The 56,085-nt window shown below is 60.5% G+C and carries 52 protein-coding genes, 4 tRNA genes and 1 pseudogene (2 of these 57 only partly in view); 18 read left to right on the top strand and 39 right to left on the bottom strand.

The window, feature by feature from the left end; genetic code table 11:
* The 3 genes from ACHPFG_RS10365 to ACHPFG_RS10355 all read right to left on the bottom strand — a co-directional run.
* Positions 1–608 carry the beginning of an MFS transporter gene (locus ACHPFG_RS10365; protein ID WP_431702302.1) on the bottom strand. 1,267 nt of this gene lie to the left of the window's left edge, so the window shows 608 of its 1,875 coding nt (coding positions 1–608); it begins with the start codon at positions 606–608; its stop codon lies beyond the left edge, outside the window.
* A 57-nt stretch (positions 609–665) separates the two neighbouring features.
* On the bottom strand, positions 666–1,814 hold the full coding sequence (locus ACHPFG_RS10360) for a TDT family transporter (RefSeq protein ID WP_431702301.1): 1,149 nt from the start codon (positions 1,812–1,814) through the stop codon (positions 666–668).
* 88 nt (positions 1,815–1,902) lie between these two features.
* On the bottom strand, positions 1,903–3,102 hold the full coding sequence (locus ACHPFG_RS10355) for an MFS transporter (RefSeq protein ID WP_431702300.1): 1,200 nt from the start codon (positions 3,100–3,102) through the stop codon (positions 1,903–1,905).
* 90 nt (positions 3,103–3,192) lie between these two features.
* On the opposite strand from ACHPFG_RS10355, the gene ACHPFG_RS10350 reads away from it, so the two are divergent.
* Entirely contained in the window at positions 3,193–3,732 is a 540-nt protein-coding gene (locus ACHPFG_RS10350) for a TetR/AcrR family transcriptional regulator (protein WP_431702299.1), read from the top strand.
* Positions 3,733–3,858: 126 nt separating this feature from the next.
* Here the strand turns inward: ACHPFG_RS10350 and ACHPFG_RS10345 are convergent, their stop codons facing one another.
* The 4 genes from ACHPFG_RS10345 to ACHPFG_RS10330 all read right to left on the bottom strand — a co-directional run bounded on the left by ACHPFG_RS10345 (position 3,859) and on the right by ACHPFG_RS10330 (position 7,035).
* Positions 3,859–4,638 carry an ABC transporter permease gene (locus ACHPFG_RS10345; RefSeq protein WP_012723134.1) on the bottom strand — a complete coding sequence of 260 codons (780 nt, stop codon included), beginning with the start codon at positions 4,636–4,638 and terminating at the stop codon, positions 3,859–3,861.
* Positions 4,635–5,567 (bottom strand): ABC transporter ATP-binding protein, encoded by a 933-nt coding sequence (locus tag ACHPFG_RS10340; RefSeq protein ID WP_090399856.1) that lies wholly within the window; start codon positions 5,565–5,567, stop codon positions 4,635–4,637. Before ACHPFG_RS10340 ends, ACHPFG_RS10345 begins: the two co-directional genes overlap by 4 nt.
* 134 nt (positions 5,568–5,701) lie before the next feature.
* A complete protein-coding gene (locus ACHPFG_RS10335; RefSeq protein WP_431702298.1) occupies positions 5,702–6,319 on the bottom strand; it encodes a glutathione S-transferase family protein in 618 nt (205 codons plus the stop codon).
* 56 nt (positions 6,320–6,375) lie between these two features.
* Positions 6,376–7,035, bottom strand: coding sequence for a transglutaminase-like domain-containing protein (locus tag ACHPFG_RS10330; RefSeq protein ID WP_431702297.1), 660 nt, complete (start codon positions 7,033–7,035; stop codon positions 6,376–6,378).
* 191 nt (positions 7,036–7,226) lie between these two features.
* Between ACHPFG_RS10330 and ACHPFG_RS10325 the strand changes: the two genes are divergently transcribed.
* On the top strand, positions 7,227–9,674 hold the full coding sequence (locus tag ACHPFG_RS10325) for an acyl-CoA dehydrogenase (protein WP_431702296.1): 2,448 nt from the start codon (positions 7,227–7,229) through the stop codon (positions 9,672–9,674).
* 75 nt (positions 9,675–9,749) lie between these two features.
* Positions 9,750–10,157 carry a PA2817 family protein gene (locus ACHPFG_RS10320; protein ID WP_053128652.1) on the top strand — a complete coding sequence of 136 codons (408 nt, stop codon included), beginning with the start codon at positions 9,750–9,752 and terminating at the stop codon, positions 10,155–10,157.
* A gap of 69 nt (positions 10,158–10,226) precedes the next feature.
* Here ACHPFG_RS10320 and ACHPFG_RS10315 read toward each other — a convergent pair whose 3' ends face one another.
* A complete protein-coding gene (locus ACHPFG_RS10315; RefSeq protein WP_431702295.1) occupies positions 10,227–11,159 on the bottom strand; it encodes a LysR substrate-binding domain-containing protein in 933 nt (310 codons plus the stop codon).
* Between the two features lie 89 nt (positions 11,160–11,248).
* On the opposite strand from ACHPFG_RS10315, the gene ACHPFG_RS10310 reads away from it, so the two are divergent.
* Complete coding sequence (locus ACHPFG_RS10310; protein ID WP_431702294.1) at positions 11,249–11,875, top strand: alanyl-tRNA editing protein; 627 nt, start codon at positions 11,249–11,251, stop codon at positions 11,873–11,875.
* Between the two features lie 147 nt (positions 11,876–12,022).
* Positions 12,023–13,762 carry a dipeptidase gene (locus ACHPFG_RS10305; protein ID WP_431702293.1) on the top strand — a complete coding sequence of 580 codons (1,740 nt, stop codon included), beginning with the start codon at positions 12,023–12,025 and terminating at the stop codon, positions 13,760–13,762.
* A 93-nt stretch (positions 13,763–13,855) separates the two neighbouring features.
* Here the strand turns inward: ACHPFG_RS10305 and gltS are convergent, their stop codons facing one another.
* The 5 genes from gltS to ACHPFG_RS10280 form a co-directional block, all read right to left on the bottom strand.
* Entirely contained in the window at positions 13,856–15,067 is a 1,212-nt protein-coding gene (gene gltS, locus ACHPFG_RS10300) for a sodium/glutamate symporter (protein ID WP_431702292.1), read from the bottom strand.
* Between the two features lie 199 nt (positions 15,068–15,266).
* Positions 15,267–15,342 (bottom strand) — tRNA-Gly (locus ACHPFG_RS10295).
* Positions 15,343–15,345: 3 nt separating this feature from the next.
* Positions 15,346–15,421 (bottom strand) — tRNA-Glu (locus ACHPFG_RS10290).
* Positions 15,422–15,526: 105 nt separating this feature from the next.
* A tRNA-Gly gene (locus ACHPFG_RS10285) sits at positions 15,527–15,602 on the bottom strand.
* 3 nt (positions 15,603–15,605) lie between these two features.
* Positions 15,606–15,681: transfer RNA gene (locus ACHPFG_RS10280), tRNA-Glu, on the bottom strand.
* Positions 15,682–16,048: 367 nt separating this feature from the next.
* On the opposite strand from ACHPFG_RS10280, the gene ACHPFG_RS10275 reads away from it, so the two are divergent.
* Together ACHPFG_RS10275 and ACHPFG_RS10270 are read left to right on the top strand one after the other, a co-directional pair.
* A complete protein-coding gene (locus ACHPFG_RS10275) occupies positions 16,049–16,819 on the top strand; it encodes a hypothetical protein (protein WP_431702291.1) in 771 nt (256 codons plus the stop codon).
* A gap of 126 nt (positions 16,820–16,945) precedes the next feature.
* Positions 16,946–17,758, top strand: a complete 813-nt coding sequence (locus ACHPFG_RS10270; protein ID WP_431702290.1) for an alpha/beta fold hydrolase — start codon at positions 16,946–16,948, stop codon at positions 17,756–17,758.
* A 36-nt stretch (positions 17,759–17,794) separates the two neighbouring features.
* On the opposite strand, the gene ACHPFG_RS10265 is transcribed toward ACHPFG_RS10270, so the two are convergent.
* The 4 genes and pseudogenes from ACHPFG_RS10265 to ACHPFG_RS10250 all read right to left on the bottom strand — a co-directional run bounded on the left by ACHPFG_RS10265 (position 17,795) and on the right by ACHPFG_RS10250 (position 22,255).
* Positions 17,795–18,637 (bottom strand): methyl-accepting chemotaxis protein, encoded by an 843-nt coding sequence (locus tag ACHPFG_RS10265; RefSeq protein WP_431703459.1) that lies wholly within the window; start codon positions 18,635–18,637, stop codon positions 17,795–17,797.
* An 18-nt stretch (positions 18,638–18,655) separates the two neighbouring features.
* Positions 18,656–18,853: pseudogene (locus ACHPFG_RS10260) on the bottom strand (HAMP domain-containing protein); the annotation flags it as partial.
* 1,024 nt (positions 18,854–19,877) lie between these two features.
* The gene (locus tag ACHPFG_RS10255; protein WP_431702289.1) at positions 19,878–21,290 is read right to left on the bottom strand and encodes a PLP-dependent aminotransferase family protein; all 1,413 of its coding nucleotides are present in this window, start codon (positions 21,288–21,290) and stop codon (positions 19,878–19,880) included.
* A 203-nt stretch (positions 21,291–21,493) separates the two neighbouring features.
* A complete protein-coding gene (locus ACHPFG_RS10250; protein WP_431702288.1) occupies positions 21,494–22,255 on the bottom strand; it encodes an SDR family oxidoreductase in 762 nt (253 codons plus the stop codon).
* 228 nt (positions 22,256–22,483) lie between these two features.
* On the opposite strand from ACHPFG_RS10250, the gene ACHPFG_RS10245 reads away from it, so the two are divergent.
* Positions 22,484–23,491: an NADP-dependent oxidoreductase gene (locus tag ACHPFG_RS10245; RefSeq protein ID WP_131699442.1), complete on the top strand. Its 1,008-nt coding sequence runs from the start codon at positions 22,484–22,486 to the stop codon at positions 23,489–23,491.
* 47 nt (positions 23,492–23,538) lie between these two features.
* On the opposite strand, the gene pyrF is transcribed toward ACHPFG_RS10245, so the two are convergent.
* Entirely contained in the window at positions 23,539–24,237 is a 699-nt protein-coding gene (gene pyrF, locus ACHPFG_RS10240; protein WP_131699443.1) for an orotidine-5'-phosphate decarboxylase, read from the bottom strand.
* 259 nt (positions 24,238–24,496) lie between these two features.
* Here pyrF and ACHPFG_RS10235 point away from each other — a divergent pair, with 259 nt between their 5' ends.
* Positions 24,497–25,261, top strand: coding sequence for a response regulator (locus tag ACHPFG_RS10235; protein WP_431702287.1), 765 nt, complete (start codon positions 24,497–24,499; stop codon positions 25,259–25,261).
* The gene (locus tag ACHPFG_RS10230; RefSeq protein ID WP_431702285.1) at positions 25,261–26,298 is read left to right on the top strand and encodes a sensor histidine kinase; all 1,038 of its coding nucleotides are present in this window, start codon (positions 25,261–25,263) and stop codon (positions 26,296–26,298) included. Before ACHPFG_RS10235 ends, ACHPFG_RS10230 begins: the two co-directional genes overlap by 1 nt.
* On the opposite strand, the gene ACHPFG_RS10225 is transcribed toward ACHPFG_RS10230, so the two are convergent.
* The 9 genes from ACHPFG_RS10225 to ACHPFG_RS10185 all read right to left on the bottom strand — a co-directional run bounded on the left by ACHPFG_RS10225 (position 26,295) and on the right by ACHPFG_RS10185 (position 32,627).
* Positions 26,295–27,356: an AI-2E family transporter gene (locus ACHPFG_RS10225; protein ID WP_431702284.1), complete on the bottom strand. Its 1,062-nt coding sequence runs from the start codon at positions 27,354–27,356 to the stop codon at positions 26,295–26,297. The two genes, ACHPFG_RS10230 and ACHPFG_RS10225, sit on opposite strands and share 4 nt — an antisense overlap.
* A 71-nt stretch (positions 27,357–27,427) precedes the next feature.
* Positions 27,428–28,246 (bottom strand): DUF4892 domain-containing protein, encoded by an 819-nt coding sequence (locus ACHPFG_RS10220; protein WP_431702283.1) that lies wholly within the window; start codon positions 28,244–28,246, stop codon positions 27,428–27,430.
* Positions 28,247–28,348: 102 nt separating this feature from the next.
* Positions 28,349–29,203 carry an alpha/beta hydrolase gene (locus ACHPFG_RS10215; RefSeq protein WP_340054043.1) on the bottom strand — a complete coding sequence of 285 codons (855 nt, stop codon included), beginning with the start codon at positions 29,201–29,203 and terminating at the stop codon, positions 28,349–28,351.
* Positions 29,200–30,003 carry an alpha/beta fold hydrolase gene (locus tag ACHPFG_RS10210; protein ID WP_131699449.1) on the bottom strand — a complete coding sequence of 268 codons (804 nt, stop codon included), beginning with the start codon at positions 30,001–30,003 and terminating at the stop codon, positions 29,200–29,202. The genes ACHPFG_RS10215 and ACHPFG_RS10210 overlap by 4 nt, the downstream gene beginning before the upstream one ends.
* 97 nt (positions 30,004–30,100) lie before the next feature.
* Positions 30,101–30,544 carry a hotdog fold thioesterase gene (locus ACHPFG_RS10205; RefSeq protein WP_027607077.1) on the bottom strand — a complete coding sequence of 148 codons (444 nt, stop codon included), beginning with the start codon at positions 30,542–30,544 and terminating at the stop codon, positions 30,101–30,103.
* 30 nt (positions 30,545–30,574) lie between these two features.
* Positions 30,575–30,766, bottom strand: coding sequence for a hypothetical protein (locus ACHPFG_RS10200; protein ID WP_431703547.1), 192 nt, complete (start codon positions 30,764–30,766; stop codon positions 30,575–30,577).
* A 31-nt stretch (positions 30,767–30,797) separates the two neighbouring features.
* A complete protein-coding gene (gene sixA, locus ACHPFG_RS10195) occupies positions 30,798–31,247 on the bottom strand; it encodes a phosphohistidine phosphatase SixA (protein WP_431702282.1) in 450 nt (149 codons plus the stop codon).
* Positions 31,244–31,591 carry a DUF4389 domain-containing protein gene (locus tag ACHPFG_RS10190; protein WP_131699452.1) on the bottom strand — a complete coding sequence of 116 codons (348 nt, stop codon included), beginning with the start codon at positions 31,589–31,591 and terminating at the stop codon, positions 31,244–31,246. Before ACHPFG_RS10190 ends, sixA begins: the two co-directional genes overlap by 4 nt.
* A 10-nt stretch (positions 31,592–31,601) precedes the next feature.
* Positions 31,602–32,627, bottom strand: a complete 1,026-nt coding sequence (locus ACHPFG_RS10185; protein ID WP_131699453.1) for an NAD(P)H-dependent glycerol-3-phosphate dehydrogenase — start codon at positions 32,625–32,627, stop codon at positions 31,602–31,604.
* 195 nt (positions 32,628–32,822) lie between these two features.
* Between ACHPFG_RS10185 and ACHPFG_RS10180 the strand changes: the two genes are divergently transcribed.
* The 5 genes from ACHPFG_RS10180 to fabB all read left to right on the top strand — a co-directional run bounded on the left by ACHPFG_RS10180 (position 32,823) and on the right by fabB (position 39,769).
* The gene (locus ACHPFG_RS10180) at positions 32,823–34,943 is read left to right on the top strand and encodes a TonB-dependent receptor plug domain-containing protein (RefSeq protein ID WP_431702281.1); all 2,121 of its coding nucleotides are present in this window, start codon (positions 32,823–32,825) and stop codon (positions 34,941–34,943) included.
* A gap of 1 nt (position 34,944) precedes the next feature.
* A complete protein-coding gene (locus ACHPFG_RS10175) occupies positions 34,945–35,874 on the top strand; it encodes an ABC transporter substrate-binding protein (RefSeq protein WP_431702280.1) in 930 nt (309 codons plus the stop codon).
* On the top strand, positions 35,871–37,772 hold the full coding sequence (locus ACHPFG_RS10170; RefSeq protein WP_431702279.1) for an ATP-binding protein: 1,902 nt from the start codon (positions 35,871–35,873) through the stop codon (positions 37,770–37,772). The genes ACHPFG_RS10175 and ACHPFG_RS10170 overlap by 4 nt, the downstream gene beginning before the upstream one ends.
* A 249-nt stretch (positions 37,773–38,021) precedes the next feature.
* The gene (gene fabA, locus ACHPFG_RS10165; protein ID WP_003210552.1) at positions 38,022–38,537 is read left to right on the top strand and encodes a 3-hydroxyacyl-[acyl-carrier-protein] dehydratase FabA; all 516 of its coding nucleotides are present in this window, start codon (positions 38,022–38,024) and stop codon (positions 38,535–38,537) included.
* An 11-nt stretch (positions 38,538–38,548) separates the two neighbouring features.
* The gene (gene fabB / locus ACHPFG_RS10160; protein ID WP_074844724.1) at positions 38,549–39,769 is read left to right on the top strand and encodes a beta-ketoacyl-ACP synthase I; all 1,221 of its coding nucleotides are present in this window, start codon (positions 38,549–38,551) and stop codon (positions 39,767–39,769) included.
* A 139-nt stretch (positions 39,770–39,908) separates the two neighbouring features.
* Here the strand turns inward: fabB and ACHPFG_RS10155 are convergent, their stop codons facing one another.
* On the bottom strand, positions 39,909–40,931 hold the full coding sequence (locus tag ACHPFG_RS10155) for an amidohydrolase family protein (RefSeq protein ID WP_431702278.1): 1,023 nt from the start codon (positions 40,929–40,931) through the stop codon (positions 39,909–39,911).
* A gap of 140 nt (positions 40,932–41,071) precedes the next feature.
* Here ACHPFG_RS10155 and ACHPFG_RS10150 point away from each other — a divergent pair, with 140 nt between their 5' ends.
* The gene (locus ACHPFG_RS10150) at positions 41,072–41,488 is read left to right on the top strand and encodes an OsmC family protein (protein WP_092490338.1); all 417 of its coding nucleotides are present in this window, start codon (positions 41,072–41,074) and stop codon (positions 41,486–41,488) included.
* Between the two features lie 64 nt (positions 41,489–41,552).
* The gene (locus tag ACHPFG_RS10145; protein WP_431702277.1) at positions 41,553–42,419 is read left to right on the top strand and encodes a pirin family protein; all 867 of its coding nucleotides are present in this window, start codon (positions 41,553–41,555) and stop codon (positions 42,417–42,419) included.
* 98 nt (positions 42,420–42,517) lie between these two features.
* Here the strand turns inward: ACHPFG_RS10145 and ACHPFG_RS10140 are convergent, their stop codons facing one another.
* The 4 genes from ACHPFG_RS10140 to ACHPFG_RS10125 form a co-directional block, all read right to left on the bottom strand.
* Positions 42,518–43,246: a dienelactone hydrolase family protein gene (locus tag ACHPFG_RS10140; RefSeq protein WP_431702276.1), complete on the bottom strand. Its 729-nt coding sequence runs from the start codon at positions 43,244–43,246 to the stop codon at positions 42,518–42,520.
* Between the two features lie 179 nt (positions 43,247–43,425).
* Positions 43,426–45,330, bottom strand: coding sequence for a molecular chaperone HtpG (gene htpG / locus ACHPFG_RS10135; RefSeq protein ID WP_431702275.1), 1,905 nt, complete (start codon positions 45,328–45,330; stop codon positions 43,426–43,428).
* 89 nt (positions 45,331–45,419) lie between these two features.
* Positions 45,420–45,872, bottom strand: coding sequence for a PaaI family thioesterase (locus ACHPFG_RS10130; protein ID WP_090407082.1), 453 nt, complete (start codon positions 45,870–45,872; stop codon positions 45,420–45,422).
* On the bottom strand, positions 45,869–46,345 hold the full coding sequence (locus tag ACHPFG_RS10125; protein ID WP_431702274.1) for a PaaI family thioesterase: 477 nt from the start codon (positions 46,343–46,345) through the stop codon (positions 45,869–45,871). Before ACHPFG_RS10125 ends, ACHPFG_RS10130 begins: the two co-directional genes overlap by 4 nt.
* Before the next feature lie 158 nt (positions 46,346–46,503).
* On the opposite strand from ACHPFG_RS10125, the gene ACHPFG_RS10120 reads away from it, so the two are divergent.
* Positions 46,504–46,755, top strand: a complete 252-nt coding sequence (locus tag ACHPFG_RS10120; protein ID WP_090407089.1) for a hypothetical protein — start codon at positions 46,504–46,506, stop codon at positions 46,753–46,755.
* Between the two features lie 94 nt (positions 46,756–46,849).
* On the opposite strand, the gene ACHPFG_RS10115 is transcribed toward ACHPFG_RS10120, so the two are convergent.
* The 7 genes from ACHPFG_RS10115 to ACHPFG_RS10085 all read right to left on the bottom strand — a co-directional run.
* On the bottom strand, positions 46,850–47,587 hold the full coding sequence (locus ACHPFG_RS10115; protein WP_145338015.1) for a DUF599 domain-containing protein: 738 nt from the start codon (positions 47,585–47,587) through the stop codon (positions 46,850–46,852).
* A gap of 143 nt (positions 47,588–47,730) precedes the next feature.
* Positions 47,731–49,044: a branched-chain amino acid transport system II carrier protein gene (gene brnQ / locus ACHPFG_RS10110; protein ID WP_431702273.1), complete on the bottom strand. Its 1,314-nt coding sequence runs from the start codon at positions 49,042–49,044 to the stop codon at positions 47,731–47,733.
* A gap of 415 nt (positions 49,045–49,459) precedes the next feature.
* Positions 49,460–50,341 carry a succinate--CoA ligase subunit alpha gene (gene sucD, locus ACHPFG_RS10105; protein ID WP_003172813.1) on the bottom strand — a complete coding sequence of 294 codons (882 nt, stop codon included), beginning with the start codon at positions 50,339–50,341 and terminating at the stop codon, positions 49,460–49,462.
* Positions 50,341–51,507 (bottom strand): ADP-forming succinate--CoA ligase subunit beta, encoded by a 1,167-nt coding sequence (gene sucC / locus ACHPFG_RS10100; RefSeq protein ID WP_003233235.1) that lies wholly within the window; start codon positions 51,505–51,507, stop codon positions 50,341–50,343. The genes sucD and sucC overlap by 1 nt, the downstream gene beginning before the upstream one ends.
* A gap of 204 nt (positions 51,508–51,711) precedes the next feature.
* Positions 51,712–53,148, bottom strand: a complete 1,437-nt coding sequence (gene lpdA, locus ACHPFG_RS10095) for a dihydrolipoyl dehydrogenase (protein WP_065924490.1) — start codon at positions 53,146–53,148, stop codon at positions 51,712–51,714.
* 101 nt (positions 53,149–53,249) lie between these two features.
* Positions 53,250–54,473: a 2-oxoglutarate dehydrogenase complex dihydrolipoyllysine-residue succinyltransferase gene (gene odhB, locus ACHPFG_RS10090; protein ID WP_065924489.1), complete on the bottom strand. Its 1,224-nt coding sequence runs from the start codon at positions 54,471–54,473 to the stop codon at positions 53,250–53,252.
* A gap of 44 nt (positions 54,474–54,517) precedes the next feature.
* On the bottom strand, positions 54,518–56,085 hold the 3' portion of the coding sequence (locus ACHPFG_RS10085; protein ID WP_431702272.1) for a 2-oxoglutarate dehydrogenase E1 component. It continues 1,264 nt past the right edge of the window; 1,568 of the gene's 2,832 nt are visible here — the last part of the coding sequence; its start codon lies beyond the right edge, outside the window; the stop codon is at positions 54,518–54,520.

Here is a 56,085-nt window from a genome sequence, read left to right as displayed (position 1 = left end):
GGCGTCGATGCCGCCGCCCGTGGAATACTGCGGCTGGCCAGGTAACCCAGCACGGCCACGCCGACAATCGCCACCGCCACGATCGGTGCGTAATGGGTGGACGACATCATGATCCCGGCGCCAATGGTGCCGGCCAGAATGGCCAGAAACGTCCCCATTTCCACCAGGCCGTTGCCACCCACCAACTCATCGTCGCGCAGCGCCTGGGGCATGATTGAATACTTCACCGGGCCGAACAGCGCCGAGTGGGTACCCATGGCAAACAACGCCAGCAGCATCAATTCCAAATGGTTGAACAGGAAGCCTGTGGCACCGACGGCCATGATCACGATCTCGCCGATCTTGATCGCGCGGATCAACGCATCCTTGTTGAATTTCTCGCCAAACTGCCCGGCCAGCGCCGAGAACAGGAAGAACGGCAGGATAAACAGCAAGGCGCAAAGGTTGACCCAAATGGCGCGGTCACCGTCGATGGTGAGCTTGTAGAGAATCGCCAGGATCAGCGATTGCTTGAAGATGTTGTCGTTGAAAGCGCCCAGCAACTGGGTGATGAAAAACGGCAGGAAGCGCCGTGTGCGCAGCAAGGTGAATTGTGAGGGGTGGCTCATCGTCCGTGTTCCTGCGTGGCCTAATAGTTATCAGGCCACGACTTTACCTAACTCCGCTTACTTATTCCCTAGTCCTGCAATGCACGGCGAAACAAAAAGCTCACCTTTATAGGCGCCCTGCACAGTGCGCTTGGCCACGATCAGCCACATCAGCGCCAACGCCGCCACCAGCACGCTACCGAATGCGCTGAAGAAGCCCAGATGCAGCAGGCTCGCCAGCTTCAGCGTGGCCAGGGCGTAAACGCCCAACGGGAAGGTAAAGCCCCACCAACCCAGGTTGAACGGAATACCGCCGCGCAGGTAACGCAGGGTGATCAATACCGCGATCAGCATCCACCACAAGCCGAAGCCCCACAGGGTGATACCTGCAACCAGGCCGAGACCATTGGCCATTTCACCCACGCCAGGCAAACCATTGGCGGCAAAGATCGCTGGCGCATCGCCGCCCAGCAACAACATGCCCAGGGCACCGGTACCGATCGGACCCAGCGCCAGCCAGCTCGACGCGGCCATATTGGCATGGGGCAGTTTGTGCAGGGCCATGCGCAACATCAGGATGGTCAGGATGCTGAACGCCACCGGCAGCGAAAACGCCCACAGCACGTAGCTGGTCACCAGCATCACCAGTTGCGAGTGAGCGTCCGCAAGATGCGGCGCGAGCAAGCCACCGCTGGCTGCCGCAACTTCTGCTGCAACCACCGGCAGCAGCCACACGGCAGTCATCTGGTCGATGCTGTGTTCCTGGCGGGTGAACATCATGAAGGGGATGAGCACACCGCAGGCCAGGGCCATCGCCACATCCAGCCACCACAGGGCTGCGGCCAGCGGGATCACATCGCCACCCCAACGCGGCAGGCCAAACAGCAGCAAGCCGTTGAGAATGGTCGCCAGGCCCATGGGAATGGTGCCGAAGAACATCGAGACCGTGGAGTGCCCGAAGATCCGCCGCGCCTCGTGGAAAAACATCAACCAACGCGCGGCATACAAAGCACTGAACAGGATGAACAGGCCGATGGTGAACCACCACAGCCCTTCGGCAATGGCCTGCACACCTGGCAGGTTGACCGGCCATTGCGCCAGGGCCAACGCCAGTACGCCGGTGCCCATGGTCGCGGCGAACCAGTTGGGGGTGAATTGACGAATCACTTCCCGAGGGCGGGTCAGGTGACTGAAGGGCTTGTAGCTGATGGTCGTCGAGCAGGTCATGATGGCAATCCTCTTCCTCGCATGAGGTTGAGGCCATGGTAGAACCTGATCGAATATCTATATAACGGGTAATATCTCTAACTGTTATCTACTTTGTAGATATGCAGGCCGCCTTGGACTTTGCCGAATCCTGCAGCAGCAAAGCGACCAACGCCCCGAGGGCCAGCAGAATGAGGACTGCGCCGTAACCGTCGGTGGTGGCTATCAGGCCAAAGCTGCGAATCAGGTTGCCCGCCAGCAGCGAAGGCAAGCAAAACGCCAAATAACTCAGCACATAGAATGCCGACATCAAGCCGGCCCGTTCATGGGGCAAGGCCAGTGGCACCACACTGCGCAATGCGCCGAGAAAGCCGGCGCCGAAGCCGCTGCCGGCGATCAACGTGGCGATAAAAAACAGCGGCAGGCTGGCGCTGTGCACCGCCGTGAGGATCAGCGCCACCCCCACAGCCAACAGCGTCGCGCCCAGGCGCAGGACCTTGCTGGCCGGGCGATTGCGCAGGGTGAAGATCATCAGCGCCCCGCTCAACGTCAGCACCGCCACCAGGCCGCCGCCGATAAGGTTCGACGTAGAGCCCGTGGCCGCTCGCACCAGCGACGGCGCCAGGGACAAGTAAAAGCCCCCCATCGCCCATACCGCCACGTCCACCGGCAGCGACAACCACAACGCTCGACGCGCCTGGGGCGGCACATGCAGCGTTGGGCGCAGCGATGCCAGTGCACCGGGAATGCGATCAACGGTTTCCGGCAGGCGCCATACATACAGCGCCTGCACCAGCATCAGCGCCAGCAGCGTCCAGTAGATCAACTGCGTCGGCAGCGGCGCGAACTCCGCCAGCACACTGCTGCCCATTGCACCGCACGCCATGCCCAGCAGAGGCGCCACACTGTTGACCAGCGGGCCCTGCTGGCGGTCGGTGTCGAGCAATGCCGCGCCCAGCACCGCCGTGGCCATGCCGGTAGCGAACCCCTGCACGGTACGCGCAGCGATCAGCCAGGCCACGCTGCCTTCATTGATGAACAGCAGCATCGCCAGCATATTCAGGACCAACGCAGTAAAAATCACTGGCTTGCGTCCCAGGTGGTCCGACAGCGAGCCCACGGTCAACAACGCCGCCAACAGGCTCAAGGCGTACACGCCAAAGATCAACGTGAGCATGCCTGCCGAAAAATGCAGCCCCTCCTGATACAGGTGATACAACGGTGTCGGCGCACTGGAAGCCGCGAGAAACGTCAGCAACGTGACCGCGAGGAACACCAGGCTGGACCGATGAGAAATGAGGCTGGACATGGGCACGCTCCGCTAAAGCTAATATTTTGCTTTTGCGGAGTGTGCTACCCGCCAGCGCTTAAAGCAAATTCTTTGTGTTAAGGTCGCAGCATGGCGATAAAAGAAGGCCTCCGCCCGGGGGGCCGCAGTGCCCGGGTACAAGAATCGGTCCATTCGGCCGTGCGTGATTTGCTGGAAGCCCATGAGCGCTCCAGTGTCACGGTGCCGATGATTGCCGCGCGCGCAGGCGTCACGCCCTCGACCATCTACCGGCGCTGGGGCGACCTCTCGGTGCTGCTCGCGGATGTGGCCCTGGCGCGGATGCGCCCCGACAGCGAGCCCGCCAACACCGGCAGCTTGCGTGGCGACTTACGGGCGTGGGCCGAGCAATATCTGGATGAGATGAGTTCGGAGCCGGGCCGCAACATGATGCGCGATCTGCAATGCAGCGTGACGCCGGGCTACTGCGTGAGCATCTTGAGTGGGCAGTTTCAGGCGATTGTCGATCGTTATCCGGACCAGGCACCACCGAGCGTGGACCACTTGATCAATCTGCTCGCGGCGCCCACGGTGTTTCGTATTCTGTTCTCAACCGAGCCACTGCAAGTTGAAGAACTGCACGCGCTGATCGAGCTGGCACTGAAGGCCTGAAGACCTGACACAAAACCAAATGTGGGAGGGGGCTTGCTCCCGATTGCGGTATGTCAGTCAGCTTACCTGTAGCTGACACATCGCAATCGGGAGCAAGCCCCCTCCCACATTTTTCTACCGCGTTTATCAGGTACGCATCCCGCGCCCGCTCACCAGCAGCTTCGCGCAACCGATATACAACACCACCGTCGCCACCAGCATGAAGGTGATCGCCACGCTGATCTTGATATCCGACACGCCCAGGATGCCGTAGCGGAAGGCGTTGACCATGTGCAGCACCGGGTTGGCCAGCGACACGGTCTGCCAGAACGGCGGCAGCAAGGTGATGGAGTAGAACACCCCGCCCAGGTAGGTCAGCGGCGTCAGTACGAAGGTCGGGATGATCGAAATATCATCGAAGTTGCGTGCGAACACGGCGTTGATAAACCCCAACAGCGAGAAGATCGTCGCCGTCAGCACCACCACCAGAATGGTGACCCCGAGGTGATGCACCTGCAGGTGGGTGAAGAACAGCGACAGCAGCGTCACGATCACGCCCACCATCAAGCCGCGCAATACGCCACCCAAGGTGTAGCCGATCAGGATGGTGTGCGGCGACACCGGCGAGACCATCAGCTCTTCGATGGAGCGCTGGAACTTGCTGCCGAAGAAACTGGAGACCACGTTGCCGTAGGAGTTGGTGATCACTGACATCATGATCAGACCCGGCACGATGTACTCCATATAGGTGAAACCACCCATATCGCCGATCTGGCGGCCGATCAGGTTACCGAAGATCACGAAGTACAACACCATGGTGATCGCCGGCGGCAGCAGGGTCTGCGGCCAGATCCGGGTAAAGCGCTTCACTTCGCGGTAGACGATGGTCTGCAGCGCGACGAGGTTGGGTTGCAGCTCAGAACTCATACCGCCACCTTCGTCAGATTTTTCTCCACCAGGGACACGAACAACTCCTCAAGGCGATTGGTTTTATTACGCAGGCTCAGCACTTCGATGTTCTGGGTCGCCAACTGGGTGAACAACGCAGTGATGCCCATGGCTTTATCCACCTGGACCTCCAGAGTGTGGCTGTCCACCAGCCGGCTGGGGTAGCCAAGCAGTTGCGGCGCTACCGACAGGTTGTTCTTCAGGTCAAGCAGGAAGGTCTCCACATGCAACTGGCCCAGCAGGTTACGCATGCTGGTGTTCTCGACGATGGTGCCGTGGTCGATGATGCCGATATTGCGGCACAACTGCTCAGCCTCTTCCAGGTAGTGGGTGGTGAGGATGATGGTGATGCCCTTCTCGTTCAGCTCGGTGAGGAAGGTCCACATCGAGCGACGCAGTTCGATATCCACGCCGGCGGTGGGTTCATCGAGGATCAACAGGCGCGGTTCATGCACCAGTGCGCGGGCAATCATCAGGCGACGCTTCATGCCGCCGGACAGCGAGCGGGACGGCACGTCGCGCTTGTCCCACAGGCCCAGTTGAGTCAGGTACTGCTCGGCGCGTTCCTTGGCGATTTTCGCCGGGATGCCGTAGTAGCCAGCCTGGGTCACGACAATGTCGAAGGTCTTTTCGAACTGGTTGAAGTTGAATTCCTGGGGCACCACGCCGATGGAACGCTTGAGCGCCGCCGGGGATTTGTCCAGGTCGTGGCCGAAGATATTCACCGTGCCGCTGGTCTTATTGACCAAGGTGGAGAGGATACCGATGGTGGTGGATTTGCCGGCGCCGTTGGGGCCGAGCAAGGCGAAGAAGTCACCTTCGGCAACGTCCAGATCGATACCGCTCAGGGCCTGGAAACCGTTGCCGTAGGTTTTGGTTAGCTGCCGGATGGACAGAGCAGAACTCATATCGGAATACGCACCAAAGAAGGGAATAGAAAGAGTAGATGAGGGCGCAACGCACGTAGTTCAACGGCGGCGCATGACAAGCATGGTGCTTGCCCGCGCCGCACAAGTACAGTCACCTGTATTAATAGTCAGTATTAAGTCAACGCGGTCATGACCGCTTTGCGGTAGGCCGGGCGTTGTTGCAGGCGCTGGTACCAGGCCTCCAGATGGGGCATCGAAGGGCGTTCGATAGGCATCTCGAACCAGGCGTAGATAAAGCAGCCCAGGGGAATATCACCGATGCCGAAGGTGTCGCCCGACAGGTAAGGCTGGTGGGCCAATGCGCTGTCCACGGTGCTCAGTGCATCGATACAAGCCTGACGCCCGGCGTTGATGCTGTCCCAGTTCTGCTTTTCCGCCGGGGTGCGCACAACGCCCCAGAACACAGCCTTGAACGGTTCGGCAAGGGTCGAGGTGGTCCAGTCCATCCACTTTTCGGCACTGGCACGCACTTGCAGGTCGCTCGGGTAAAACGCCGACGCGTGCTTGGCGCAGAGGTAGCGCACGATGGTGTTGGACTCCCACAACACAAAGTCACCGTCCTCGATCATCGGCACCCGACCGTTCGGGTTCAATGCCCGGTATTGCGGCGTGTCGACCACACCAAAAGCCCCGCCCGCATCAATTGCCTCATAGTCCAGGCCGAGTTCCTCGGCGCACCACAGTGCTTTCCTGACGTTTGATGAATTTTTACGACCCCAGATTTTCAGCATGACCGCGCCTTTTTATTGATGAACATGGCTGGATGAACGCAGCAGCATACGCCGGTTCACGCGCGGCTTAAATCGCTCTGCAGGTCGCCCAACAGGGTCAGCATCTGTTCGGCAAACAGGTGGGGGTAACATTTCTCCAGGTGGGCGAAGAAGAAATCCTCGGGCACATCGGGGAACTGCCCGTGGTCCACCACGTATTCCATCGAGCGCTGCCCCTGACGGTTGAACGCGTGGAATACGCTGTCGTTAATCCCATCGAAGTCCAGCGGCGGTACGTCGAACATTTCGCACAACTGCTGGTTGAACGCCGGAGTGGCTTTGACCCAGCGGCCCCGCAGGTACAACTCCGTATATCCATGCATGGCGAACACATCACTCTTGAGCAACGCGACCAGGCGCGGCGTCGACAGGTGGTTGCGCACATCCGCCAGGCCGATGCGCGCCGGGATGCCGCAATGGCGGGCGCAGGCGGCGAGCAAGGTGGCCTTGGGCACGCAATAGCTTTCGCCGGCGGCCAGGGCAAAGCTGGCGCTCAGGGTGTCGGGGTCACGGCTGAAGGTGTAGGGGTTGTAGCGAATCGCCTCACGCACGGCGTAATAGAGACTGACCGCCTGGTCACATAAGTCCGCGCTGGGACCACGATGTTTTTCGGCGAACTCCACCACCTCAGGGTGGTCACTATCGATGAAGCGGCTGGGACTCAGGTACGTATCCATGAGCTTGATCTCCGAGGGAAGCCTGGAGTTTAACGACAGCTCTGCCATAGAGATAACGACGAATCGGCCAAATGTGGGCGCCTGATACCAGGTGTCCCCAGTACAACTTGTAACACCCTGATCACCTCGCTTGTTCGGATGCCGACTAAGCTCTCTGGTGGTTTCGCCCCTGGTTTCACGGAGGATTGAATATGCTGTTGTTGTGGATACTGGTTCTGGTGGTCGGCATTGCCTACCTGGCACATCGCCGCGTCGCCCCCCTGCCCGCCCTGGGCGTGGTCGCCGTTTACCTGCTGGCGATGGGTGCCTGGAGCCACGCACCGGGTTGGCTGCTGCTGATTTTCTGGGTGTTGATCGCTGTCGTGGCCGCGCCCCTGCTGTTGCCGGACCTGCGCCGCCAATACTTCACCAAGCCGCTGTTCAGTTGGTTCCAGAAAGTCTTGCCGCCGATGTCCGAGACCGAGCGCGACGCGATCGACGCCGGCACCGTGTGGTGGGACGGCGAACTCTTCAGCGGTCGCCCCGACTGGGACAAGTTGCTGGCCTATCCCAAGGTCCAACTGACCGAAGAAGAAGAGGCATTTATCGACGGCCCCACCGAAGAACTCTGCGCCATGGTCAGCGACTGGGAAATCGGCCAGGCCATGGACTTGCCGCCTGCCGCGTGGGAACACATCAAGACCCACGGTTTCTTCGCCCTGATCATTCCCAAGGAATATGGCGGCAAAGGCTTCTCCGCTTATGCCCACTCCCAGGTCGCGATGAAACTCGCCACCCGCAGCGGCGACCTGGCCTCCACCGTAATGGTGCCTAACTCCCTCGGCCCGGCCGAACTGCTGCTGCACTACGGCACCGACGAACAACGCAACCACTACCTGCCGCGCCTGGCGCGTGGCGATGACATTCCCTGCTTCGCCCTCACCGGCCCGCTGGCCGGCTCCGATGCCGGCGCCATGCCTGACACGGGCGTGATCTGCAAAGGCGAATGGGAAGGCAAGGAAACCCTCGGCCTGCGCCTGAACTGGGAAAAACGCTACATCACCCTCGGCCCGGTCGCGACCCTGCTGGGCCTGGCCTTCAAGGCCCACGACCCCGACCACCTGCTGGGTGAAGAAGAAGACCTGGGCATCAGCCTTGCGCTGATCCCTACCGACACCCCCGGCGTGGAAATCGGCCGTCGCCACCTGCCCCTCGGCGCCGCGTTCATGAACGGCCCCAACTCCGGCAAGGACGTGTTCATCCCCCTGGAGTACCTCATCGGCGGCCAGGAAATGCTCGGCAAAGGCTGGATGATGCTGATGAACTGCCTGTCGGTCGGCCGTTCGATCTCCCTGCCCGCCGTGGGCACCGGCGCGGCCAAGTTCACCAGCCTGGTGACCGGCCAATATGCCCAGGTGCGCGAGCAGTTCAACGTACCGCTGTCGGCTTTCGAAGGTATCCAGGAAGCCCTGGCCCGCATCGGCGGCAACGCCTGGCTGATGGACAGCGCGCGCATGCTCACCGCCAATGCCGTGGACCTCGGCGAAAAACCCTCGGTGCTGTCGGCGATCCTCAAGTACCACCTGACCGAACGCGGCCGCGAGTGCATCAGCCACGCCATGGACGTGCACGGCGGCAAGGGCATCATCATGGGCCCGAACAACTACCTGGGCCGCAGCTGGCAGGGCGCGCCGATCTTCATTACCGTGGAAGGCGCGAATATCCTCTCGCGCAACCTGATGATCTTCGGCCAGGGTGCCATCCGCTGCCATCCGTTCGTGCTCAAGGAAATGGCGCTGGCCGGTCGTGAAGACCACGATCAGGCGCTGAAGGAGTTCGACGGGCTGCTGATGCAACACATTGGCTTTGCCGTGAGCAATGCCGCCAGCACTCTGGTACTGAACCTCGGCGTGGGGCACTTCGAGAAAGCCCCGGGCAACCGTTTGAGCCAGGGTTATTTCCGCGCCTTGAACCGCCAGGCTGCCGCGTTCGCGCTGCTGGCGGACCTGAGCATGATGCTGCTGGGTGGCGAGTTGAAACGCCGCGAACGCCTCTCGGCACGCCTCGGTGACGTACTGAGCCATATGTACCTCGCATCGGCGGCACTCAAGCGTTACCACGACCTGGATTCGCCGGATCACCTGGAGCCGCTGTTCGCCTGGGCCATGGAAGAAAGCCTCGGCGAGTCCGAGCGTGCGCTGGATGAACTGCTGACCAACTTCCCGAATAAAGTGCTGGGCTGCCTGCTGCGGGTGATTGTGTTCCCGTTCGGGCGTCGCCATACCGGCCCGTCCGATGCGCTGGATGCGGAAGTAGCCGCAGTGATTGGCCGCGCCAAAGGCGACCCGACCCTGGAAGAATTGCTCGCGGGCTGCTACCGCCCGCAAGCGGAAGAAGATCCGGTGGGCGCGCTGCAACATGCCTACGACCTGCTGGGTGCCAGCCACCCGCTGCAGAAAAAACTGCACGCCGCGCTCAAAAGCGGCCAGGTCAAACCGACTGCCGGCGAACATGCCATCGACGCCGCGCTGCATGCCGGTGTGCTGCAACCTGCAGAAGCGCAAACCTTGCGTGACGCGGAAGCGGCACGGCGCAAGGTGATCGACGTGGATGATTTCAGCAAGGAAGAGTTGGTACACGCTGAAGGTAAAGTCCGCTGAGTCCGGCGGTCATATAAAAACGGGCGCGAGAGGCATATACTCTCGCGCCCGTTTTTGCTTTAGAGGACTTATCTCGTGTCCAACGTCGTTGCCGATCATCTCGTCTTGCTCGACCACCTGCGCAGCATCCTGGTTGCCGTCGGCGAAGCCGAACAGGTGCCCGAGGAAAGCCACACCCTGTTCCTGGAGCGCTTCGACGAACTGCGCGCCCTGCTGCCAATCGACCCGATCGAAAGCCAGTACCTGGGCCAGGACCTGATGAGCCAGGTCATCCTGCGCTACCCGCAGATCGCCCACCTCGTCCCACGCGACCTGCTGTGGTTCTTCGGCGGCGATTGCCTGCACTTCATGCCTGACGAAGAACTGGACCTGTACCAGGCCCTGGAAGAGCGTCGCTTTGAAGCCGAACAGAACGAAGAACCGTTCGACTGGAACCAGGAAAAGCAACTGCTGGCCATGCCGCAAGACCAAAGCAAACACTGATTGTTCAAGACACTGCACAACTGAATGCGGGAGGGAGCAGGCCCTCCTCCCACATTTTCGACGGCGCGCCTATCGACGGCGCAATGTCGGCTCCCTCGCCATGCACTCCACCAGATAATCGATAAACACCCGCAGCTTCGGCGGCAAGTAGCGCGTGGGCGAATGCAACAACCACGCCTCGCCATGGTAGGACGCAATAAAGTCCCACGCGGGCAACACCTGTACCAACCGCCCCTCCTCCAACGCATGCCGCGCGGTGAAATACGGCAAGCTGCCAATTCCCACGTGCTGTAACACCGCATCCAGCCGTACGCCGGTGTGATTCGCCGCATAACGTCCACGCACGCCGACCGTCACCGCCTTGCCGCCCTGGCGGAATTTCCAGCGCGAATCCCCCGGGGTTTCACCGAGATAGATGCAACTGTGCGCCAGCAAATCGTGGGGATGCTCCGGCGCACCATGCTCGGCTAGATACTGCGGCGTGGCACAGAGTAAATGCTCAATTGGCAATAACTGCCGCCCCACCAGGCCCGGCGGCGGGCTGTCGGTGATACGGATGCTGAGGTCGACATTGTCGTCGATCATGTCCACATGCCGGTCCTCAAGGATCAATTGCACATCCACCTTGGGATAACGCCGCAGAAACTCCGGCATATGCGGGTGCACCACAAACCGCCCCACCGCCTTCGGCACACTGACCCGCACCAGGCCTTCGGCCTCGTGGGTGAACTGGCCGCTGATTTCCATCACTGAGCGCGCCGCGCTGACCATCTCCTGGCAGCGCTTGAAAACCTCCTCACCGGCTTCACTCAGGCGCAATTTGCGTGTGGTGCGTTGCATCAAACGGGTAGCCAGGGCCTTTTCCAGGCGCGAGATGCTACGGCTCACCGCCGACGGCGAAACACTCAACTGCCGCGCCGCTCCGGAGAAGCTGCCGGTTTCTACTACCTTGACGAAAATCGCCATTTCACCCAGCAGCGGCAAAGGAAGATTGATGCTCATGACGCACAGGTCCATTGATATTTGAGCGGATTATCACCTATCTACGCACTATTTATACTGCCCGCAGAACCCTGATGCGGATGTAGAAAATGACCGAGCGCCTGTTTTTCACCCACGACCACCTGACCGCCGAGCTTGAAGTGCTGAGCTGCACCCCCTGCGAGGGCCAGTTTGCAGTCGTTTTGCGGTCGACGATTTTCCATCCCCAAGGCGGTGGCCAGCCATTCGATACTGGCTGGCTGGGCGACAGCCAGGTGCTGCGAGTCACCCAGGAAACCGATCGCGTGGTGCACTATGTCAACCAACCTGTGGAACCGGGCCCCATCACCGCACGGGTCGACGAACCACGCCGCGCCCTGCACACCCGCCTGCATTCCGCCGGACATTTGATCGGCAACGCCGGCGAGACCCTGGGCTGGATGCCGATCAAGGCCCATCACTGGCCAGGCGAAGGCAAGATCACTTTTATCCGTGGCGAAACCGCACAAGCCATGGACGCCGAGATCATTCAACAGCGGATCAACCAATGGATCGCCGCCGACTACCCGCGCCGCATGGCCTTGAACGACGGCACCCGCGAAGTGGGCTTCGGTGATTTGCCGCCCTACGCTTGCGGCGGTACCCATGTGCAAACGCTGGGCGAGCTTGGCCAGGTGACGATCCTGGCGCTTTCAGAGAAAAAGGGCGCGTTGTCGGTGCGGTACAGCCTGGGCTAGAGCGCGGAGTCGAGGGTGCTATCGAGTTTTTAGATAAGCCTCTCAGTGGCCTCCCAGGCACACCTTGGCAGTGGTAGTGTGTCGAAATATTTCTGACATATCGATCAGGAATCCCCTATTTCCCTTTGCAAAGGAATGCCTCTGACCATGCACTTTCGACTCAAGCAATTAGCGGCTGCCACCCTGTTCGCGGCCGGTCTTTCGGTGATGACCACGCCCGCCTTTGCCAACATCACCCCAGAGCAAAGCACGGCGATTCTGCAGAGTTTCAGCGAAACGTCGGTTACGGATTTCCGTGGTTTCCTCGGCAGCCTGGCCAAGGGCGACTTGGGCAAGGCTGACGACGTGGGTCCGGCGATCAGTGCCTTCCTCGCTAACAAAACCCTGACCGCCGACCAGCAGAACGAGATCCATCGCCTGCTGGGGATTTACACCCGAGTGAAGTACGGCAAGGCCGCCCTCGATACCTTGCGCGAACTGGTGGAAATCCCGACCTTCAACGTGGACGGCATACCGCAGTACAAAAACCCGGAATTCATCCGGATTGCTGACAAGATCCAGGCCCTGGCCAAGACCTTCAACCTCAACTTCCGTAACGTCGACAACCGCGTGTACGAGATTTCCCTGGAAGGCAGCGGCGCCGAAGTGGTGGGCATCCACGCCCACGCCGACGTGGTGCCGGTGACGCCGGAGAACTGGGTGTTGAAAGACGGCACCAGGCTCGACCCGTTCAAGGTCACGCTGATCGGCGACCGCATGTATGGCCGGGGCACCGAGGATGACAAAAACGGCATCGTGGTGGCGATGTACGCCATGAAGGTGATCAAGGAAGAGAAGCTGCCGCTGGCGCGCAATTTCAAGCTGCTGGTGGACACCACCGAAGAAACTTCCGGCGACGCGATACCCTATTACTTCGAACGCAACCCGACGCCGCAGTACAACCTGGCGCTGGATGGCGGCTACCCGGTGGTGATTGCCGAAAAAGGTTATGGCACTGTCATGGCCACCTTCCCGCGTCGCAAAGGGGAAGGCAAAGGTGCCGAAATCATCTCGATGACCGGCGGCATGGCCACCAACCAGATCCCCTCGGCCTCGGTTGCCACGTTTATCAGCGACAAGCCTGCCGAACTGGCCGCCAGCCTGCAAAAAGCCGGCGCGGAGTATGCCAAGCGCAACGGCGGTGACTTCGAGGTGGCAACCAAGGTGGTCGGCAAAGAGGTCAAGCTGACGGTGACCGGGGTTTCCGCGCACTCCTCCGAACCGCAATCCGGTATCAACCCGGTGTCGCGCATGCTGGAGCTGATCCACACTGTCGACGGCAAGATCGCCCTCAAGCATAACCACATCACCGACGCCGCCCGTTATGCCTCGGATAACTGGGGCCTGGATTATCTGGGCGGCAAATTGGGCGTGGGTTTCTCCGATGATTTCATGGGGCCGCTGACCACCTCGCTGACCTTTGTCGGCCTGGATGACAAAGCCTTCAAGCTGGCGGTGAACCTGCGTGTACCAAAGGGCAAATCACCGGAGAAACTGAAAGCCGAGATTTCCAACAAGTTGAGCGCCTGGGACAAGCAAACCAAGGTCAATGTGGACCTCACTTACTCGATCGCCGAACCGATGTACCGCAACCCGGAAGGTGAGTGGGTGAAGGCGTTGTTGGCCGTGGCCAGCGAAAACCTCGGCATGGAACATAAGTTCGGCACCTCGGCCGGCGCGACCTCCGTGCATGAACTGCCCAATGGCGTGCAATTCGGCCTGGCGCGGCCGGAAGTGAAGTACACCGGGCACACCGACAATGAGTTCAAGACGGTCGACCAGTTCTTGCTGGATCTGCAGATCGTCACCGAAATGATGGGGCGTATCGGGCAGTTGCCCACGCTCTGACAGAGGCTCGAGCCCTCTACGATTCAGCAACGGACAGCTCATGCAAAAACGCCGATCAGCATTGATCGGCGTTTGCATTGATAGACAAAAAACTTAACCTGCCACGCCCAGGAACGGCAACGCCAGGTACAACTTGATCACCACCGCATTGGTGATATCGATGAAAAACGCCCCCACCATTGGCACCACCAGAAACGCAATCTGCGACGGGCCGAAGCGTTGAGTCACTGCTTGCATATTGGCAATGGCCGTTGGCGTGGCGCCGAGCCCGAAACCGCAATGCCCTGCCGCCAACACCGCCGCATCATAGTTGCTGCCCATGACCCGGAACGTGACGAAAATCGCGAACAGCGCCATCAACAACGCCTGCACGGCCAACAGGATCACTATCGGCAGCGCCAGTGCCGCCAGGTCCCAGAGTTTGAGCGACATTAGGGCAATGGCCAGGAACAACGACAAACTGACGTTGCCCAGCACCGACACTTCACGCTCGAACACCTGATGCCAGCCCAGCGCCGACAACCCGTTACGCAGCACTACACCGATAAACAGCACGCACACGAAAGTAGGCAATTCGAACGCTGTTCCTTGAAGAAAACCATTGAGCAAAGTGCCGACCTGCAGGCTGATCGCGAGAAGCGCGAGGGTCTCGATAAACGAGAATGAAGTGATCAAGCGTTCCTGGTTCGGCTGCTCGAAGCCCTTGGGCAGGCGCGGTTGCGGGTGCTCCAGGCCTGGCGTCTGGACTCGCTTAATGAGCAAGCGCGCGACCGGCCCGCCAATCAAGCCGCCGAGGACCAAACCGAAGGTCGCCGAAGCGATGGCCAGTTCGGAGGCAGAGGCGACCGCATATTTTTCGCTGAACACCGAGCCCCACGCGGCCCCGGTGCCGTGACCACCCGATAATGTCACGGAGCCCGCAAGCAAGCCCATTAGAGGGTCAAGCCCCAACGCCGTGGCCAACGCGATGCCCATGGCGTTCTGCACCACCAACAGTGCGGTGACGACCAGCAGGAAAATACCCAGGATGCGTCCGCCTTTCTTCAGGTTGGCGAAGTCCGCATTCAGTCCAATGGTGGCAAAAAATGCCAGCATCAACGGGGTTTGCAACGAAGGGTCGAACCGCACCTCGATATCAGCCAGCCCTCGCAACACCAGCAGCAGCACGGCAACCAATAAGCCGCCGGCCACCGGCTCAGGAATGTTGTAAGTGCGCAAAAAACTGATACGCGCGACCAGTCCGCGCCCCAGTAATAGAACCAGTGACGCGGCGACCAGCGTGGAATAGAAATCGAGTTCAAGCATCTAGGCAGCTCTCTGGAATGGGCCGGAAAATCGGGCACGCCAGAGTAAAGATCACAAGGCCTGTACGCACCTACCTCACGCCAACTACAGAAAACTCCTACAAAACTTACAACAACGCCCTGCAAAACGGGTGGGCATCATCGAAAAAACAGCACAAACAAAAACGCCGATCATCACTGATCGGCGTTTTTGTTGAATATGGAGCGGGAAACGAGACTCGAACTCGCGACCCCGACCTTGGCAAGGTCGTGCTCTACCAACTGAGCTATTCCCGCAAATGGCGTCCCCTAGGGGACTCGAACCCCTGTTACCGCCGTGAAAGGGCGGTGTCCTAGGCCACTAGACGAAGGGGACACGCTACTGAAACACATGGTGTGTATTTCAGTGCCCAGAGGCCTCATCCGAAGACTTGGTCCTGGTTTCACTCAGTGCCGCCCGAGAGCCACACTGCTTGTAAATTGGAGCGGGAAACGAGACTCGAACTCGCGACCCCGACCTTGGCAAGGTCGTGCTCTACCAACTGAGCTATTCCCGCATATGGCGTCCCCTAGGGGACTCGAACCCCTGTTACCGCCGTGAAAGGGCGGTGTCCTAGGCCACTAGACGAAGGGGACACACGTACAACATTCACTCCCTACCGCGTTTCGCTGTGTGCTTTACGCTGTAAGTGGCGCGCATTCTATGGATGGATTGAAAGGTCGTCAACCCCCAAGGATAAATTTATTTAAATCAATGACTTCGCCTGCGTTTACCGGCCTGCACGGGCATTCTGACCGCCCGGGCCTTGGCGCCTATATTCTGGCGCCCGACAAGGCGCTATAGTTTGCTCCAGCAAATGATGGCAATGTGCATCTATGCAGGAAGCGGCTACCTATATAGCTATATAGGAGAAACTACCTGGGTAACTGGTCGATCAGTCCTATCCGCCGACAAGCCCAGTCACTACACTCTACTGTAAACCCTATCAAAGAGGTCACACCGGTGACACCACTCATGATCACCCTGCTGGTAATAGCCGGGATCGTAATACTGATCGCCATTGGCTACATGAACCACGTGGTGGAAAACAACAAGCTGGAAAAGAAGCGCACTGAGATCGAGCTTAACGATCGCCTGCGCCGTTGCGGTGAGATCACCGAGACATTCCCTGGCCAACTGATGACCCCGGCGCTCAAGCTGTTACTGACCCGCCTGGAGCTCAACGTCAACCAGCGCCTGTTGAACCTCAACAAGACCAGCGCACCGATCAAGGCACGTATCGCTGAGCTGAACACGCTGGTGGCCCAGGGCGAATCCATTCCGGTGAACAACCCGCCGGCGCCGATCCAGACCGAAGCCAAGGCCAAGGACGTGCGCTTCCTGCTGGAAGCCCTGCACGGCCAGGTCACCCGCGCCGCCCAGGACGGTTTCCTGCCGACCAACGAAGCCAAGCACTGGATCAAGGAAATCCGGCATATCCTGGTGCTGTTGCACATCGAATTCTTCAACAACCTCGGCCAGCACGCCTTGCAGCAGGGTCAGCCTGGCCAGGCACGCCTGGCCTTCGAGCGTGGCGTGCAGTACCTGCGCAAGCAGCCTGAACCGGTGCTCTACAGCGCACAGCTGCAATTGCTGGAAGGTCAACTGGCCCGCGCCAACTCTACCGTGCTGGCTAACAGCAAACAGGCGGCAGAGGAAGTCAACGAATTGACCCAAGGCATGAAAGAAGTCGACGCCGACGCCGAGTGGAAAAAGAAAGTCATCTACGACTGATCTGCCCACTCCCCTGTGGTGAGCGGGTTGCCCGCTCACCACAACATGCCATCACTTTGCATCTATCGCCCCGCCCCCGACTAGCGTAAAAAAGTGCCCCTCACTCCGTGAAGTCAGAGGCCCGCTATGCCTATCGCCGTCATTGATGGACAACCGCTGCATTACCTCGACCAGGGCACCGGTCCTGTCGTCCTGCTCGGCTCAAGCTACCTGTGGGATCGCAACATGTGGGCCCCGCAGATCGAAGCCCTGTCACAACAATACCGTGTGATCGTGCCCGAACTCTGGGGCCACGGCGAATCGGGCCAACTCCCCGCACCCACCCACTCCCTTGACGACCTCGCGCGCCAGGCCCTGGCCCTGCTTGACCACCTGGAGATCACACAGATCAACCTGGTAGGCCTGTCGGTGGGTGGCATGTGGGGCGCACGCCTGGCGTTGCAGGCCCCCGAGCGGATCAACAGCCTGGTGCTGATGGACACCTCCCTCGGTGCCGAGCCAGAGGCCACGCGCCAGTATTACTTCTCGTTGTTCAAGATGATTGAAGACGCCGGCGCCATTCCTGAGCCGTTGCTCGATGTGATCGCGCCGATCTTCTTTCGCCCGGACATCGACCGCGAATCAGCGCTCTATCAGGATTTTCGCAAGTCACTGCTGGACTTTCCCCGGGAACGCCTGCTGAACAGCATCGTGCCCCTGGGTCGATTGATCTTCAGCCGCGAAGATGTGCTGGAACAACTACCGCACCTGGACGCCGACACCACCTTGGTGATGTGTGGCGAACAGGACAAACCTCGCCCACCCGCCGAATCCGAGGAAATGGCCGAACTGATTGGCTGTGCCCTGATCCTGATTCCAGACGCCGGGCATATCTCCAGCCGGGAGAACCCGGATTTCGTCAACGAAGCGCTGCTGACCTTCCTCGCCAACCACGCCTGATCGGCCTCCCTTTTGATCGCCGCCTCCGGGCGGCGATCAAAGACGGAAGTGCCCTACCATCCCTTTGAGTTCCGCCCCCAACTGCGCCAGTTGGATGCTCGACGCCGCATTGCCCTGCATGCTCAACGCCGATTGATCGGCACTCGCACGAATACTGGTGACGCTACGGTTGATCTCTTCGGCCACCGAGCTCTGCTCCTCAGCCGCAGCGGCAATCTGCTGGTTCATCTGCTGGATCAACGACACCGCTACCGCAATGCTGCCCAGGGCACTCTCGGTTTCCAGCGCATCGCTGACCGCCAGCTTGACCAGTTCGCCACTTTGCTGGATCTGCTGCACCGATGATTGCGCAGCGCTGCGCAGGGTACTGACCAGCCGCTCGATTTCTTCGGTCGATTGCTGGGTGCGCTTGGCCAGTGCCCGTACTTCATCGGCCACCACCGCAAAACCCCGGCCCTGTTCGCCTGCGCGCGCGGCCTCGATGGCTGCATTCAGGGCCAGCAGGTTGGTCTGTTCGGCAACGCTTTTGATCACACTCAGCACGGCGCCGATATTCTGGATTTCGGCACTGAGGCTCTCGATGCTGGTGCTCGCACGGGTACTGGACGTGGCCAGCAACTCGATGCGCTGCAAACTCTGGCGCACCACCAGCTGGCCGCTATCGACCTTCTCATCCGCCGTCTGCGCGGCTTGCGCGGCCTGTTCGGCGTTGCGCGCCACATCGTGCACGGTGGCGGTCATCTGATTCATCGCGGTAGCAACCTGCTCGGTTTCTTCCTTCTGGCTGCTGACCTCGACGTTGGTCTGCTCGGTCACGCTGGACAGCGACTGCGCCGAGCTGGCCAATTGTTCGATACCGGCCTGCAGGCCGCTGACCATCTGGCTGAGGCCGCTACCCATCTGTTGCATCGCCTGCATCAACTGGCCGATTTCATCACGACGGCTGACCTCCATGCGTCCGCTCAAATCCCCGGCGGCAATCTGTTGGGCCACCGCGATCACACTGCGCAGCGGTGCAACGATCAAGCGGGTAATCACCCAGGCTGCAATCAGGCCCACCAGCAAGGCCAGGGCCGACGAGCCGACGATCAGCATCGCGCTTTTCTTCAGTTGCGCCTGCATCGACAGGTCTTCAGCGTCATAGGCCTGGTTGACCCGGCTGACGACCTGGTCAGCACGATCATGCAGTTGTTTGTAGACGACTTTTTCCTGGGCCAGCAGGCCGGTGTATTCCCCCAGTTTCTCGCTGAACGCGGCGATATGCCCGGAAACTTCGTTGAGCACCGTCTGATAACCAGGGTCCTTGACTGAAGTTTTCAGTTGCTCGACCTGGGCCAGGGCCTGGTCGGCCTGCTCGATCTTGCCTTGCTCGGCGTCGTCTGCATCCACCCTGCGGCTCTGGTCCAGGCGCACATGAGCTTCGTTCATGGCCTGCAACATCAAACGTGAAACCTGACTGATCTGGCCTGCCTGCTCGATAAACTCGGCACCCTCCTTACCTTGGCTTTCCTTGAGACCATAGGCCCCGTCGTCCGACAGCCCGGACTGCAATACATCCAGGTTATTCGCCACGCTGGACACCGACCAACTGGCCATTTCCAGCGCCAGATCCTTGGTCTGTGTCAGCTCGACAAATTCATCGAACGCCTTACGGTAAGCGGCAAGGGCCTGCTCGACCTCGGCCATCACCGAAACATTCGCCGCAGACCGGGCCTTGAGACTGGCCGCCTGGACCGCCAGGGCATCGAGATTTTCATGCAGGGCGTCGACGGCCTTGGGGTCGGCGTGCAGCGCGTACTCCTGTTCGATCAGGCGCACCTTGAGCAAGCCGCTGTTGAGCGATGACATGGCCTTGAGGCCTTCGAAACGCTGACCAACGGTTTGCAGGGACCACACGCCGATAGCTGCGACCAACGCCGTCAGCAGCAGCACCAGGGTAAAGCCCAAGCCCAGTTTTTTCGCCATACCGAGGTTGGCGAAACGTCGTTGCACGCCTGAAATCATTGCACTTGAATCCTCTTGCAATGGCGGACGCCATCAAGTCCGATGGACAAGCGACGAGATTCGCAACCAAAAGGCACCGAGCACAAGGCACTGGCGCCACAATAATGGCAAAAAGCTACACGCTCGTCGTTTTCAGAATGGTCGAGGTCGATCTGGCGGGCCCCATCGCACGGAACAACGCCAAGGCACGTTGATCAGTAGCATAGGCGACATTGAGGCGTAGCCACTCACTGTGACTGCCGGTTGGACTGAACAACGCCCCAGGCGACAACAACACCCCCAACTTCCGGGCGCACGCCTGCAACCGCGAAGGCTGCGCCGCCCCCGGGCGTGCCCACAGGAACATACCGCCGGTGGGTACGGCGAACACCTCCCACTCTTCGTCCTCCAGCACTTGCAGGGTCACGGCCATTTCACTACTCAACCGCTTGCGCAGGCGCTGCACCCACTTGCGATACGTACCATTGGCCAGCAACGTGGCGACCACCGCTTCAGCAAACCGGGAGGTGCCGAAACCGGTCAAGGTCTTGAGGCTGGCCAGTTGCGTGATGATTGCGCTACTGGCGCAGAGGTAGCCCACACGCAAGGCGCTGCTCAGGGTCTTGGAAAAACTCGCGACGTAGATCACCCGATCATCATGGGGCAATGCCGAAAGCCGCGTGCAACCGGCATGTTGCAGATCGCCGTAGACGTCTTCCTCAATGATCAGGAAGTTTTCGCGGTGCGCCAATTCCAGCAAACGCTCGGCCACCACCCGGCACAGGCTGGTGCCGGTGGGATTGTGATAAAGGCTGTGGATGAACAGGCACTTGGGATGATGGTGCTGTAGCAGCGCTTCAAGCGCCGGGAGGTCGGGGCCGCCTCGGGTACGCGGTACTTCCAGCAGTTGCACGCCCTGGAACGCCAGTTGCCGATAGAGGTTGGCATACCCGGGGGTTTCGACCACCACGCTGTCGCCGGCCTTGAGTAGCGTACGTATCAGCAGGTCCAGGGCATGGCTGGCACCTGCAGTTGTAAGGATGCGGTCCAGGCTGGTGGCGATGTGAATCTGAGTCAGGCGCTTGAGCAGTTGCTCGCGCAGTGCGGGCAACCCCAGAGAGGTGCTGTAGTTGAACAGGCCGGCGGTGTCGGTGCGGGTGACTTCACGAATCGCGTAACTGATGTCATCGCTTTCGCGCCAGGCATCGGGCAACCAGCCGCAGCCCAGCTTCAACTCTCCCAACGGATTGTCGGCAAAGGCGCCCCACTCGCGCTCCGCCCCCTCATACCAATTACCTTCGTGGCAGACCGCAGGCTGGGCCACCACAAATCCCGAACCCTGCCGGGGCGCCAGCACCCCTTGGGCGACCATCCTTTCGAATGCTTCGATCACGCTGGATTGGCTGAGCAGATTATCCAGGGCCAACTGACGGACGGACGGCAAGCGCGTTCCGGGGCTCACCCCGTCCTTGCGAATCCATTGCGCCACTGCACTGACGATTTGCTGCACTACCGGTACAAGGGCTTGTCGATCGATCCCTAAATCCATGAGCCACTCACTTCAACTGTCTGTTATCAACCCGGAGAGTTAAGCACAGAAGCAGCGAATTACCGGTCGCATAATTTTATTAAAGTATTGATTTTATTGAGTTATTTACCTAATGACACATATTCGGTCACGGCGTTTTGCCAGCTTTGGAAAAGCCCCACGCCCCCCCCAGACGTTTTCGAACAAGGGGGCGGCCAAAGGTCCTAGATAGCCGTCGCACCACCGTCCACGGCCAAGGCGTGGCCGGTGGTGAACGCCGCTGCGTCGCTGCACAGGTACAGCACTGCGCTGGCGATTTCCTCCACCTTGCCGATACGCCCGACCGGGTGCATGGCGGCGGCGAATTCCGCCTTGCGGGGGTCGGCTTCATAGGCGCGCCGGAACATATCGGTATCGATCACCGCCGGGCAGACGGCATTGACGCGGATTTTCTTCTTCGCGTACTCGATGGCTGCGGACTTGGTCAGGCCGATCACCGCGTGCTTGGAGGCCGCATAGATACTCATCTTCGGCGCCGCGCCCAACCCCGCCACCGACGCGGTGTTGACGATGGCCCCACCGCCCTGGGCCAGCAGCAGCGGCAACTGGTACTTCATGCACAACCACACCCCCTTGACGTTGACGCCCATGATCGCGTCGAACTCATCCAGGCTGCCGTCCGCCAGCTTGCCCTTCTCGATCTCGATGCCGGCGTTATTGAAGGCATAGTCCAGGCGACCATAGGCACTGATGGTCTGTGCCATCAACTGCTGCACCTCCGCCTCCTGGGTGACGTTACAGCGCACGAACAGCGCCTCGCCACCGGCCTGGTGGATCAGCCCGACCGTACCCTCACCGCCTGCGACGTCGAGATCGGCGACCACGACCTTCAAACCTTCGGCGGCGAACGCCAGCGCAGTGGCGCGACCAATACCGGCGGCTGCGCCGGTCACCAGGGCGACCTGACCGGAAAACGTCATGCTCATGGAAGATGTCCTATTGGGATTAATGACTGTAGCGCGAGTCTAGCCACCGCCGAGACGGACATGTCAGCACTATCAGAAGGCCGGTTAGCGCCGTATGAGTCATAGTGATAAGGCAACCGGGTTCGCTATCAATGGCACCTATCGGTGAGCATTCGCGCCCTCGGCTGACCTTGCCCCGGGGCCGTTCAAGGTCTATCAATCAGGCTTCACTTCTAAAGAGTCCTTGCCATGACCGCCCAGACCAACCGCCAATTCCTGCTCGCCAAACGCCCGGTCGGCGCGGCCACGCGGGAAACCTTCACTTACCAGGTAGTGCCGGTGGGCACGCCCGAGGACGGGCAGGTGCTGGTGCACAACGAATACCTGTCCCTTGACCCAGCCATGCGTGGCTGGATGAATGAAGGCAAATCCTACATTCCGCCCGTAGGCCTCGGCGAGGTAATGCGCGCACTGGGTGTGGGCAAGGTGATTGCCTCGAACAACCCGAAATTCGCAGTCGGGGACTACGTGAATGGCGCCCTGGGCGTGCAGGATTACTTCCTGGGCGAGCCGCGCGGCTTCTACAAGGTCGACCCCAAGCTGGCACCCCTGCCCCGCTACCTTTCTGCACTGGGCATGACCGGCATGACCGCCTACTTCGCGCTGCTGGACACCGGCGCGCCCAAGGCCGGTGAAACCGTGGTGATCTCCGGCGCGGCCGGTGCCGTGGGCAGCATTGCCGGGCAGATCGCCAAGCTCAAAGGCTGCCGCGTGGTCGGCATTGCCGGCGGTGCCGACAAGTGCAAGTTCCTGGTGGATGAACTGGGCTTCGACGCCGCCATCGACTACAAGAACGAAGACGTGCCCGCCGCCCTCAAGCGCGAGTGCCCTAAAGGCGTGGATGTGTATTTCGATAACGTCGGCGGCGACATTCTTGACGCGGTGCTCAGCCGGCTGGCGTTGAAAGCCCGCGTGGTGATTTGCGGGGCCATCAGCCAGTACAACAACAAGGAAGCGGTGAAAGGTCCGGCCAACTACCTGTCACTGCTGGTCAACCGCGCACGAATGGAAGGCTTTGTGGTGATGGATCACGCGGCGAACTTTGCCGCCGCCGGGCAGGAAATGGCCGGCTGGATGGCCCAGGGCAAGCTCAAGAGCAAGGAGGATATTGTCGAAGGGCTGGAGACGTTCCCGGAGACACTGATGAAGCTGTTCAACGGCGAGAACTTTGGGAAATTGGTGCTCAAGGTCAGCTGATACACGGCAGATCCGCTCGTTCCCACACGCGTGGGAACGAGCATCGATCAGGCGATCTCGGCGACTACCGCTGCCAACGCCTTGGCCGGATCCGCCGCCTGGCTGATCGGACGGCCGATCACCAGGTAGTCGGAGCCCGCGTCCAGTGCCTGGCGCGGAGTCAGGATGCGGCGCTGGTCGTCCTGGGCGCTGCCCGCCGGGCGAATCCCCGGAGTGACCAATTGCAACGACGGATGGGCGGTCTTCAAGGCCTGGGCTTCCAGCGCCGAGCACACCAGGCCATCAAGGCCGGCTTTCTGCGCCAGGGCTGCCAGGCGCAGCACCTGTTCCTGAGGCTCGATGTCCAGGCCCACGCCCGCCAGGTCTTCGCGCTCCATGCTGGTCAGCACGGTCACACCGATCAGCAAGGGCTTGGGGCCGCTGCGCTGTTCCAGTACTTCGCGGCAGGCGGTCATCATGCGCAGGCCGCCGGAGCAGTGCACGTTGACCATCCATACGCCCATCTCGGCCGCAGCCTTGACCGCCATGGCGGTGGTGTTGGGGATGTCGTGGAATTTCAGGTCGAGGAACACCTCGAAGCCTTTGTCACGCAGGGTGCCGACAATTTCAGCGGCACAGCTGGTGAACAGTTCCTTGCCGACCTTGACCCGGCAAAGCTTGGGGTCCAACTGGTCAGCCAGCTTCAGTGCGGCGTCACGGGTGGGGTAATCCAGGGCGACGATGATAGGAGTCTGGCAGACGGACATTGGAATGGGCTCTCAGGCAAGTCGAAATCGGCGCGGATTGTAGCGCAAGCAGCGCCGTTGCGGGATCCGATGATCGGTAAATACTGACCGACCGCCATCAGGCGGGCATTTCGGGTAATTATTTCAAGGCTGATACATTCACGACATGCCCACAACACGCCCCGTCGCTAGTCTCGCCCGCACGACTCACCGACCAGCACTACCAGCCATGGGGCTGGGCGCCTATGCTGACCGCAATAACCAGGCAGATGATCGCACTATGCATACCCCTTCCGTCCCTGTGAACGAAGAGCCAAAAGGCGCAGTGATCGCCGATGACAAGCGCTGGAATACCCGCGCACTGATCGTCGACGACGATGTGCCTATCCGCGAGTTGCTGATCGACTACCTGGCACGCTTCAATATCCTCGCCACCGGCGTGACCGACGGCGCCGCGATGCGCCTGGCCATGCAAGCCGAAACCTATGATGTGGTGGTACTCGACCTGATGCTGCCGGGCGAAGACGGCCTGACGCTGTGCCGCTGGCTACGCGCCGAATCGGACATCCCGATCCTGATGCTCACCGCCCGCTGTGAGCCCACCGACCGCATCATCGGCCTGGAGCTGGGGGCCGACGACTACATGTCCAAGCCCTTCGAACCGCGTGAACTGGTAGCCCGCATCCAGACCATCCTGCGCCGGGTACGCGATGACCGCACCGAACAGCGCGCGAATATCCGCTTCGACAACTGGCGCCTCAACAGCGTGTTGCGTCAATTGGTGGCCGACGATGGCTTGGTGGTGCCGCTGTCCAACGCTGAATTCCGCCTGTTGTGGGTGTTTATCGAACGCCCGCGCCGAGTGCTGAGCCGTGAGCAGCTGCTCGATGCCGCCCGTGGCCGCTCCATTGAAGCCTTTGATCGCAGTATCGACTTGTTGGTGTCACGCCTGCGGCAAAAACTCGGGGATGACCCCAAGGCTCCGCAGTTGATCAAGACCGTGCGCGGCGAAGGCTACCTGTTCGACGCCCGGGATATTGGCTGATGCGCGCCCCCTTCAATACGCTGTTCGGTCGGCTGTTCGGCGTGTTGCTGGTGGCGATTGTGCTGGCCCATGCGCTGGCGTTCTTCTGGTTTCACCACTACGGCCAACCGCCCCCACCCCCTCCTGAGCGATTTATCGAGCAGCCGGACGGGACCATGGTGCCGATGCGCGATAAGCACCCACGCCCCTGGTTTGGCGGCCCGGTGGTGCCCCTGACCTTTCAATTCGTCTCGTTGATTATCGCGGCCTGGTACGGTGCCAAACTGCTGAGCCGGCCAATACAGCGCCTGAGTGAAGCGGCGGAACGCTTGAGTCTGGACCTCGACAGCCCACCCCTCGATGAATCCGGCCCGTGGGAAGCGCGGCAGGCCGCCTCGACCTTCAACCTGATGCAAAGGCGCATTCGCGAGCAGGTCAGCCAACGCGCGCGCATGCTCGGCGCCGTCTCCCATGACCTGCGCACCCCGCTGTCACGCCTCAAGCTGCGCCTGGAACAAGTTGAAGACATCCGGTTGCAGGGCCAGATGCGCCAGGACCTGAACGACATGATCGGCATGCTCGACGCCACCCTGAGCTACCTCCACGAACAGCGCACCAGTGAAACCCGGCATTGGCTGGATGTGCAGGCGCTGGTGGAGTCAATGAGTGAAAACGCCCAGGACCAGGGTTCCGATGTGCAATGTTCGGGCACCTGCGTGCCCTTGCTGGTGCAACCGATGGCCTTGCGTTCATGCCTCAACAACCTGATCGACAATGCCTTGCGTTATGCCGGCACAGCCCGCGTGGAGTTGGGGGACAGCCGTGAGGCGCTGATCATCCGCGTGATAGACCATGGGCCGGGGATTGCGGCAGATATGCGCGAGGCGGTATTCGAGCCGTTCTATCGGCTGGAAGGTTCCCGTAACCGCAATTCCGGCGGCGTCGGCCTGGGCATGACCATCTCCAAGGAAGCCGCGGAGCGCCTGGGCGGCCGCCTGAGCCTGGAAGAGACGCCAGGCGGCGGCTTGACCGCAGTGATGTGGTTACCCAGGGCTTAAAGAGGCTTGTCTTCGCGCCGAACCTGGGCCTGGGTTGCGCTCCAATCCATCAGCAGGCTGTAGGCCACGGCCAGCAGGGTCGGGCCGATAAACAGGCCGATAAAGCCAAAGGCGATCAACCCGCCAAACACCCCGAGCAACACGATCACCAGCGGCAAATTGCCGCCCCGGCTGATCAGGTAGGGCTTGAGCACGTTGTCCACGCCGCTGATGATGAACGTACCCCACACGCCAAGGAACACCGCGTAGGTGTAATCGCCTTTCCACGCCAGCCAGGCCGTGGCCGGGATCCACACCAGCGGCGGGCCCATCGGGATCAGGCTGAGCAGGAACGTCACGATCCCCAGCACCAGCGCGCCCGGTACGCCGGCGATCAGGAAGCCGATCAGTGCCAGCAGGGCCTGGGCGGCAGCAGTGCCGATCACGCCGTTGACCACCCGTTGCACGGTGCCCGCCACCAGTTCGATGTAGTAACCGGCGCGATCACCGATCAGACGCTCCAGCAGGCGATGGACGAACATCGCCAAACGTGGGCCATCACGATAGAAGAAAAACACGAACACCAGGCTCAGGGTCAGCTCGAGGATGCCGCCACCGATCTGCGCGCTGCGCGCCAGCAACCAGTTACCGACCTGCCCCAGGTAGGGCTTGATGCTGACCATCAACGCCGCGCCTTGCTGATCGATACTGTCCCAGGTCGCCACCAGACGCTCACCGATAAATGGGATCGAGCCCAGCCAGGTGGGCGCCTCGGGCAAGCCATCGACCTGAATATCCTTGATCAGCGCGACGGCATCGCGCACATGGTCCGCCAGGTTGAACCCCAGCCACACCAGGGGCACTGCCACCAGCAACATCCAGCCCAAGGTCAGGATGCCGGCGGCCAGGGATTCACGGCCGCCCAGCCAGCGGGTCAACAGCACCATCAACGGCCAACTGGCGAACGCCAGCACTGCGCCCCAGAACAGCGCCGACCAGAACGGCGCCATCACCCAGAAGCTGGCACCAAACAGCACCAGCAGCAGGATTTGCACCAGCAGGCGATCGTTATTGAGCATGGAGTATCTCTAGAAGAAGGCTGTAGGAGAGAGCTTAGGCGAACGGCACGGGTCCGTTCGCCCTGTTACGGTCAGCGTATCAGATGCAGATGCAGGCCTTTGGTTTCAGTGGTGCCGGTTTCCAGGCGCGCGGCGCGCACGCCCTTGTCGACCAAGGCCTGGCGCCAGGCTTCGGCTTTCGGGCCGGTCAAACTGACGCGCAAGGTCGCATCGAGGTTCAAGCCGCGGGAAATCAGGGTCAGCCAGGTGTCGTCAGGGTCGCCGCCGAGCGCGGGGAAGTCCAGCTCGCCGGTGCTTTTCAGCTCGCGCAACAAGGTGGCCGAGGTGGGCAACAAGTCGCCCAACGGTGCGCTCGAATCCAGCTGCTCCACATGCAGATAGGCGCGGCGGTTGCCCCGGGTGATGCCATACATGGCCACCAGGGAATTTTCCTGCGGGGCGGCCAGACGCAGCAGCAGGTATTCCTGCTGGCCATCGGCACCGACCAGCTTGGCATTACCGAAGACTTCGTTGGCCCACAGGCTGCTTTCCCCGCAGTCGCGGGCCTGGCACCAGAACAACAACTGCGCGCCGTTGGCCTGCAACGCTTCGCGCGTCGACGTAAATGCAGCACTGGAGGTGTGTTCGGCAGGCAGTTCATAGGTAATCGCTGTGGTTTGCCCACGAGCGGTGGCCTGGCCCTCGTAACGCAACTGGCCACTGATCTTGCGGATCGCCCCCATGGGGTAGATGCGTTCCTTTTCTTCAGCGGGGCGGTAATCGACGATCTGCGCGTCGACCTGACGGGCCACGGCAGGCAGGTCCTGGCTTCCCGGCACATCGGCGGCGAACACCAAGGGGCTGAAACAGCACAGTCCGAGGGCACGTATACATCCTTTACGCAGGCTCATCGGATCGGTGAGCCCTGGCCATCGGAGGTCGCAGCGGTGTTGAGTTGGTTCATGGTTGACTCCCTTTCAATCCGCCCAGCCTCGGCAGTTGACCGCCCCAAGTCAAGGCGCGGAGAAGAACCGATTGAAACAGTCTGCAACAAGGACCGCACCGGGCTCATCATTCAGGTGTAAATGATGGCCACCTGGCAACGTGGTTACCGTAAAGGGTAGCTGGGAAAGCAATTCGGGATGTTTCGCCAACATGCCATCGGCGGCGACCACCAACTGCGTAGGGCAACCAACGCGACGCACGAAAGCCATCGCCTGCTCATCGGTCAGACGCATCGGCGAAGCCAGGGTCAGGCGACTGTCCGAGCGCCAGGTATAGCCGCCCGGCACCGGCATCAAACCACGTTGGGCCAGCAGTTCTGCGGCTTCACGGCTCACGGCAACCAAACCTTTCATACGCGCCTCAACCGCCCGGTCCAAGGTGGTGTAGACCGGTTTGCGCTTATCCTGCAGGTTCAATTGGGCCTGCAAGGCCATGCCCAAGCGCTCGGCTGCGTTCTCACCGCTGGCAGTGGGCGGGATCACGCCGTCAATTAAACCCAGGTGCGTCACCCGTTCCGGCAAAGCGCCGGCCAGCACCAGGGAAACGATGGCGCCGAGGGAGTGGCCAAGTAATGCAAAACGTTTCCAGCCCAGTTGCTCGGCGACGTGCAGCACGTCGTGGACGTAATCCCACAAGGTATAACCGGCACCTGCAGGACGATGCGCCGAATGCCCATGGCCGGCCATGTCCAGCGCCACGATACGCAAACCCGCAAGCTTCGGCGCCAGGCGTGCAAAGCTGTTGGCATTGTCCAGCCAGCCATGCAGGGCGATCACCGGCAAACCGTCCTCGGGGCCAAACAGATGGGCCGCCAACTCGATGTGCGGCAGGCTCAGGCGCACTTCTTCGACCGGCGTACTCATGCGCAACTGCGCTCGCGGGCTTGCCAGCGGGCGAACAAGGTCTTGATCAAGGTCGCGGTGTCCTGAGGGCGTTCGAGGGGAAACATATGGCCGCCGGGCATGGTGAGCATTTCGCCCATGGGCAGACGGTCGACACCGCTGGCGTGGTGACGCATCACCACACGACTCTGTCGACCGCGCACCACCGCCAGCGGCACTTTCAATTGGCGCACCTGGCCGGGGCTGGTGTGGGGCACGCCCCGGTAGATACTGATTTCGGTCGCCGGGTCGAAGCGCAGGCGCAGGCGATCACCCGCCTGGTACAGGCCATGTTGCAGGTAGGCGTCGAAGCATTCCGGGTCGAAGCCTCGGAACAGGGTCTTGCCGGCGAAGTAGCTGCGCGCGGCGTCCAGGTCGCTGAATTCTTCGCGACGGCCCAGGGTGCGTCCGGCCGGCGTGAGTCGGTCGATAAAACCGAAGCGCTTGGCGGCACGGATCACCCAGCGGTCGGCGCGGGTCAATACCGGCGAATCGAGCATCACCACCCCACGATACAGCTGCGGGCAGCGCATGGCCGCGTGCAAATGCAGCACGCCACCCAGGGAGTGGCCCACACCCCACACAGGCTCCGGTTGCTGTTCCAGATGATGGATCAACTCGTCCACCAGGTTCTGCCAGTTATCGTCCACTGGAAACCTGGGGTCGTGACCGTGCTGCGGCAAGTGAGCTACCGCATACTCCGGGGCCAGGGCGGCAAACAGCTTGCCGTAGGTGGCCGAGGGGAAGCCATTGGCGTGGGCAAAAAACACGTGCTGCGACATAGCGGATCCATCTGCAAAAACCGAGATTGATTGTCACCAGCCTCAAGCCCCACAGCAATGACTGTAACCGCCAGGAATGATGACACTCACGCCACACCTATCGCGCCGGAGGGGTTTCGCCCAAAGGCACCACGGCCATGGTCAGCCGTGAAACACAGTTGCACTTGCCGTCATCGGTGGTCAGGCGGATGTCCCAGACCTGGGTGGTGCGGCCGATATGGATCGCCTTGGCCACCGCCGTCACCCGCCCGCTGCGCACACCGCGCAGGTGGTTGGCGTTGACCTCCAGGCCCACGCAATAGAACTTGCTCGGGTCGATGCACAAGTAAGCCGCCACGGAGCCGACGCTCTCGGCCAGTACCACTGACGCGCCGCCATGCAGCAGGCCGTAGGGCTGGTGAGTGCGGTGGTCGACCACCATGCTGGCGGTGAGGGATTCGTCGTCGAAGCTTTCAAAACGGATGTCCAGCAGTTCACCGATGGTGTTTTTCTGGCCGGCATTGAGTTGCTCGATATTCGGTTGGGTGCGCCACAAGCTCATGGAATTGTCCTTATTGGTTTTATTACGGCCCTAATCCTGCCACACAACTGCCTCGCTGCGCTCGCTCCACGCCTGAAACTGAGCGCCGTTTTGCGGCGCAGCGGGCGTGGTGAGGGTCAGCACCTCAGCTGCGCCGACGGGCTGCACCAGAAAGGTTTGGCGCGGGTGCCGCGCTTCACGTTCGAAGAACACCTGTAACGGCAAACGAAAAGCGACGGGCATGGGACGCGCGCCTTTGTGGCCCGACGATAGCCTACGGATTCTTCACGCTGACCAGGCTCATCAGTCCCGCCAGCGGGAAGTCGCCCTCCAGTTCCGCCAGGCTGGCGGTGTACATCGGCTGCGGCTGGCGCTGATGGCCATGCTGCAAAAAGCTGATCAAGCTGCCGACCAGGGGCTGATGGCTGACCAGCAGCACATTGTCATCGCTGTCGAGCTTGTTCAGAACCTCCAGCGGATTGCCCTCCGGCGTGAGCCAAGGCACCGTGCGGATCTCCGGCTCAAAACCCAGCGAGTCCCGCACCAACTGTGCAGTTTGCTGCGCCCGTACGTACGGGCTGGCAATGATCGCGCTGAGCGGCTGGCCGATCAGGTGCGCAGCACTGCGCAACACCTCGGCGCGGCCATGCTCGGTGAGGTTGCGCTCGGCATCCGTGCGGGCATGCCCCTCGGCCTCACCGTGACGCAAGACCCACACCTTCATAGCTTCGGTTCCTCATCACGCGCTGGATGCGGCGCCGGCGGCACGCTGTGGGCGGCTTCGCCCTCGGGAGCGCGCGGGGTTGGCCAGTCGGCGAACGGCCAGGGCTTCTGTTCAGTGTGGAAGCTGCCAAAGCGGCCGATCTGGGCAAGAAACTGGCTGAGGCTGTCGCCGAAGTTCATCAGGCCCAGATTCGGCGCGCTGTAGACCAGACGGTAGATCAACTGCACCACCACCAATGCGCCTAGCAGGAACTGCGCCACCTGCCACACCAGGGCAAACACCAGCATCCACAGGATGCGCAGGAGGATGGACTCGTACTTGGGGGCTGCTTTCGGATCGTTCATGGCGCGTTCCTCAGTTGAAACCACTGGTGGAAATAAAGTCGACGTCGGTTTTGGGTTCGGCCCGCATCAGCAACTCGATGACCTGATTCAAGGTGCGCCCTTCAAACAGGATGGCGTGCAGCCCGGCGACCAGCGGCATATACACGCCGACTTCCTGGGCCTTGGCCTTGAGCACCTTGAGGGTGTTGACCCCTTCGGCCACTTCGCCCAGGCGCGTCACCGCGTCTTCCAGGCTCAGGCCCTGGCCCAGGGCGAACCCCACTTGGTAGTTGCGGCTTTTCGGCGACGAACAGGTGACGATCAAGTCGCCCACGCCGGCCAGGCCCAGGAAGGTCATGGGGTTGGCGCCCTGGTTTACCGCGAAGCGGGTCATTTCCGCCAGGGCACGGGTAATCAACATGCTCTTGGTGTTTTCGCCCATGCCCAGGGCCACCGCCATGCCGGCGATGATCGCGTAGACGTTTTTCAGCGCCCCGCCCAGTTCCACGCCAAAACGGTCGCCACTGGCGTATACGCGGAAGGTCCGGCCATGCAGCACCGCCTGGACACGCTCGCACAGTTCCTCATCCTCGCTGGCGATCACCGTGGCGGTCAGCGCGTGCTCGGCGACTTCCCGCGCCAGGTTCGGCCCGGACAGCACGCCAATGCGCGCCTGGGGGGCGATTTCTGCGAGGATTTCGCTCATCAGCTTGAAGGTCTGCGCCTCAATGCCCTTGGTCAGGCTGACCAACAGCTTGCCCGCCAGGCGCTCGGCATGGGGCGCCAGCACCGAGCGCAAGGCGCTGGAAGGCAGCGCAACGAAGCACAGGTCGCAGTCCGTCAGGGTGGCCAGCAAGTCGGTGACCGGCTCGACCGCCGGATGAATCTTGATGCCTTTAAGGTAACGCGGGTTTTCGCGGTGTACACGAATGGCCTCGGCCTGCTCGGGATCGCGCATCCACTGGCGCACCGCATGACCGTTCTCGGCCAGCAGGTTAGCCACGGCGGTACCAAAACTTCCGCCTCCCAGGACCGCAATAGGGCGCTGTTCAGTCATATGCAATCCGTTAATCCATACCAGTGGCGATGGCGGCATTATACGGGGCGACCCGCTTGCGGCCAGCCCCCGTATCAAATCGTGCGGCTATCGGGAAATGCCATGCCCGTGCGACGGAATTGCAAGGGCGACGACTGGCAAATAGCCTCACCTCAGTTAACATGGGCGGCTATCCGTCACTATCAAGGCCATGTCGTGTATTTGGGCCCTCCTTCCCGTTCATCTCTACTGCTTATGCTGTTGTGCAGTGCACCTGTGCTGGCTGACGACCTCTTCCTCGACAGCCAGCCGCTCCCGCAGGTATTGACCGCCACGCGCCTCAAGCAATCGGCCGCCGCCGTGCCGGGCAGCATGACCGTGATCGACAGCGAGTTGATCAAGGCCAGCGGCGCAAGGGACATCAGCGAGCTGCTGCGCCTGGTGCCGGGGATGATGGTCGGTTACACCACCGGCAACCAGGCGGCGGTGAACTACCACGGCACCAGCGCCAGCGACGCGCGACGCATGCAGGTGTTGATCGACGGGCGTTCGGTGTACCGCGCCGGCCTGGCCACGGTGGACTGGAGCGACATTCCGGTGGCGATGGAAGACATCGAACGCATCGAGGTCTTCCGCGGCCCCAACACCGTCAGCTACGGGGCGAATGCCTTGATGGCGGTGGTCAATATCCTCACGCGCTCACCGGCCAACAGCCATGGCTCACGGGTGAAGGTGATTCGCGGTGAGCGCGGTATCAATGACTTTTATGCCAGCCAGGGCGTGGGCTGGGAAACCGGCGATCTGCGCCTGTCGCTGTCAGGGCAACAGGACGATGGCTTTGACAGCGATGCCGTTGGCGCCGACCGCCGAGACAGCCGTCGCCTCAACCGCTTCAGCCTGGCAGTGAGCCAGACCTTGAACGCGCAACAGAGTATCGACTGGCAACTGAATGCCAAGGAAGGCACCAACCAGCGCCCTTACACCTACGCCCCGGTATTCGCCGGGATTACCGAAGGCGGCGACAGTTCCGACGTCACGGCCAAGGACTACGCCGGTTCCCTGCGCTGGAACTTTGATTTCAACCCAGAGCACAGCCTGTATATCCAAGGCTCGGCCCAGCAATGGGACCGCCGGCAAATCTGGAAAGCCTGTGACGCCAAGGTCTCGTTCAGCCCCGAGCTGACCCAGTTGTGGCAGCTCAACCCCAACTACGCCGAACGGCTGGCCCGGCATATGGACACCTACAGCCAGGGCTCCGCGCCACCGGGCAGTGCTGCCGAACAAGCCTTGGCCAACCAGGTACTGGACCAGTGGCGCAACGGCGCCAACCAGAGCGTATGCGGCGACATCGACCAGAGCACCCGCGAAAGCCGCTACGACGTGGAAATTCAAGACACCCTCAGCCTGTCCGACAGCCTGCGCCTGGTCAGCGGCATGAACTACCGCTACGACCGCGCCGACTCCGACACCTACTTCAACGGCACCTTGGACGACACCACCTGGCGCCTGTTCGGCCAGTTGGAATGGCGCGCCAGTGAGCATTGGCTGCTGCAAGGCGGCGCCATGTTCGAAGACACGCACCTGAGCGGCCCTTCGCTGACGCCAAGGGTGGCAGTCAACTATTTGATCAACCCGCGCCACGGCTTGCGCGCGGTGTACTCGGAAGCCATCCGTTCGCCGGACATGTTCGAGAACAATGTCAACTGGAGCTACCGCGTTACCAACCTCAGCTCACCGGCCTATGGGCAGAGTTCCGGACAGTACTTCGTGAAGACGCGGGGCCCGGGCAACCTCGACAAAGAACTGATGCGCTCGCGGGAACTGGGCTACAACGGCTTCTTTGCCGACATCGGGCTGAACATGGACGTGAAGCTGTTCTACGACGAAATCACCGACATGATCAGCTCGCCGCTGCGCAATAACCAGTACATTGCCAGCAACGCCAACAGCTCGCGGTTCACCGGCGCCGAGTCCCAGTTCGACTGGCGCGTGAGCAGCGCCGACCGCCTGCGGCTGACTTACGCTTATGTCGACGCCACCACCAGCAACCCACTGGACAAAGCACAGACCGCGCGTAACAGTGGCTCGGCCGGCTGGTTGCGCGAATGGGGCCAAGGTTGGTCCAGCGCGCTGTTCTACTATGCCGACGACGCACTCAACCAATATCGTTTCGAACGGGTCGACCTGCGGGTGGCCAAGCGTATTGCCCTGGGCAAAGCCAACGTGGAGCTGGCCGGCATGTTGCAACAACGCCTCGATAACCAGCCCACTACCTGGGCCGACAACACTTACGACCATCGTCACGTACTCTACTTCAGCGCGGAGTTAGAGTTCTGACATGAGCGACTCGTCACGGATGACCTTCTTCCTTATCTATAAGCTGCGGCGACTTGCCGTGCTGCTGGCCGGCCTGTGGCTGTGCGCACCGGCGTGGAGCGCCGAGATCCTGCTGACCGCCGCCGAAGACGGTGCTGGGGTGCAGGCCTTTACCCAGGCGCTGGCCCAGCAACGCCCCGAAGACCGCGTCACCTTCACCTCCCTCGCCGACTTGCCAGCACCAAGCCACCTGCCCGCCGGCACGCGTCTGATCCTGCTCGACCTGCCCGGCCTCGATTGGCGCCTGCGGGATACCCAAGGGCCGCCGACGCTGGTACTGCGCATCAGCCGGCTACAAGCCCATCAGCGCCCGGAGGCCTCACGGCACGCGCGGGTCAGCCTGTTGTGGAGCGACCCACCGCTGGAGCGGCAGTTGCGCCTGATCACCAGCGTCATGCCCCAGGCACGGCGCATCGGCGTGCTCTACGGTGTCGACAGTGAATTCCTGCTGCCCGAACTGCGCCAGCATGCAGCGGCCCTGGAATTGGAGATCGTGCCGCAGCGCTGGGACAACACTAACGACAGTCGTCCGCTGCAAACCCTGTTCAGGAACAGCGACGTGCTGCTCGGCCTCGATGACCCGCAGCTGTACAACCCGAAGACCGCGAAGAACCTGCTGCTGAGCAGCTATGCCCAGCAATTGCCGCTGTTCGGGCCCAATGCAGGGTTTGTGCGCGCCGGCAGCCTCGCCAGCACCTACAGCGACCAGGACGATTGGCTGGCGGTACTCGATCGTTTGCTGGACCAGTCGCCGGCCGGTTGGCCGCGCGCGCTGTACCCCGAACACTTCAAAGTCGTGGGCAACGCGCAGGTCGCACGCTCACTGGGCATCGAACAGGTGGACGAAACCAACGTCGCCGCCCGAATGGCCGAAGGAGAAAAACGCCCATGACCTTGCGTCGTCGTTGGGACATCAATACCCGCACCCAGCTCATCACCCTGGGCCCGGCGCTGTTGCTGACGTTGCTGTTGATCAGTTTCTTCACCTTCGTGCGTATCCAGGACCTGCGCCAGGAACTGGACCACACCGGCCAATTGATCGCCAACCAACTGGCACCGGCCACCGAATATGGGGTGATCTCGGGCAACAACGATGTGCTCGACAGCCTGCTGCGCGCCACGCTGGCCACGCCCCATGTGCGCTTCCTGGAGATTCAGGACAGCAGCGAAAATATCCTGGTGTACGTCGAGCAACCCTCGGAGAAGCACGACCGCGCGCTGTCGGTAAAAGTGTTCCAGGCGCCGATCCGCCTGCAGCATATCCAGCTGGGCAACGACTTTTTCCAGGACAACCTCAACGAACCCAAGGCCCCCCGCGCGGACTACCTGGGCCGGGTGATCGTCGGCATGTCCAATGACGCCTTCAGCCAGCGCCAGCAGGAGATCCTGTTCAAGGCCGGTATTCTCGCGCTGTTCGCCCTGCTGTTTACTTTCCTGCTCGCCCGGCGCCTGGCGGCGAGCCTGTCGCAACCGATCAGCGCCATGGGCAATGCGGTCAAGGCCATCCAGCAGGGCGACTACAAGACGCAGTTGCCGATTGTGGATGACTCGGAGCTGGGCGACCTGTCGCGGCATATCAACAACCTCGCCGAAGGCCTCAACCAGGCCAGCCGCGAACAACAGCAGGCCATGGCCCAGTTGATCCAGACCCGCGAAGAGGCCGAACGGGCCAACAACGCCAAGTCAGACTTCCTGGCCATGATGAGCCACGAACTGCGTACGCCGATGAACGGCGTACTGGGCATGCTGCAACTGCTGGAAACCACCGAAATGACCGAGGAACAGACCGAATACGCGGCGCTGGCCTCCGAATCCACCGAGCATTTGCTCAAGGTGATCAACGATATTCTCGACTTCTCGCGCATTGAACGCGCGGCCCTGGAGCTGGAACATATCCCCTTCAACCTGGCCGACCTGATCAACAGTTGCGCCCAGGCCTTCCAGCACAGCGCCCAGCAACGCGGGCTGGCGCTCAAGCTGCCGATCCCGCCCGGCATGGACACACTGCGGGTACAGGGCGATCCGACACGGATCCGCCAGATCCTGGTAAACCTGATCGGCAATGCCTTGAAGTTTACCGAACACGGCACCGTCAGCGTCGAGCCCCACTGGCAGGTGCTCGACCATGAGTTGGTGTGGTTTACCTGCACCGTGCGTGACAGCGGCATCGGGATTTCCGCCGAGCGCCTGGAATTGATGTTCGATGCGTTCCAGCAGGCCGACAGTTCCATTTCAAGACGTTACGGCGGTACCGGTCTCGGGTTGCCCATCGCCCGCACCCTCGCCGAACGCATGGGTGGCACCCTGCGCGCGCAGAGCGAGGAAGGCCGTGGCTCGGTGTTTACCCTGGAGATCCCCCTGGCCATCGACCAGCACAGCCAGCCGTCGATCGCCCTGGATGCCGAGGGCAAGCACAGCGCAGGCGAGGGTCGCCATGTGTTGCTGGTGGAGGACAACCCAGTCAACCGCACCGTGGTCGAAGCCATGCTGCGCAGCCTGGGCTTTGAAGTCAGCCTGGCCACCGATGGCGCCGAGGCGATCCGCAGTGCCGAGAGCCTGATTTTCACCGCGATCCTGATGGATTGTCGCTTGCCCTTGATCGACGGTTATGAAGCCACCCGGCAGATTCGCCAACTGCCCGGCTGCGCCGATCTGCCGATCATCGCCCTGACGGCCAACGCCTTGCAGGGCGACCGGGAAGCGTGCCTTGCGGCCGGAATGAACGATTACCTGGCAAAGCCGTTCAAACGCACGGATTTGCAGCAAATCCTGCAGCGCTGGGTGCAATAGCGACGCGCCATCAGCCAACTGCGACTGGCGTGAAAGACGAAAGTGCGGCAGTCTTAGGCACCCGAACGGGCCCCTAAACAGGCTCGGTTTAAAATTTCAGTGAACAAGTGTACATTCAGTGCCTTGCCGCTGTGACTTTCACTACAACGCAATAGTCTATGTGTAGGCTGCCGACATGAGGCATGAACGCTTCATTCGGTTCGGGAAGATTTGCCCTACCCTGCCGCATGGGATTATTGAGGAGCTCGCATGACCAAACAAAACGCCTTTACTCGGGAAGACCTGCTGCGCTGCAGTCGCGGTGAGCTGTTCGGCCCAGGTAACGCGCAACTGCCCGCCCCGAACATGCTGATGGTGGATCGCATCACCCATATCAGCGAAGAGGGTGGCAAGTACGGCAAAGGTGAATTGGTCGCCGAGCTGGATATCACCCCGGACCTGTGGTTCTTCGCCTGTCACTTCGAAGGTGACCCTGTCATGCCGGGCTGCCTGGGCCTCGACGCCATGTGGCAACTGGTCGGCTTCTACCTGGGTTGGCAAGGCCTGCCAGGCCGTGGCCGCGCCCTGGGTTCGGGCGAAGTGAAGTTCTTTGGCCAGGTCCTGCCGACCGCCAAGAAAGTCACCTACAACATTCAAATCAAGCGCGTCCTCAAGGGCAAGCTGAACCTGGCCATCGCCGACGGTTCGGTGACTGTCGACGGTCGCGAGATCTATACTGCCGAAGGCCTTCGGGTCGGCGTATTTACTTCCACTGACAACTTTTAAGGGTTATCCGCATGCGCCGCGTCGTTATCACTGGTCTGGGCATCGTTTCTTGCCTGGGCAATGACAAAGAGACCGTCACCGCTAACCTGCGTGCAAGTCGCCCTGGCATCCGCTTCAACCCGGAATATGCCGAAATGGGTCTGCGTAGCCAGGTTTCCGGCTCCATCGACCTGCCCCTCGAAGAACTGATCGATCGCAAGATCTATCGCTTCGTGGGCCACGCTGCCGCCTACGCCTACCTGGCCATGAAAGACGCCATCGCCGACTCCGGCCTGAGCGAAGACCAGGTATCGAACGTACGCACCGGCCTGATCGCCGGCTCCGGCGGCGCATCGACCCTCAACCAGATGGAAGCGCTGGACATCCTGCGCGAAAAAGGCGTGAAGCGCGTTGGCCCGTACCGTGTCACGCGGACCATGGGCAGCACCGTTTCGGCCTGCCTGGCCACGCCGTTCCAGATCAAGGGCGTGAACTACTCGATCTCCTCCGCATGCGCCACCAGTGCACACTGCATCGGCACCGCCGTTGAGCAGATCCAACTGGGCAAGCAGGACATCGTGTTCGCCGGCGGCGGTGAAGAAGAACATTGGAGCCAGTCGTTCCTGTTCGACGCCATGGGTGCCCTGTCCACCCAGTACAACGAAACCCCGGAAAAGGCCTCCCGCGCCTACGACGCCAAGCGTGACGGTTTCGTCATCGCCGGCGGTGGCGGCATGGTGGTGGTCGAGGAGCTGGAACACGCCCTGGCCCGTGGTGCCAAGATCTACGCGGAAATCGTCGGCTACGGCGCTACTTCCGATGGCTACGACATGGTTGCGCCAAGCGGTGAAGGCGCCATCCGCTGCATGCAGATGGCCATGTCCACCGTGGATACCCCGATCGACTACCTGAACACCCACGGCACTTCGACTCCGGTCGGCGACGCCAAGGAAATGGAAGGCGTGCGTGCGGTATTCGGCGACAAGGCTCCGAAAATCAGCTCCACCAAGAGCCTTTCCGGTCACTCCCTGGGCGCCGCCGGCGTTCACGAAGCGATCTACTGCCTGCTGATGATGGAAGGCAACTTCATGGCCGGCTCGGCCAACATCGACGAGATCGACCCGGTCGTCGCCGATATGCCGATCCTGACCAAGACGGTTGAAAACGTAAAAGTCGACACCGTGATGAGCAACAGCTTCGGCTTCGGTGGCACTAACGCCACCCTGGTGCTGAAACGCTGGCAGGGTAAGTAAGCCCCGCAGGTTGAGTAGATGAAAAAGCCCCGACTGGTTCGGGGCTTTTTTATGGGCGACTGGATGCCCCTCCCCTTGCAGCCGGTCTCCTGGAAGTTATCAGCGCTCCGCCGCATTGGCGTAAGACGAAAACGAAATATCAACGCGCACCCTCATCGCGACGAGGTTTAGGCAGGATGGCCAGGAAGTTGTCCCTCGCCACTTTATGGGCAACGTCTTCAGGCAATGCATCAAGGAACACATCAAAGCGGTGCATTTCCTTACCCAGCTTGTTGAAACGCCCGACGACGTCCGAACCCAGCATAAAGCGCTCCGGGAAGCGTTCCACCAGCGCTACCCACTCCGGCCGAGGCTTGCCCGCACCATCCAGTAAGTACGGCGTGAGCATGCTCCACGACAGGTCGATATACAGGTTGGGGTAAGCCTCGAGCATGCGGCTCAAGGTGGGCAGCAAAAAGTCCATCTGCACCTGGTGGCGGTGAATTTCCTTGCTGGTGCCCGCGTGGGCCCAGATAACGCGGGTGTGCGGATGGTTGCGCAGCGGCTCTTCGATTTCGGCCAAATACAGCGGGTTACGCTCGCGCTTGGAGGTGATGTTGGAGTGCAGCATCACCGGCAAGTCGTTTTCCGCCGCCAGATGATAGATGCGTGTCATGGCTTCGTTATTGGCGCGCGGGGTATCGCCCGATGTGAGGGCGGTAAGGTCGTCGTGACGGGTAAACACTTCACCGATGCCCTGCCACAGCCCCGGGTTGAGGTCGAGCATGCGCTGGATATGGGCATCCGAGTTCTTGTCGTTGGGGTTGAAGCCGGACAGAAACGGATGAAAGTGTTGGCGCTGTTCAGGTGTCAGTTTATTTACCGCTGCGGCAACAATCACGTCAGTGGCACTGTACCAATAGGCATCCGCGTCATCACCGGCGTAGTAGCGTGGGCGCTTGGGTTCGTCTTCGTGCCATTTCTTTGCGACGGGAATGCCGGAAATCATGACATGCTCGATGCGATTTTCTGCCATCGCCTTGAGCAACTTGTCCATCCCCGCCGTTTCCTGGAAGAAATCCACGTAATGCAGGTGCGCATCGCTGTAAGCATAGTCGCGAGCCTGTGCGACAAGGCTGCTGGCGGCGAGCAACAGGGCAAAACTCAGGCGGGTCCAGGGCACGGTACAACCTCGATAAGGGCGAATACCGGTAGACCTTGCGCGCCATACCGGGGTTCAGCCAGCAAAAAATGTGGAACACCCCAGTGCCAGCATGCTCTATAACTGCATGACCTTCATTCTGCCATCCCGTGAGGTTTGCCATGCCTGTTACCGTCAATACGCTGAACGCAGACAATTTCCGCCACAGCGTCAATATCAATAACCACGAGCTGTTTACCGACCTGCCCAAGAGCCTGGGTGGTGACGACTCGGCGCCCTCTCCCCATGATTATTTCGACGCCGCGCTTGCATCATGCAAGGCGCTGACCGTCAAGCTCTATGCCCAGAAAAAAGACATCCCGCTGACCGGTGTCACCGTGGAAGTCACCCACGACGCCACCGAAGAGCAAAAGGGCAAATACAAGCTCAACGTCAAGCTGACGCTCAAGGGCGTACTCACCGACGAACAGCGCGACGAGTTGCACCGTGTGGCCGATCGCTGCCCGGTACACAAGCTGATGACCACCGCCGAGGTCACCATTGAAACCCGCCTCTCTGAAGGCGCGTTCAGCCAATAGCGGCAACATCTCGTCGGGCGGGTTATGCTCAGCGCCATCTAACCCGCTCAGACTGGGACGCACCATGAACACCCTCACCGTGATCCGCCCACGCCCTGAAGATGTCGAAGGCCAACCCATCCTGCGCCCGCTGCCTTCGCGCGAATGCCGCAGCGTCGGGCCGTTCGTGTTCTTCGATCATATGCTGCCCACCCGTTATGCACCGGGGAGCGGCATGAATATCCGCCAGCACCCGCATATTGGCCTGTCCACCCTCACCTACTTGTTTGAAGGCGTACTGCAGCACAAGGACAGCCTGGGTTCCGACCAAGTGGTAGAGGCCGGGGACGTCAGTTGGATGACTGCCGGCAGCGCGATTGCCCATGTCGAGCGCACACCCGAGGCACTGAAGGCCAATGGTTTCACCCTGCATGGCCTGCAAGTGTGGCTGGCATCGCCCAAGGACCACGAAGAGGGGCCGGGGCATTACAGCCATCACCCTGCGGCGAGCCTGCCGGTGAGTGACAACCTGGGCGTGCGGATTCGCCTGATCGCCGGCAGTGGCTTCTGCCTCAAATCACCGGTGCCGGTGCTGTCGCCTACGTTGTACGCAGATGTGCACATGCAAACGGCCACGACCCTGCTGATTCCTGACGAGCACGAGGAACGCGCGGTGTATGTGCTGGAGGGTGAAGCACAGCTGGAGGGTGAGCGGCTTGAGGTGCACAGCCTGGTGGTATTGCCGGCTGGACAGGAGATGACTCTGTTCGCCGACAGCGATTGCCACGTGGTGGTGTTTGGTGGGGCACCACTGGATGGGCCGCGGCGGATCAACTGGAATTTTGTCGCTAGCGATCCGTTGAAGATCGAGCAGGCCAGGCAGCGCTGGGCCGATGGGGATTGGCCGACGGTGCCGGGTGAAACTGAAAGAATTGAGTTGCCTGTGAGATAGCTATCGGGGGCAAGCCCCCTCACACACTTGATTGGATTCACACGGTCAAAATGTGGGAGGGGCTTGCCCCCGATGAAACCGGAACAGGCGCTGAAGATTTAGCCCTTGAACACTTCGTCCAGCAAGTTATGCATCGACCGAAAAGCCCGCGCAGCGGTCTTCGCGTCGTACATCATCATGCCCGGCACATTGGCATCCGGGTCAGTGAAGGAATGCACCGCACCGCCGTAGCTCAGCAATTGCCAATCCACGCCCGCCGTGTTCATTTCAGCTTCGAACGCTGGCAGTTGCTCTTTCGGCACCAGCGGGTCGGAAGCCCCGTGCAGCACCAGCACTGAACCCTTGATGTTTTTCGCATCTGCCGGGTTCGGCGTGTCGAGGGTGCCGTGGAACGATACGGCAGCCTTCAATGGCGCACCGGTACGCGCCAGCTCCAGGGAGCAGCAACCGCCGAAGCAGAAACCAAAGGTGGCCAGCTTCGAGGTGTCCACTGCCGCTTCGGTCTGGCCCTGCAGCTGCTCAAGGGCAGCCTGCATGCGCTTGTTCAGCAACGGGCGATCATTCTTCAACGGCATCATTGCGGCACCGGCTTCATCGCTATTCGACGGGCGCACGGTTTGCCCGTAGAGGTCGGCGATCAGCACCACGTAGCCCTTGGCGGCAACGCTCTTGGCGATTTCTTCGGCACCCGCACTCACACCCATCCAGTTCGGCGCCATCAGCAGGCCGGGCAGCGGGTTCTTTTGGCTGGCATCGAACGCCAGGCGGCTTTCATAAGACTGGCCATCAATCTGATAGACCACGGAACGCACAGTAACTTGGCTCATCATTTACTCCAGTTGAAGATCACTAGAACGGAAATGGGCTGCAGGAGCGAGCTTGCTCGCGAAGAACCTCAACGATCACGCGGGCAACCTGACACCCAGCGCCGCCCACAGGTTTTTCGCGAGCAAGCTCGCTCCTACAAACGAAAAAACCCGCCGAAGCGGGTTTTTCTACAACGGTGTCAGATCGACAGTTCAACCAACAGCTTGTTCAGTCGGCGCACGTAGGCGGCCGGGTCCTTGAGGCTGTCGCCAGCGGCCAGGGCCGCCTGGTCGAAGAGGATGTGCGACAGGTCGCCAAACCGCTCTTCGCTCTGCTCGCCGTCGAGTTTCTCGATCAGCGGGTGAGCCGGGTTGAATTCGAAGATCGGCTTGGAGTCCGGGACCTTCTGGCCGCTGGCTTCGAGGATCTGGCGCATCTGCATGCCCAGGTCCTGCTCGCCAATGGCCAGGATCGCCGGGGAGTCGGTCAGACGGTGGGAAACCCGCACTTCGCTGACGGCATCGCCCAGGGACGCCTTGATCCGCTCAACCAGGCCTTCTTTGGCCTTGGCGACTTCTTCGGCTTCTTTCTTCTCTTCTTCGGAGTCCAGGTTACCCAGGTCCAGGTCGCCACGGGCTACGTCGACAAAGGATTTGCCGTCGAACTCGTTGAGGTAGCTCATCAGCCACTCATCGATACGGTCGGTCAGCAGCAGCACTTCGATGCCTTTCTTGCGGAAGACTTCCAGGTGCGGGCTGTTCTTGACCTGTGCGTAGGTTTCGCCGGTCAGGTAGTAAATCTTGTCCTGGCCTTCCTTGGCACGTGCCAGGTACTCGGCCAGGGAAACGACCTGTTCGCCATCGTCACCCAGGGTGGAAGCGAAACGCAGCAGGCCGGCGATTTTTTCCTTGTTGGCGAAATCTTCTGCCGGGCCTTCCTTCATAACCTGGCCGAAGTTTTTCCAGAAGCCCTTGTATTGCTCAGGCTCGTTCTTCGCCAGTTTTTCCAGCATGTCGAGTACGCGCTTGGTCAGCGCCGACTTCATGGAGTCGATGATCGGGTCTTTTTGCAGGATTTCCCGCGACACGTTCAGCGACAGGTCATTGGAGTCGACCACGCCCTTGATAAAGCGCAGGTACAGCGGCAGGAAGGACTCCGCCTGGTCCATCACGAACACGCGCTGCACGTACAGCTTCAGGCCTTTCGGCGCTTCACGCTGGTACAGGTCGAACGGCGCACGGCCCGGCACGTAAAGCAGCGAACTGTATTCCAGCTTGCCCTCGACCTTGTTATGGCTCCAGCTCAGCGGGTTTTCGTAGTCGTGACCGATGTGTTTGTAGAACTCCTGGTATTCCTCGTCCTTGATCTCGGTACGCGGACGGGTCCACAGGGCACTGGCGCGGTTGACGGTTTCCCATTCCTCGGCAGGCTTCTCTTCACCTTCGGCAGCGGCTTGTTCTTTCGGCAGCTCGATCGGCAAGGCGATATGGTCGGAGTACTTCTTGATGATATTGCGCAGGCGCCAGCCATCGGCGAATTCGTCTTCACCGGATTTGAGGTGCAGGACGATGCGAGTACCACGGTCAGCCTTGTCGATGGTGGCGATTTCAAATTCGCCCTCGCCTTTGGAAGCCCAATGCACGCCTTCGCTGGCGTCAAGGCCGGCACGACGGCTGAACACTTCAACCTTGTCGGCAACGATGAAGGCCGAGTAGAAGCCCACACCGAACTGGCCGATCAGGTGCGAATCTTTCTTCTGGTCGCCCGACAGGTTTTTCATGAAGTCGGCGGTGCCGGATTTGGCGATGGTCCCCAGGTGGGTGATCGCATCGTCGCGGCTCATGCCGATACCGTTATCTTCGAGGGTGACGGTATTGGCGTCTTTGTCGAAGCTCACACGGATTTTCAGTTCCGCACCACCTTCCAGCAGTTCAGGCTTGGACAGGGCTTCGAAACGTAATTTGTCGACAGCGTCAGAGGCGTTCGAGATCAATTCGCGAAGGAAGATTTCCTTGTTGGAATACAGCGAATGGATCATGAGGTGCAGCAGTTGCTTCACCTCGGTCTGGAAGCCCAGGGTTTCCTTTTGAGTTTCCACACTCATGGTCATCAAACTCCAATTGGATGGCAGTGGCCGCGCCCTTGAGGGTTGGCGGCGGGTTGTCATCAAAGTTGGGGGCTAAGACCAGGATTTCAAGGGCGGCTTCCTTCCTCGATCTTGAAATGCGCGCGAGCGGTGGCAATCGGTTCGGCAGCGGTGCTTTGCCAGGCGGTGATCGCGACATTCGCCACCCGTCGGCCCTGGCGCCACACCTGGCATTTGGCGTAAGTGTCGCGAAACTGGCCGGCGCGCAGGTAATCGAGCGAGAAATCGATGATTTTCGGGATACCCGGCGCTCCGGTAAACACCAACAGGTGCAACGCCGCTGCCAGCTCCATAAAGCCGGCAATCACCCCGCCGTGAAGCGCAGGTAATATGGGGTTACCAATATTGTCCTTGTGGGCCGGCAGGCGAAACAGCAATTCATCCCCCAGCCGGGTGCATTCGATACCGATCAGTTTGGCGTAGGGAATCAGGTCCAGCAGGGCCTCGTAGTTGCCTCGCTGATGGGCCTGTTCCAGGCGGGTCTTGAATCGATGTGTCATGCCTGCTCTCCCTTGATGGCGCTGCCCAATCCGTGGGTGCCCTTGAGACGCTTGCCCATGCGCATGAAGGTGCCCACCACATGGGCGATGGGTTGTGGCGGGTCGTCCTGGTAGGCAAAGCCACGCGTAAAGATCACGTCGGTGGTCACCCGGTAGCATTGGGCGAAACCATATACCGGCTTATGTGGCTCGGCGGGATGCATATAGTCGACACGCAGGTCCAGGGTCGGGCACACCTCGAACTCCGGCAGGACACACAGGGTGGCCATGCCGCAGGCAGTGTCCATTAAAGAGGTCAGCGCGCCACCATGGATCACGCCGGTCAGGGGATCTCCCACCAGTTGTGCGGCGTAGGGCATGACCAACGTGATGCCCTCCTCGCTGGCATGATGAGTGGTGATACCCAGCACCTGGCAATGGCGCAAGGCCGAGACAAAGCGCTTCGCGCGCTCTAACAAGGGATTTTCGGTCATTCGTTGCAGACTCTTATTAGTGTTGATGTGCGAAATAGACGGTACGCGCGAAAGTTCCTCTGAGACCGTTGTTTATATATCTGTGGAATAAAAGGAACTAATGCTGAACGCCCATGCTCGAAAGGCCAGTAGATATCTTCACTAAGGAGAAACACCCCATGCGTAAGACTTTAGCTATTTCCATGATGTTGGCCGCTGCCCTCGGTCTCGCTGCTTGCGACAAGAAATCCGAAGACAAAGCCCAAGATGCCGCAGCGCATTCTGAGCAAGCTCAAAAAGACATGGCGAAAGCTCAGGATAAAGTGAACGACGCAGCGAAAGAAAACGCCGATGCTGCCAAAGCTCAGGCTGAATCGAACGACGCCGCCGCAAAAGAAGCAGCACCTGCTACTCCTGCTACCGGTTCCTGATACCGCAGCATGAAATAGCTTCGCTGCAAAAAGAAAGCCCGCTTATATAGCGGGCTTTACTTTGTCTGCTGTTTTTAACCCACCGCGTCACGCATTAAATCTCCTCTTTGGCAGCCTCCGGCATCGGTGTATCCGTCTGCGTATACACCATCACTTGCAGGACGTCGGAATGAAACTCCCGACGATACAACACGAACACCACCCCGGCACTCATCAACATGAACAACCAGGGGCTGACGAACCACGCCAGCATGGTCATGCCGAAGTAATAAGAACGCAGGCCAAAGTTGAACTGGTTGGCGGCCATGGAGATCACTCGCGCCGCACGCAGGGCAAACGCCTTGCGCTCCTGTTCCGACACATGCCGCTCACCGATCATCGGCGCCGACCCTACCAGCACCGCGGCAAAGTTGTACTGGCGCATGCACCAACTGAAGGTGAAGAAGGCATAGACAAAGACCAGCGCCAGGCAGAGCAGCTTGATCTCCGACATGCCCTGGGAGGCCTGCTGCACCATGGGTATGTCGGCCAGCAATGACACCGCCCGCTCGGAGGCCCCCAGCACCGTGAGAATGCCGGCGAGGATGATCAAGGTGCTGGAGGCGAAGAATGAGGCATTACGCTCCAGGTTGCCGATCACGCTGGCGTCGGCAATCCGGTTGTCGCGCAGCAGCATGCGGCGCATCCAGTCCTCGCGATACAAATGCAGCACGCTGGCCAGGCAAGCAGTGTCTCGGGCTTTCCAGGTGGCATAACGGGTGTAGCCGCCCCAACACAGGACGAACCAGAGGGCAGCAAGCAGGTGGATCTGATTGGCTTCGACGAACGACATGCGGGTCCTTGCAGAAAGGAGATTGAAAAACTTTTTGCGTCTGTTCGACGTTAGCGCAAAGAAAAAGACACGGCCCGCCGCTCAAAAAAAATGCCTCGTATCGATTGATACGAGGCATTTCCGTACTGCATGAAACCCGCTTGTTATGCGATGGCTTCGCTGCGCTTACCCAGCATACGATCAATGACGATCGCCACACCCAGCGTCATCACCGACGGCACCAGCCACGCCAGGCCTTGCTCGCTCAGCGGCAGGTTCGCCAGCTGCGAAGGCATCCAGCCTGCCAGGCCTGCGCCCTTGAGCGCGTCGATGCAGCCAAAGATGAACGACACCAGCATCACCGGCCCGACGATACGGCCCTGCTCCTGCCAGAAGTCTTTGCAGAAGCTCAGGGCCACCAGCACGATGCACGGCGGGTAGATCGCGGTGAGTACCGGGATCGAGAACGCAATCAGCTTGGTCAGGCCCAGGTTCGACACGAACAGCGAGAACAGCGCCAGGATCACTACCAGAGTCTTGTAGGACAGCGGCAGGATTTTGCTGAAGTACTCGGCGCAAGCACAGGTCAGGCCGACCGCGGTGACCAGGCACGCGAGCGAAATCAACACCGCCAGGAAACCACTGCCCAGGGAGCCGAAGGTGTGTTGCACATAAGCGTGCAATACAGCCGCGCCATTGGCAGCGCCGGCAGCGACTTCATGACTGCCCGCCCCGAGGCGGAACAGACTGATGTACACCAGCGCCAAACCTACGCCGGCAATCAACCCGGCAATGATCGCGTAGCGGGTGATCAGCTTGGGCGATTCGACACCACGGGAACGGATCGCGTTGACGATCACAATGCCAAACACCAGCGCACCCAGGGTGTCCATGGTCAGGTAACCATTGATAAAGCCCTGGGAGAACGGTGCAGCAACGTATTCCGGGGTGGCGACACCCACCTCACCGGCCGGCAGGGCAAACGCGGCAATGCCGAGGATGGCCAGCGCGATGATCTTCAGCGGCGCCAGGAAGCGCCCCACGGTGTCCAGCAGTCGGCCTGGATACAGGGAGACAAAGAACACCACCAGAAAATACACCGAACTGTAGAGGAACAGCGCCAGCGGGCTTTCGCCGGTCAGCGGCGCCAGGCCCACTTCAAACGACACGGTCGCCGTACGCGGGGTGGCGAACAGCGGCCCTACCGCCAGATACGCCGCCGCCGCGAGCAGGCCACCGGCGATCTTGCCGATCGGACTGCTCAACGCGTCCATGCCGCCGCCGACCTTGGCCAGGGCGATCACGGTGACCACCGGCAGGCCGACCGCGGTGATCAGGAAGCCCAGCGCCGCCATCCAGACATGAGGCCCGGACTGCAAACCAACGATAGGCGGGAAGATGATGTTGCCGGCGCCCACGAACAGGGCGAAGGTCATGAAGCCCAACGCCAGGATGTCCTGGCTTTTCAACACTTTCATTTGAGGAAATACCACACTACTGAATCGGAATTTAGAGAGGGATTCCCTATGGATGAGGGAAATGCTGCCGGCCCTTATGGGCACCGACCGGTCTAGCGCGCGGCTTCCTTTTGGGAGGCGGACGCATAAAGAGGCGGCTAGCCTAACGAATTTGCGGGTCAAACGCACTGTTGGGGGGCGAACTGTCCGATAAGCGACATTTTTATGTCGCGTTTTTATATCTAAATTTTGAAATGCGATCGGATGTGGGAGCGGGCTTGCTCGCGAAAGCGGCGTGTCAGTCAGCTCACGAGTGGCTGATACACCGCTTTCGCGAGCAAGCCCGCTCCCACATTTTGATCTTCGCCAACTTCAGAATGCACAAAGGCCACCCGAAGGTGGCCTTTGCTGGTAAAGCGTCAGCTAAGCGCGAGGCTTACTTGACAGCCCAACCGGTCAGCTCAGCCAAGGCCTTGCCGATGTCTGCCAGCGAACGCACGGTTTTAACGCCTGCGTCTTGCAATGCAGCGAATTTCTCGTCTGCAGTGCCTTTGCCGCCAGAGATGATTGCGCCAGCATGGCCCATGCGCTTGCCCGCAGGGGCAGTCACACCAGCGATGTAGGAAACAACCGGCTTGGTCACGTGTGCCTTGATGTAGGCAGCCGCTTCTTCTTCAGCCGAACCGCCGATCTCACCGATCATCACGATCGCTTCGGTCTTCGGGTCTTCCTGGAACAGCTTCAGGATGTCGATGAAGTTGGAGCCTGGGATCGGGTCACCGCCGATGCCGACGCAAGTCGACTGACCGAAACCGGCGTCAGTGGTCTGCTTCACAGCTTCGTAGGTCAGGGTGCCGGAACGGGAAACGATACCGACTTTACCTGGCAAGTGAATGTGACCTGGCATGATGCCGATCTTGCATTCGCCTGGAGTGATCACGCCTGGGCAGTTAGGGCCGATCAGGACTACGCCCAGCTCGTCGCACTTAACTTTAGCGTCCAGCATGTCCAGGGTAGGAATGCCTTCGGTGATGCAAACGATCAGCTTGATGCCGCCGAATGCCGCTTCCAGGATCGAGTCCTTGCAGAAAGGAGCTGGAACGTAGATCACGCTGGCGGTGGCGCCAGTGGCAGCTACAGCGTCTTTCACGGTGTTGAACACTGGCAGGCCCAGGTGCTCGGTGCCGCCTTTGCCCGGCGTTACGCCACCAACCATCTTGGTGCCGTATTCGATGGCTTGCTGGGTGTGGAAACTACCTTGCGAACCGGTAATACCCTGGCAGATAACTTTGGTGTCTTTATTGATCAGGACGCTCATTATTTGCCCTCCGCAGCTTTGACAACTTGTTGAGCAGCGTCGGTCAGGCTGGTAGCCGCGATGATGTTCAAACCGCTTTCTGCCAGTACTTTAGCGCCCAGTTCAGCGTTGTTGCCTTCAAGGCGAACAACAACCGGGATTTTAACGCCGACTTCTTTCACTGCACCGATGATGCCTTCGGCAATCATGTCGCAACGAACGATGCCGCCGAAGATGTTGACCAGTACTGCAGCGACGTTGGAGTCGGACAGGATGATCTTGAAGGCTTCGGTTACGCGTTCTTTGGTAGCACCACCGCCTACGTCGAGGAAGTTGGCTGGTTTGCCGCCATGCAGGTTGACGATGTCCATGGTACCCATGGCCAGGCCAGCACCGTTGACCATGCAACCGATGTTACCTTCCAGGGCTACGTAGTTCAGTTCGAACTTGGCAGCGTGCGCTTCGCGCGGATCGTCTTGCGACGGATCGTGGAAAGTCTTCAGCTTAGGCTGACGGTACATGGCGTTGGCGTCGATGTTGATCTTGGCGTCGAGGCAGTGCAGATCACCGTCAGCCTTGATCACCAGCGGGTTCACTTCCAGCAGGGCCAGATCGTGATCCTGGAACAGTTTGGCCAGACCTACGAAGATCTTGGCGAACTGGGCAACTTGCTTGCCTTCCAGACCCAACTGGAAAGCCAGCTCGCGACCCTGGAATGGCTGGGCGCCAACCAGTGGATCGATAGTGGCTTTCAGAATTTTTTCTGGGGTTTCGTGAGCGATCTTCTCGATGTCCACGCCACCTTCGGTGGAAGCCATGAACACGATGCGACGGCTCGAACGGTCAACGACAGCGCCCAGGTACAGCTCTTTAGCGATATCAGTGCACGATTCAACCAGGATCTTGGTGACTGGCTGGCCATTGGCATCAGTCTGGTAGGTCACCAGACGCTTGCCCAGCCACTGCTGTGCGAAGGCCTTGGCGTCTTCTTTGCTGCGAACCAGCTTAACGCCGCCCGCTTTACCGCGACCACCAGCGTGGACCTGGGCTTTGACAACCCACTCGGTGCCGCCGATCTTGTCGCAAGCTTCTGCTGCTGCTTCCGGGGTGTCTACTGCGTAGCCCTTGGAAACTGGCAGGCCGTATTCAGCGAACAGCTGCTTACCCTGATACTCGTGAAGATTCATGCTTTTTACCGTCTTCGTTAGGTACTGCGCATTCGGCGCTGCGCTCATTATGAGTGCCGCGCCACCTGTGACTGCTGCTTGCGCAACTTGCGGGGCTCAAGGCCCGTAAAGCTGCGCAAGACTGCGTCCAGCGGATATTCCGCGGTGAGTCTTGCGCGCAAGGCTCACGACGGGCAACTCCGCCGTGGTTTCTTATTATCTCGCTTAGCGCTTCTTCTTGTTGGCGATGTGGATGGCATGGCCATTCACTGCCAACGCGGCTTCGTGCAGCGCTTCGGACAGGGTCGGATGGGAGAAGACCATCATGCCGATGTCCTCGGCACTGGTGCCGAATTCCATACCGATCGCGCCCTGCTGAACCAGTTCTGCTGCGCCTGGGCCAATCACGTGGACGCCCAATACGCGGTCAGTCTTGGCATCAGCGATGACTTTGACAAAACCACCGGTGTCGTTGGCTGCCATGGCACGGCCAGAAGCGGCAAACGGAAAGGTGCCGACGTTAACTTCAACGCCTTCAGCTTTCAACTGCTGTTCGTTCTTGCCGACCCATGCAATTTCCGGGTGGGTGTAGATAACCGACGGGATCAGGTCGTAGTTCATCTGGGTTTTGTGACCCTTGATGCGCTCGACAACCATGATGCCTTCTTCGGAAGCCTTGTGCGCGAGCATCATGCCGCGAACCACGTCGCCAATGGCGTAGACGCCAGGAACGGTGGTAGCGCAGTGATCGTCAACGTGGATGAAGCCACGCTCGTCGATGTTCACGCCGCTGTCGGAAGCCAGCAGGTCGGTGGTCACTGGGCGGCGACCTACGGCTACGATCAGCTTGTCGAAAGTGATGGTCTGTTCGCCATCCTTGTCGGTGTAGGTCACAACGACTTCTTCGCCGTTAACCTTAGAGCCGGTCACGCGAGCGCCCAGCTTGATGTCCAGACCTTGTTTGGTCAGGGTTTTCAGCGCTTCCTTCGACACTGCAGTGTCAGCAGCCAGCAGGAACGTGTCCAAGGCTTCCAGCACGGTCACTTCGGAACCCAGGCGGGACCAGACCGAACCCAGTTCCAGGCCGATCACGCCAGCGCCGATCACGCCCAGGCGCTTAGGCACAGCCTGGAATTCCAGGGCGCCGGTCGAATCAACGATCACGTTCTGGTCGACAGGAGCCGGTGGAATGTCGATTGGACGCGAGCCTGGAGCCAGGATCACGTTCTCGGCTTCGATGATTTCTACCGAACCGTCCGGCTTGGTGATTTCAACTTTCTTGCCGGCCAGCAGTTTGCCGTGGCCTTGCAGGGAAGTTACGCCGTTGGCCTTGAACAAGGTCGCAACGCCGGAAGTCAGGCCTTTAACGATGTTGGCTTTACGGCCGACCATTGCTGGCACGTCCATGGTCACGCCAGCATGGTTGATACCGTGGATCGCGAAGCCGTCTTGGGCTTCGTGGAATTTCCAGGAGCTGTCCAGCAGCGCCTTGGAAGGAATGCAACCAACGTTCAGGCAAGTACCGCCCAGTGCCAGTTTGCCTTCCTTGTCGGTGTATTTTTCGATGCAAGCAGTCGAGAGGCCCAGTTGTGCGGCCTTGATGGCGGCAACGTAGCCGCCAGGACCCGCACCAATCACTACAACGTCAAATTTCTGCGACATGAAAATAGTTCCTCTATTTAGCAGCAAGCTTTCAAGCCGCAAGCCCCAAGCCCAACTGCCTTATCCGGCAATCTGTCACTTGAGGCCTGCAGCTGCTTCTATCAGATATCCAGCAGCAGACGAGCCGGGTCTTCCAGCAGGTTCTTGATGGTCACCAGGAAAGTCACGGCTTCTTTACCATCGATCAGACGGTGATCGTAAGACAGCGCCAGGTACATCATTGGGCGGATCACGACTTGGCCGTTGATGGCCATCGGACGCTGGATGATGTTGTGCATGCCCAGGATTGCAGCTTGTGGCGGGTTAACGATCGGCGTCGACATCATCGAACCGAAGGTACCACCGTTGGTGATGGTGAAGGTACCACCGGTCATCTCGTCGATGGTCAGCTTGCCGTCACGGGCTTTCTTGCCGAAGCCGGCGATGCCGCCTTCGATTTCGGCCAGGCTCATCAGCTCGGCGTTACGCAGGACCGGAACCACCAGGCCACGGTCGCTGGACACGGCAACGCCGACGTCTGCATAGCCGTGGTAAACGATGTCGCCGCCGTCGATGGAAGCGTTGACTGCCGGGAAGCGTTTCAGCGCTTCGGTGGCCGCTTTCACGAAGAACGACATGAAGCCCAGGCGCACGCCGTTGTGGGACTTCTCGAACAGATCCTTGTACTTCGAACGCAGGGCCATGACTTCGGTCATGTCGACTTCGTTGAACGTGGTCAGCATCGCCATGTTCGACTGTGCTTCAACCAGACGCTTGGCCACGGTGGCGCGAACACGGGTCATCGGTACACGCTTCTCGGTGCGGTCGCCGGCAGCGAACACAGGCGCGGCGGCAGCCGGTGCAGCAGCCTTGGCAGGCGCGGCAGCCGGAGCGTTTTTCTTCGCTTCAACCGCGGCAACCACGTCTTCCTTGGTCACACGGCCGTCTTTGCCAGTGCCTTTGATGGAAGCCAGGTTGATGCCGTTTTCTTCAGCCAGCTGACGCGCAGCCGGTGCAGCGATTGGATCTTCGCCACCCGCAGCCGGAGCGGCAGCAGGCGCCGAAGCAGCGGCCGGTGCAGCAGCGGCAGCAGGGGCAGCGGCAGCGCTGCCCTCTTCGATCGAGCCCAGCACCTGGTTCGACAGAACGGTAGCGCCTTCTTCGGCAACGATTGCGCCCAGCACGCCGTCAGCTTCGGCCAACACTTCCAGCACGACTTTGTCGGTCTCGATGTCGACGATCAGGTCGTCACGCTTGACGGCCTCACCTGGTTTCTTGTGCCAGGTGGCAACGGTGCCATCGGCAACCGATTCCGGGAATGACGGGGCTTTGATTTCGATAGCCATTATCTGTGGGTCCTTAAAATTCGGTTTCAGTCAGCGCGAAGGCGTTAAACAGTGAAAGCATCTTGCAGCAGTTTTTCCTGCTGCTCGGCGTGCATCGACGCATAACCACACGCAGGTGCAGCGGAAGCATCACGGCCGGCGTACTCCAGGCCCAGGGCCTTGTTGTGGTTACCGATGCTGCGACGCAGGTGATGCTGGCTGCTGTACCAAGCGCCCTGGTTCATCGGTTCTTCCTGACACCACACCACATTCGTGAGGTTGGTGTAAGGCGCGATGATCTCCATGAGGTCATCTTCCGGGAACGGGTAAAGCTGCTCGATACGCACGATGGCGATGTCTTCGCGGCCTTCGGCACGGCGTTTTTCCAGCAGGTCGTAGTAGACCTTGCCGCTGCACAGGATCAGGCGAGTGACCTTGGCCGCGTCCAACGTATCGATTTCTGGAATCACGGTCTGGAACGAACCGTCCGCCAGATCTTCCAGGGTCGAGATGGCCAATTTGTGACGCAGCAGCGATTTCGGGGTCAGCACTACCAGCGGCTTGCGCAGCGGGCGGATCACCTGGCGACGCAGCAAGTGGTAGATCTGAGCCGGGGTGGTCGGCACGCACACCTGGATGTTGTGCTCGGCGCACAGCTGCAGGTAACGCTCCAGACGGGCCGAGGAGTGCTCCGGCCCCTGACCTTCATAACCGTGTGGCAGCAGCATGGTCAGACCGCACAGGCGGCCCCACTTGTGCTCGCCGCTGGTGATGAACTGGTCGATCACCACCTGGGCACCGTTGGCGAAGTCGCCGAACTGGGCTTCCCAGATCACCAGCGCCTGCGGCGTGGTGGTCGAGTAACCGTATTCGAACGCCAGTACGGCTTCTTCGGACAGGAACGAATCGTACAGGTCGAAACGCGGCTGGCCTTCGTACAGGTTCTGCAACGGGATGTAGGTGCCCGCGTCTTTCTGGTTGTGCAATACCGCGTGACGGTGCGAGAACGTACCACGGCCGATGTCCTGGCCGGTCATGCGGATCGGGTGACCTTCGAACGCCAGGGTCGCGTACGCCATGGTTTCGGCATAACCCCAGTTGATCGGCAGGCCGCCGGCTTGCATCTTCTGACGGTCTTCGTAGATCTTCGCAACCTGGCGCTGCACCACGAAGCCTTCCGGAATTTCCAGCAGCTTGGCGGACAGTTCCTGCAGGGTCTTGAGGTCGAACGAGGTGTCGTGACGCGCGGTCCAGGTGTGACCCAGGTACGGACGCCAATCCACGAACAGCTCTTTGTTCGGCTCTTTGACCAGGCTTTTTACGACATGCAGGCCATTGTCCAGCGCATTGCGGTATTCATCGATTTTCGCCTGAACACGCGCGTCATCCAATATACCGGCCTTGGTCAGGCTTTCGGCATACAGCTCACGAGTGGTGCGCTGCTTGGTGATCTGCTGATACATCAACGGCTGGGTGCCGCTTGGTTCGTCGGCTTCGTTGTGACCGCGACGGCGGTAGCAAACCAGGTCGATCACCACGTCACGCTTGAACTGCATGCGGTAGTCGACAGCCAGTTGGGTCACGAACAGTACGGCTTCCGGATCATCGCCATTCACATGGAGGATCGGCGCCT

The organism is Pseudomonas sp. BR20 (genome assembly GCF_050780135.1).
In the GTDB taxonomy this organism is placed as follows: Bacteria; Pseudomonadota; Gammaproteobacteria; order Pseudomonadales; family Pseudomonadaceae; genus Aquipseudomonas.
Note: the sequence above shows the minus strand (reverse complement) of the source record. Positions and strands in the feature narration are given on the sequence as shown.

Bases quoted from the DNA above. Each gene is read 5' to 3' on its own strand.
- ACHPFG_RS10360 (WP_431702301.1), bottom strand. From the start codon at position 1,814: ATGACCTGCTCGACGACCATCAGCTACAAGCCCTTCAGTCACCTGACC.
- ACHPFG_RS10355 (WP_431702300.1), bottom strand. From the start codon at position 3,102: ATGTCCAGCCTCATTTCTCATCGGTCCAGCCTGGTGTTCCTCGCGGTC.
- ACHPFG_RS10350 (WP_431702299.1), top strand. From the start codon at position 3,193: ATGGCGATAAAAGAAGGCCTCCGCCCGGGGGGCCGCAGTGCCCGGGTA.
- ACHPFG_RS10345 (WP_012723134.1), bottom strand. From the start codon at position 4,638: ATGAGTTCTGAGCTGCAACCCAACCTCGTCGCGCTGCAGACCATCGTC.
- ACHPFG_RS10340 (WP_090399856.1), bottom strand. From the start codon at position 5,567: ATGAGTTCTGCTCTGTCCATCCGGCAGCTAACCAAAACCTACGGCAAC.
- ACHPFG_RS10335 (WP_431702298.1), bottom strand. From the start codon at position 6,319: ATGCTGAAAATCTGGGGTCGTAAAAATTCATCAAACGTCAGGAAAGCA.
- ACHPFG_RS10330 (WP_431702297.1), bottom strand. From the start codon at position 7,035: ATGGATACGTACCTGAGTCCCAGCCGCTTCATCGATAGTGACCACCCT.
- ACHPFG_RS10325 (WP_431702296.1), top strand. From the start codon at position 7,227: ATGCTGTTGTTGTGGATACTGGTTCTGGTGGTCGGCATTGCCTACCTG.
- ACHPFG_RS10315 (WP_431702295.1), bottom strand. From the start codon at position 11,159: ATGAGCATCAATCTTCCTTTGCCGCTGCTGGGTGAAATGGCGATTTTC.
- ACHPFG_RS10310 (WP_431702294.1), top strand. From the start codon at position 11,249: ATGACCGAGCGCCTGTTTTTCACCCACGACCACCTGACCGCCGAGCTT.
- ACHPFG_RS10305 (WP_431702293.1), top strand. From the start codon at position 12,023: ATGCACTTTCGACTCAAGCAATTAGCGGCTGCCACCCTGTTCGCGGCC.
- gltS (WP_431702292.1), bottom strand. From the start codon at position 15,067: ATGCTTGAACTCGATTTCTATTCCACGCTGGTCGCCGCGTCACTGGTT.
- ACHPFG_RS10270 (WP_431702290.1), top strand. From the start codon at position 16,946: ATGCCTATCGCCGTCATTGATGGACAACCGCTGCATTACCTCGACCAG.
- ACHPFG_RS10265 (WP_431703459.1), bottom strand. From the start codon at position 18,637: ATGGTCAGCGGCCTGCAGGCCGGTATCGAACAATTGGCCAGCTCGGCG.
- ACHPFG_RS10255 (WP_431702289.1), bottom strand. From the start codon at position 21,290: ATGGATTTAGGGATCGATCGACAAGCCCTTGTACCGGTAGTGCAGCAA.
- ACHPFG_RS10250 (WP_431702288.1), bottom strand. From the start codon at position 22,255: ATGAGCATGACGTTTTCCGGTCAGGTCGCCCTGGTGACCGGCGCAGCC.
- ACHPFG_RS10245 (WP_131699442.1), top strand. From the start codon at position 22,484: ATGACCGCCCAGACCAACCGCCAATTCCTGCTCGCCAAACGCCCGGTC.
- pyrF (WP_131699443.1), bottom strand. From the start codon at position 24,237: ATGTCCGTCTGCCAGACTCCTATCATCGTCGCCCTGGATTACCCCACC.
- ACHPFG_RS10235 (WP_431702287.1), top strand. From the start codon at position 24,497: ATGCATACCCCTTCCGTCCCTGTGAACGAAGAGCCAAAAGGCGCAGTG.
- ACHPFG_RS10230 (WP_431702285.1), top strand. From the start codon at position 25,261: ATGCGCGCCCCCTTCAATACGCTGTTCGGTCGGCTGTTCGGCGTGTTG.
- ACHPFG_RS10225 (WP_431702284.1), bottom strand. From the start codon at position 27,356: ATGCTCAATAACGATCGCCTGCTGGTGCAAATCCTGCTGCTGGTGCTG.
- ACHPFG_RS10220 (WP_431702283.1), bottom strand. From the start codon at position 28,246: ATGAGCCTGCGTAAAGGATGTATACGTGCCCTCGGACTGTGCTGTTTC.
- ACHPFG_RS10215 (WP_340054043.1), bottom strand. From the start codon at position 29,203: ATGAGTACGCCGGTCGAAGAAGTGCGCCTGAGCCTGCCGCACATCGAG.
- ACHPFG_RS10210 (WP_131699449.1), bottom strand. From the start codon at position 30,003: ATGTCGCAGCACGTGTTTTTTGCCCACGCCAATGGCTTCCCCTCGGCC.
- ACHPFG_RS10205 (WP_027607077.1), bottom strand. From the start codon at position 30,544: ATGAGCTTGTGGCGCACCCAACCGAATATCGAGCAACTCAATGCCGGC.
- ACHPFG_RS10200 (WP_431703547.1), bottom strand. From the start codon at position 30,766: ATGCCCGTCGCTTTTCGTTTGCCGTTACAGGTGTTCTTCGAACGTGAA.
- sixA (WP_431702282.1), bottom strand. From the start codon at position 31,247: ATGAAGGTGTGGGTCTTGCGTCACGGTGAGGCCGAGGGGCATGCCCGC.
- ACHPFG_RS10190 (WP_131699452.1), bottom strand. From the start codon at position 31,591: ATGAACGATCCGAAAGCAGCCCCCAAGTACGAGTCCATCCTCCTGCGC.
- ACHPFG_RS10185 (WP_131699453.1), bottom strand. From the start codon at position 32,627: ATGACTGAACAGCGCCCTATTGCGGTCCTGGGAGGCGGAAGTTTTGGT.
- ACHPFG_RS10175 (WP_431702280.1), top strand. From the start codon at position 34,945: ATGAGCGACTCGTCACGGATGACCTTCTTCCTTATCTATAAGCTGCGG.
- ACHPFG_RS10170 (WP_431702279.1), top strand. From the start codon at position 35,871: ATGACCTTGCGTCGTCGTTGGGACATCAATACCCGCACCCAGCTCATC.
- fabA (WP_003210552.1), top strand. From the start codon at position 38,022: ATGACCAAACAAAACGCCTTTACTCGGGAAGACCTGCTGCGCTGCAGT.
- fabB (WP_074844724.1), top strand. From the start codon at position 38,549: ATGCGCCGCGTCGTTATCACTGGTCTGGGCATCGTTTCTTGCCTGGGC.
- ACHPFG_RS10150 (WP_092490338.1), top strand. From the start codon at position 41,072: ATGCCTGTTACCGTCAATACGCTGAACGCAGACAATTTCCGCCACAGC.
- ACHPFG_RS10145 (WP_431702277.1), top strand. From the start codon at position 41,553: ATGAACACCCTCACCGTGATCCGCCCACGCCCTGAAGATGTCGAAGGC.
- ACHPFG_RS10140 (WP_431702276.1), bottom strand. From the start codon at position 43,246: ATGAGCCAAGTTACTGTGCGTTCCGTGGTCTATCAGATTGATGGCCAG.
- htpG (WP_431702275.1), bottom strand. From the start codon at position 45,330: ATGAGTGTGGAAACTCAAAAGGAAACCCTGGGCTTCCAGACCGAGGTG.
- ACHPFG_RS10130 (WP_090407082.1), bottom strand. From the start codon at position 45,872: ATGACACATCGATTCAAGACCCGCCTGGAACAGGCCCATCAGCGAGGC.
- ACHPFG_RS10125 (WP_431702274.1), bottom strand. From the start codon at position 46,345: ATGACCGAAAATCCCTTGTTAGAGCGCGCGAAGCGCTTTGTCTCGGCC.
- ACHPFG_RS10120 (WP_090407089.1), top strand. From the start codon at position 46,504: ATGCGTAAGACTTTAGCTATTTCCATGATGTTGGCCGCTGCCCTCGGT.
- ACHPFG_RS10115 (WP_145338015.1), bottom strand. From the start codon at position 47,587: ATGTCGTTCGTCGAAGCCAATCAGATCCACCTGCTTGCTGCCCTCTGG.
- brnQ (WP_431702273.1), bottom strand. From the start codon at position 49,044: ATGAAAGTGTTGAAAAGCCAGGACATCCTGGCGTTGGGCTTCATGACC.
- sucD (WP_003172813.1), bottom strand. From the start codon at position 50,341: ATGAGCGTCCTGATCAATAAAGACACCAAAGTTATCTGCCAGGGTATT.
- sucC (WP_003233235.1), bottom strand. From the start codon at position 51,507: ATGAATCTTCACGAGTATCAGGGTAAGCAGCTGTTCGCTGAATACGGC.
- lpdA (WP_065924490.1), bottom strand. From the start codon at position 53,148: ATGTCGCAGAAATTTGACGTTGTAGTGATTGGTGCGGGTCCTGGCGGC.
- odhB (WP_065924489.1), bottom strand. From the start codon at position 54,473: ATGGCTATCGAAATCAAAGCCCCGTCATTCCCGGAATCGGTTGCCGAT.